The 57671-nt window shown below is 44.7% G+C and carries 57 protein-coding genes, 1 tRNA gene and 3 pseudogenes (1 of these 61 running past the window's edge); 45 read left to right on the top strand and 16 right to left on the bottom strand.

Going from position 1 to position 57671, the window contains the following annotated elements; all coding sequences use genetic code 11:
• Positions 1-918, top strand: partial view of an ABC transporter permease gene (locus AB5706_RS16370; protein WP_173717175.1) — the 3' end only. The gene continues 1581 nt to the left of window position 1, outside the view; the window shows 918 of its 2499 coding nt (coding positions 1582-2499); its start codon lies off the left edge, out of view; its stop codon occupies positions 916-918.
• Between the two features lie 240 nt (positions 919-1158).
• A pseudogene (locus AB5706_RS16365) lies at positions 1159-1293 on the top strand (CD1845 family protein); the annotation flags it as partial.
• A gap of 73 nt (positions 1294-1366) precedes the next feature.
• On the opposite strand, the gene AB5706_RS23200 reads toward AB5706_RS16365, so the two are convergent.
• Together AB5706_RS23200 and AB5706_RS23195 are read right to left on the bottom strand one after the other, a co-directional pair.
• Positions 1367-2143 (bottom strand): ATP-binding protein, encoded by a 777-nt coding sequence (locus AB5706_RS23200; RefSeq protein WP_330589464.1) that lies wholly within the window; start codon positions 2141-2143, stop codon positions 1367-1369.
• Between the two features lie 95 nt (positions 2144-2238).
• The gene (locus AB5706_RS23195) at positions 2239-2778 is read right to left on the bottom strand and encodes an AlbA family DNA-binding domain-containing protein (protein WP_330589465.1); all 540 of its coding nucleotides are present in this window, start codon (positions 2776-2778) and stop codon (positions 2239-2241) included.
• A 120-nt stretch (positions 2779-2898) separates the two neighbouring features.
• On the opposite strand from AB5706_RS23195, the pseudogene AB5706_RS16355 reads away from it, so the two are divergent.
• The 7 genes and pseudogenes from AB5706_RS16355 to AB5706_RS23190 form a co-directional block, all read left to right on the top strand.
• Positions 2899-3735: pseudogene (locus AB5706_RS16355) on the top strand (relaxase/mobilization nuclease domain-containing protein); the annotation flags it as partial.
• Between the two features lie 374 nt (positions 3736-4109).
• On the top strand, positions 4110-4829 hold the full coding sequence (vanR, locus tag AB5706_RS16350; protein ID WP_173717176.1) for a VanR-ABDEGLN family response regulator transcription factor: 720 nt from the start codon (positions 4110-4112) through the stop codon (positions 4827-4829).
• On the top strand, positions 4813-5946 hold the full coding sequence (locus AB5706_RS16345; RefSeq protein WP_472515489.1) for a sensor histidine kinase: 1134 nt from the start codon (positions 4813-4815) through the stop codon (positions 5944-5946). The genes vanR and AB5706_RS16345 overlap by 17 nt, the downstream gene beginning before the upstream one ends.
• A gap of 93 nt (positions 5947-6039) precedes the next feature.
• Entirely contained in the window at positions 6040-6312 is a 273-nt protein-coding gene (locus AB5706_RS16340; protein ID WP_226815363.1) for a VanW family protein, read from the top strand.
• Positions 6313-6451: 139 nt separating this feature from the next.
• A complete protein-coding gene (locus AB5706_RS16335) occupies positions 6452-7264 on the top strand; it encodes a M15 family metallopeptidase (RefSeq protein ID WP_416385815.1) in 813 nt (270 codons plus the stop codon).
• A complete protein-coding gene (locus tag AB5706_RS16325) occupies positions 7261-7647 on the top strand; it encodes an alanine racemase C-terminal domain-containing protein (protein WP_173771721.1) in 387 nt (128 codons plus the stop codon). The genes AB5706_RS16335 and AB5706_RS16325 overlap by 4 nt, the downstream gene beginning before the upstream one ends.
• 437 nt (positions 7648-8084) lie before the next feature.
• The gene (locus AB5706_RS23190; protein WP_330382755.1) at positions 8085-8213 is read left to right on the top strand and encodes a hypothetical protein; all 129 of its coding nucleotides are present in this window, start codon (positions 8085-8087) and stop codon (positions 8211-8213) included.
• Positions 8214-8389: 176 nt separating this feature from the next.
• Here the strand turns inward: AB5706_RS23190 and AB5706_RS16315 are convergent, their stop codons facing one another.
• The 7 genes from AB5706_RS16315 to AB5706_RS16285 all read right to left on the bottom strand — a co-directional run bounded on the left by AB5706_RS16315 (position 8390) and on the right by AB5706_RS16285 (position 11450).
• The gene (locus AB5706_RS16315) at positions 8390-9388 is read right to left on the bottom strand and encodes a helix-turn-helix domain-containing protein (protein ID WP_173771723.1); all 999 of its coding nucleotides are present in this window, start codon (positions 9386-9388) and stop codon (positions 8390-8392) included.
• The gene (locus AB5706_RS16310) at positions 9385-9516 is read right to left on the bottom strand and encodes a hypothetical protein (RefSeq protein ID WP_264293675.1); all 132 of its coding nucleotides are present in this window, start codon (positions 9514-9516) and stop codon (positions 9385-9387) included. The genes AB5706_RS16315 and AB5706_RS16310 overlap by 4 nt, the downstream gene beginning before the upstream one ends.
• Before the next feature lie 53 nt (positions 9517-9569).
• Entirely contained in the window at positions 9570-9932 is a 363-nt protein-coding gene (locus AB5706_RS16305) for a CGGC domain-containing protein (protein WP_118582229.1), read from the bottom strand.
• A 64-nt stretch (positions 9933-9996) separates the two neighbouring features.
• A complete protein-coding gene (locus AB5706_RS16300) occupies positions 9997-10260 on the bottom strand; it encodes a metal-sensing transcriptional repressor (RefSeq protein WP_118582232.1) in 264 nt (87 codons plus the stop codon).
• Entirely contained in the window at positions 10250-10471 is a 222-nt protein-coding gene (locus AB5706_RS16295) for a heavy-metal-associated domain-containing protein (RefSeq protein ID WP_118582235.1), read from the bottom strand. The genes AB5706_RS16300 and AB5706_RS16295 overlap by 11 nt, the downstream gene beginning before the upstream one ends.
• Positions 10472-10494: 23 nt before the next feature.
• The gene (locus AB5706_RS16290) at positions 10495-10860 is read right to left on the bottom strand and encodes a cation transporter (protein ID WP_173771725.1); all 366 of its coding nucleotides are present in this window, start codon (positions 10858-10860) and stop codon (positions 10495-10497) included.
• Positions 10861-11006: 146 nt separating this feature from the next.
• The gene (locus tag AB5706_RS16285; RefSeq protein WP_173771727.1) at positions 11007-11450 is read right to left on the bottom strand and encodes an Rrf2 family transcriptional regulator; all 444 of its coding nucleotides are present in this window, start codon (positions 11448-11450) and stop codon (positions 11007-11009) included.
• Between the two features lie 124 nt (positions 11451-11574).
• On the opposite strand from AB5706_RS16285, the gene AB5706_RS16280 reads away from it, so the two are divergent.
• The 12 genes and pseudogenes from AB5706_RS16280 (at position 11575) to AB5706_RS16235 (ending at position 19025) form a co-directional block, all read left to right on the top strand.
• Entirely contained in the window at positions 11575-12555 is a 981-nt protein-coding gene (locus AB5706_RS16280; protein ID WP_173771729.1) for an SIR2 family NAD-dependent protein deacylase, read from the top strand.
• Positions 12552-13433, top strand: coding sequence for an SIR2 family NAD-dependent protein deacylase (locus AB5706_RS16275; RefSeq protein ID WP_173771731.1), 882 nt, complete (start codon positions 12552-12554; stop codon positions 13431-13433). Before AB5706_RS16280 ends, AB5706_RS16275 begins: the two co-directional genes overlap by 4 nt.
• A 16-nt stretch (positions 13434-13449) precedes the next feature.
• Entirely contained in the window at positions 13450-14286 is an 837-nt protein-coding gene (locus tag AB5706_RS16270) for an SIR2 family NAD-dependent protein deacylase (protein ID WP_173771733.1), read from the top strand.
• A gap of 21 nt (positions 14287-14307) precedes the next feature.
• On the top strand, positions 14308-14628 hold the full coding sequence (locus AB5706_RS16265; protein ID WP_226815365.1) for a TIGR04076 family protein: 321 nt from the start codon (positions 14308-14310) through the stop codon (positions 14626-14628).
• Entirely contained in the window at positions 14616-15533 is a 918-nt protein-coding gene (locus AB5706_RS16260) for a radical SAM mobile pair protein B (RefSeq protein ID WP_173771735.1), read from the top strand. The genes AB5706_RS16265 and AB5706_RS16260 overlap by 13 nt, the downstream gene beginning before the upstream one ends.
• Before the next feature lie 220 nt (positions 15534-15753).
• The gene (locus AB5706_RS16255) at positions 15754-15888 is read left to right on the top strand and encodes a FeoB-associated Cys-rich membrane protein (protein WP_173716911.1); all 135 of its coding nucleotides are present in this window, start codon (positions 15754-15756) and stop codon (positions 15886-15888) included.
• Between the two features lie 160 nt (positions 15889-16048).
• A complete protein-coding gene (locus AB5706_RS16250; RefSeq protein ID WP_173716910.1) occupies positions 16049-16267 on the top strand; it encodes a cation transporter in 219 nt (72 codons plus the stop codon).
• A gap of 98 nt (positions 16268-16365) precedes the next feature.
• A pseudogene (locus AB5706_RS23185) lies at positions 16366-17481 on the top strand (HAD-IC family P-type ATPase); the annotation flags it as partial.
• A 43-nt stretch (positions 17482-17524) separates the two neighbouring features.
• Positions 17525-17650: a hypothetical protein gene (locus AB5706_RS23180; RefSeq protein ID WP_330602685.1), complete on the top strand. Its 126-nt coding sequence runs from the start codon at positions 17525-17527 to the stop codon at positions 17648-17650.
• 36 nt (positions 17651-17686) lie between these two features.
• Complete coding sequence (locus tag AB5706_RS23175) at positions 17687-18280, top strand: HAD-IC family P-type ATPase (RefSeq protein WP_330602686.1); 594 nt, start codon at positions 17687-17689, stop codon at positions 18278-18280.
• A 195-nt stretch (positions 18281-18475) separates the two neighbouring features.
• A complete protein-coding gene (locus AB5706_RS16240; protein WP_226815366.1) occupies positions 18476-18778 on the top strand; it encodes a hypothetical protein in 303 nt (100 codons plus the stop codon).
• On the top strand, positions 18702-19025 hold the full coding sequence (locus tag AB5706_RS16235; RefSeq protein WP_173771739.1) for a hypothetical protein: 324 nt from the start codon (positions 18702-18704) through the stop codon (positions 19023-19025). Before AB5706_RS16240 ends, AB5706_RS16235 begins: the two co-directional genes overlap by 77 nt.
• A 214-nt stretch (positions 19026-19239) precedes the next feature.
• On the opposite strand, the gene AB5706_RS16230 is transcribed toward AB5706_RS16235, so the two are convergent.
• Together AB5706_RS16230 and AB5706_RS16225 are read right to left on the bottom strand one after the other, a co-directional pair.
• On the bottom strand, positions 19240-20619 hold the full coding sequence (locus AB5706_RS16230; RefSeq protein WP_173773697.1) for an aldehyde dehydrogenase: 1380 nt from the start codon (positions 20617-20619) through the stop codon (positions 19240-19242).
• A 171-nt stretch (positions 20620-20790) separates the two neighbouring features.
• Positions 20791-22011 (bottom strand): iron-containing alcohol dehydrogenase, encoded by a 1221-nt coding sequence (locus AB5706_RS16225; protein ID WP_226815367.1) that lies wholly within the window; start codon positions 22009-22011, stop codon positions 20791-20793.
• A 500-nt stretch (positions 22012-22511) separates the two neighbouring features.
• On the opposite strand from AB5706_RS16225, the gene AB5706_RS16220 reads away from it, so the two are divergent.
• From AB5706_RS16220 to AB5706_RS16200, 5 genes are all read left to right on the top strand, one after another.
• Positions 22512-25391 (top strand): NYN domain-containing protein, encoded by a 2880-nt coding sequence (locus tag AB5706_RS16220; RefSeq protein WP_368366197.1) that lies wholly within the window; start codon positions 22512-22514, stop codon positions 25389-25391.
• 131 nt (positions 25392-25522) lie between these two features.
• Positions 25523-26023: a transcription elongation factor GreA gene (greA, locus tag AB5706_RS16215; protein ID WP_148461684.1), complete on the top strand. Its 501-nt coding sequence runs from the start codon at positions 25523-25525 to the stop codon at positions 26021-26023.
• Positions 26024-26381: 358 nt separating this feature from the next.
• A complete protein-coding gene (locus tag AB5706_RS16210) occupies positions 26382-28151 on the top strand; it encodes a Na/Pi cotransporter family protein (protein WP_148461683.1) in 1770 nt (589 codons plus the stop codon).
• Between the two features lie 297 nt (positions 28152-28448).
• A complete protein-coding gene (locus AB5706_RS16205) occupies positions 28449-29135 on the top strand; it encodes a response regulator transcription factor (RefSeq protein WP_187565460.1) in 687 nt (228 codons plus the stop codon).
• Complete coding sequence (locus AB5706_RS16200) at positions 29132-30466, top strand: ATP-binding protein (RefSeq protein WP_368366194.1); 1335 nt, start codon at positions 29132-29134, stop codon at positions 30464-30466. The genes AB5706_RS16205 and AB5706_RS16200 overlap by 4 nt, the downstream gene beginning before the upstream one ends.
• 89 nt (positions 30467-30555) lie before the next feature.
• Here the strand turns inward: AB5706_RS16200 and nagB are convergent, their stop codons facing one another.
• Positions 30556-31281 carry a glucosamine-6-phosphate deaminase gene (gene nagB, locus AB5706_RS16195; RefSeq protein WP_368366193.1) on the bottom strand — a complete coding sequence of 242 codons (726 nt, stop codon included), beginning with the start codon at positions 31279-31281 and terminating at the stop codon, positions 30556-30558.
• 259 nt (positions 31282-31540) lie between these two features.
• Here nagB and AB5706_RS16190 point away from each other — a divergent pair, with 259 nt between their 5' ends.
• The 13 genes from AB5706_RS16190 (at position 31541) to AB5706_RS16130 (ending at position 46127) form a co-directional block, all read left to right on the top strand.
• Positions 31541-33283 (top strand): cache domain-containing sensor histidine kinase, encoded by a 1743-nt coding sequence (locus tag AB5706_RS16190; RefSeq protein WP_173771743.1) that lies wholly within the window; start codon positions 31541-31543, stop codon positions 33281-33283.
• On the top strand, positions 33258-34013 hold the full coding sequence (locus AB5706_RS16185; protein WP_204454386.1) for a response regulator transcription factor: 756 nt from the start codon (positions 33258-33260) through the stop codon (positions 34011-34013). The genes AB5706_RS16190 and AB5706_RS16185 overlap by 26 nt, the downstream gene beginning before the upstream one ends.
• Positions 33997-35256, top strand: coding sequence for an ABC transporter substrate-binding protein (locus tag AB5706_RS16180; RefSeq protein WP_148461678.1), 1260 nt, complete (start codon positions 33997-33999; stop codon positions 35254-35256). Before AB5706_RS16185 ends, AB5706_RS16180 begins: the two co-directional genes overlap by 17 nt.
• A gap of 178 nt (positions 35257-35434) precedes the next feature.
• Complete coding sequence (locus tag AB5706_RS16175; RefSeq protein ID WP_173771747.1) at positions 35435-36712, top strand: ABC transporter substrate-binding protein; 1278 nt, start codon at positions 35435-35437, stop codon at positions 36710-36712.
• Between the two features lie 83 nt (positions 36713-36795).
• On the top strand, positions 36796-37731 hold the full coding sequence (locus AB5706_RS16170) for a carbohydrate ABC transporter permease (protein WP_227199100.1): 936 nt from the start codon (positions 36796-36798) through the stop codon (positions 37729-37731).
• Positions 37732-37750: 19 nt separating this feature from the next.
• Positions 37751-38605, top strand: a complete 855-nt coding sequence (locus AB5706_RS16165) for a carbohydrate ABC transporter permease (protein ID WP_148461675.1) — start codon at positions 37751-37753, stop codon at positions 38603-38605.
• 82 nt (positions 38606-38687) lie between these two features.
• Positions 38688-39998, top strand: coding sequence for an alpha-L-fucosidase (locus AB5706_RS16160; protein WP_173716896.1), 1311 nt, complete (start codon positions 38688-38690; stop codon positions 39996-39998).
• A gap of 6 nt (positions 39999-40004) precedes the next feature.
• Positions 40005-41255 carry a Gfo/Idh/MocA family protein gene (locus AB5706_RS16155; protein WP_118582303.1) on the top strand — a complete coding sequence of 417 codons (1251 nt, stop codon included), beginning with the start codon at positions 40005-40007 and terminating at the stop codon, positions 41253-41255.
• On the top strand, positions 41242-42069 hold the full coding sequence (locus AB5706_RS16150) for an acyltransferase domain-containing protein (RefSeq protein ID WP_118582306.1): 828 nt from the start codon (positions 41242-41244) through the stop codon (positions 42067-42069). The genes AB5706_RS16155 and AB5706_RS16150 overlap by 14 nt, the downstream gene beginning before the upstream one ends.
• 147 nt (positions 42070-42216) lie before the next feature.
• Entirely contained in the window at positions 42217-43146 is a 930-nt protein-coding gene (locus AB5706_RS16145; protein ID WP_195409690.1) for a sugar phosphate nucleotidyltransferase, read from the top strand.
• Positions 43147-44265, top strand: coding sequence for a phosphotransferase enzyme family protein (locus AB5706_RS16140; RefSeq protein WP_330382752.1), 1119 nt, complete (start codon positions 43147-43149; stop codon positions 44263-44265).
• A 237-nt stretch (positions 44266-44502) separates the two neighbouring features.
• Positions 44503-45519 (top strand): UDP-glucose 4-epimerase GalE, encoded by a 1017-nt coding sequence (gene galE, locus AB5706_RS16135; RefSeq protein WP_118582312.1) that lies wholly within the window; start codon positions 44503-44505, stop codon positions 45517-45519.
• A complete protein-coding gene (locus AB5706_RS16130; RefSeq protein ID WP_173716895.1) occupies positions 45519-46127 on the top strand; it encodes an HAD family hydrolase in 609 nt (202 codons plus the stop codon). The genes galE and AB5706_RS16130 overlap by 1 nt, the downstream gene beginning before the upstream one ends.
• 57 nt (positions 46128-46184) lie before the next feature.
• Here AB5706_RS16130 and AB5706_RS16125 read toward each other — a convergent pair.
• Positions 46185-46257: transfer RNA gene (locus AB5706_RS16125), tRNA-Phe, on the bottom strand.
• 175 nt (positions 46258-46432) lie between these two features.
• Between AB5706_RS16125 and AB5706_RS16120 the strand changes: the two genes are divergently transcribed.
• The 6 genes from AB5706_RS16120 to AB5706_RS16095 all read left to right on the top strand — a co-directional run bounded on the left by AB5706_RS16120 (position 46433) and on the right by AB5706_RS16095 (position 52899).
• Positions 46433-48289: a DUF6020 family protein gene (locus AB5706_RS16120; protein ID WP_118582318.1), complete on the top strand. Its 1857-nt coding sequence runs from the start codon at positions 46433-46435 to the stop codon at positions 48287-48289.
• Positions 48290-48455: 166 nt separating this feature from the next.
• A complete protein-coding gene (locus tag AB5706_RS16115) occupies positions 48456-49454 on the top strand; it encodes an NAD(P)/FAD-dependent oxidoreductase (protein ID WP_178004683.1) in 999 nt (332 codons plus the stop codon).
• A gap of 55 nt (positions 49455-49509) precedes the next feature.
• Complete coding sequence (gene trxA / locus AB5706_RS16110; RefSeq protein WP_118582321.1) at positions 49510-49812, top strand: thioredoxin; 303 nt, start codon at positions 49510-49512, stop codon at positions 49810-49812.
• Positions 49813-49817: 5 nt separating this feature from the next.
• The gene (locus AB5706_RS16105; RefSeq protein WP_173716893.1) at positions 49818-51557 is read left to right on the top strand and encodes a B12-binding domain-containing radical SAM protein; all 1740 of its coding nucleotides are present in this window, start codon (positions 49818-49820) and stop codon (positions 51555-51557) included.
• A gap of 210 nt (positions 51558-51767) precedes the next feature.
• Complete coding sequence (locus tag AB5706_RS16100; RefSeq protein WP_173735093.1) at positions 51768-52355, top strand: AIR synthase-related protein; 588 nt, start codon at positions 51768-51770, stop codon at positions 52353-52355.
• Between the two features lie 43 nt (positions 52356-52398).
• Positions 52399-52899 (top strand): tRNA (cytidine(34)-2'-O)-methyltransferase, encoded by a 501-nt coding sequence (locus AB5706_RS16095; protein WP_173716891.1) that lies wholly within the window; start codon positions 52399-52401, stop codon positions 52897-52899.
• Between the two features lie 70 nt (positions 52900-52969).
• Here the strand turns inward: AB5706_RS16095 and AB5706_RS16090 are convergent, their stop codons facing one another.
• The 3 genes from AB5706_RS16090 to AB5706_RS16080 are packed head-to-tail and all read right to left on the bottom strand — an operon-like array spanning position 52970 to position 57577.
• Positions 52970-54475 (bottom strand): sensor histidine kinase, encoded by a 1506-nt coding sequence (locus AB5706_RS16090; RefSeq protein WP_173771763.1) that lies wholly within the window; start codon positions 54473-54475, stop codon positions 52970-52972.
• Complete coding sequence (locus AB5706_RS16085) at positions 54472-55173, bottom strand: response regulator transcription factor (RefSeq protein ID WP_118582333.1); 702 nt, start codon at positions 55171-55173, stop codon at positions 54472-54474. Before AB5706_RS16085 ends, AB5706_RS16090 begins: the two co-directional genes overlap by 4 nt.
• Before the next feature lie 22 nt (positions 55174-55195).
• Positions 55196-57577, bottom strand: coding sequence for an endonuclease MutS2 (locus AB5706_RS16080; RefSeq protein ID WP_173771764.1), 2382 nt, complete (start codon positions 57575-57577; stop codon positions 55196-55198).
• Positions 57578-57671: the final 94 nt, after the last annotated feature.

The raw sequence follows: 57671 nt of genomic DNA, 5'->3' as shown, positions 1-57671 counted from the left end.
ATGAGTACTCCATATAGTAAGGACAAGGACGAGTATCAGAATCATCCTGAGAATTTTGGATCCTCTCTGATCGGAATTGATGAACAGGAATTTGATTATTTAAATAACAGTCTTGAGCATCCGATCAATAAAGAGGACTTCCTTTCGGGAAAAGCATGTATTGTTTATCGAAATGGTTTGGATTTCGCAGATGCTGACGTAATAGGAAAAAATGTGACATGTGCTTTGTATGAAGATCAACAAACGACAAAAACTTTTATCATAGAAGGAGTTACGGACGAGAATTATTATACGGCACTCCTTGGATACCCACCGACGATTATAGCCAGTGATCAGGTAGTGAAAACATTTGCCAATAATCCAATTATATTAAAGACCAGCATAAAATATCACAAAGAATATGATAGAGATACAGAGCAAGAAATCATGGCGTTATTAGAAGAAAATGGCAATGCAAAAGACTTTTCCTGGGAATCCAAAATCGAAGATGCAGATGAGATTGAAAAAGCACAGGGCAATATGCCGCAAGTGGGAATCGGGATTGTGTTGATTCTGGCTTTTATCGGAATCATGAACTACATGAACACCTTTGTAGTAAATGTGCAGAGCCGGATGACGGAGCTTTCGGTTATGGAGAGTATCGGGATGACCCCGAAGCAGCTTCTTGGAATGCTAGTCAGGGAAGGGGTTCTCTATGCAGGCGGCGCATGGCTTGTTACGCTAACAGTAGGAATGGGAGCAACGTATCTTCTTTATGAATCAATGAATTATCGTGGGATTGCGTTTTCAGTGCCATTACTTCCACTTTTATTTGCAGTGGGAATCAGTTTGCTGGTTTGTACTATGGTTCCGGTGCTTACCTGGAGTGTTTTGGAAAAGAATGGAACTGTTGTTGAGAGGATTAAAGGAGTTGAGTGATTTTGGATTTTAGATATAGATATAAAAAATGATTGACTAAAAACCGTAGTCACCATAATATATATAGGAGAGATGCCTGCGTAAGCGAAGTAAAAGTAGACGGGACAGCCTACTTCCTGATTGGGGGCAAATAATAGCCATTGAAGATTGACCGGTGCATTCCGATCCGCTGTCCATATTAAGAAATTAGGCGTCTGTGAAATAGCAGACGCTTTTCTTTTACATGAGAATAAGGAGAAAGCCCCACAGAATGGTGCAGTTTTGCTGGTTATGGCATTTTTGATTAGCCCGATGGGGCTGCCGCTGGCTGCGATCTGGCTGCTGGGCAAGGTACAGAGCTTGAAATTTGCGATCCAGGATTGGGTGTATGGGTAAATGATGTGAATATAATTTGGAATGAAAAGAAGCAGGACAATGGGAGATGAGACCCAATGCCCTGCTTCTTATTTTACTTGGTATGAACGGTAGAGTATTTCTGGTTTTTGCTTTTGGGTTTGTATGGAAACATCATTTCAAGTTTACCAGAAGATAATAAAGGCTTGAGGTAATATTTGCTGAAGTGAGAACGACTGGAAACATTAATATATGCTTGCATTTCATCTCGACTTTTAGGGTCTGCACAAAATTCCAATAGCAAGTTTTGCTTGCTGATCACAGATGTATCATGTGCTGTATCATGTGCGGCATCATGTACGGAAGCACCGCACATGATGTAGTTTACATTTTTCAAGATGACCCTGAAATCTGTTGCTGTCGAGAAAAATTCAGGTTTATATATTTCTGAATATCCTGGTAGTTTTTCAGTCTCACTAACGATTTTGCGCAGACCACTTCCACGGCGTTCCATGTACTTCATGCGGTGGAACATGTCAGCAATCACGAGGGTTCGTCGCATCGAACGAATACTGTAAATATCGTATTCCTGAATTGAGCCGCCGCCAAACATACCGCCAGGAGATGTGATTTCCACCCGATCATCAAACATATCAATATGGATTTCGCTGCCAAGCACAATATAATCACGATGGATAAGCGCATTGACAAGAGCCTCTGTCACAGCTCGTTCAGCATAATCCGGCTTGTCTACACGATACTGTGCCTTTTTGACAAAACGGACTTTGGAATTATTGCGAATAAATTCACTGCCACTGTTCAGTAAATAAATCAAATTTCCCTCGTATTCTTTATCGTCCAGCGCATCATCAAAGATAGAGCCTTTTTCCAAGCCATTCCACCGGGTACAGAACATACGGGAGTTATAAACCGTGTGCTGATCGGTCATGAGTTTTCCGGCATTGGTCAGGAGTCCATTTTTATCAGTCAAACCAAAGGAAACATAATCGGATGGCTCAAAGCGGAGACCGGTCCGTTCCAGATAGGTTGCTTCCAGAAGTGTAAAGCTGTAATCCTTTTTGCCGCGTCTGTTGTTAGGGTATCAAAGGACTGATTGGTTCCCTTTAAGATCAATTCATTCACAATGTAATCAGGGGCAATTACGCTTTCATTTCCAACACGGATATATGCCTCCATCACGCCGTCTGCCTTGTAATAATATGGGGTGCTGCGGCCGGGAGAAACCTCCAGAGCTAATAGATTTTTACCATCTTCCTGTAATGGTTTTAAGATAAACTGAGGTAATGGTGTGATACGTTCTTTGATTAAGCGACTGATCGCTTCAGCATCCTTTTGAACATCGGACAAGCCAATAGGTTTCCTGTCATCAGAGATTCCGAAAAAAAGAGTTCCGCCGATTCCATTAGAAAAGGCACTGACACTTTTTAACCAGCTTTTGGGTTTCTTTATTTCAAGTGCAACTTTGAAATCACATTCGGTTGCTTCTGCAATTAGCTGTTCTATCATAAAATCCCTCCTTTGAGGTATTGGTAGTTTCTTTATATTAATATTATACCCATAAGGAGAGTTTATTTCAACGATAGGCACAAAGAGTTCAGAGAAAATATTTTGAGAGGAGGGCTTTTTATGGCAACTACAAGAATCATGCCACTTCATGTCGGCAAAGGCCGCACAGAGAGTCGGGCGATCAGTGACATCATCGACTATGTGGCCAATCCAAAGAAAACAGATAACGGCAGGCTCATTACCGGCTATGCGTGTGACAGCCGGACTGCGGATGCGGAGTTCCTTCTGGCAAAGCGGCAGTACATTGCCGCTACCGGACGAGTGCGTGGCGCGGATGATGTGATTGCCTATCATGTGCGCCAGTCCTTCCGCCCCGGTGAGATTCCCCCGGAAGAAGCAAACCGGCTGGGCGTAGAATTTGCAAAGCGTTTTACTAAAGGCAATCATGCCTTTGTAGTCTGCACTCACATAGACAAGTCGCACATTCATAATCACATTATCTGGTCATCGGTCAGCTTAGAATATGACCGGAAGTTCCGAAACTTTTGGGACAGCACCAAGGCGGTTCGTCGGCTAAGTGACACCATCTGTATTGAGAATGGACTGTCAATTGTAGAGAATCCGAAACCTCACGGAAAGAGCTATAACAAATGGCTGGGCGATCAGGCAAAGCCCTCTCACCGAGAGCTGCTTCGTGTGGTGATTGACAACGCATTATCACAAAGTCCTGCTGACTTTGAAGAACTGCTGAAGCTGTTGCAAGAGTATGGTTGTGAAGTCTCAAAGCGCGGAAAATCGTATCGACTGAAGCTCTCTGGTTGGGAGAAAGCCGCCCGCATGGACAGTCTGGGCGAAGGATATGGATTGGAGGATTTGCAGTCAGTTCTCTCAGGGAAGAAAGCCCATACCCTACGAAAGAAAACAGTCACACAGACAGAGCCGCCGAAGGTCACAGTTCCTACGTGGTCACTGACCCGAAAGGCGATATCGTAATCGACTGCGGACAAGCCCTTTTGAAGAACGGATATAGTATCCGGCTGTGGAATGACCTTATTATATTGGTAAACAAGTATGATTGTTCTGGTTGTGGACCTGATTTAATAGGCGAATCATTGCTTAATAAATAAGAACGAAATATAATATAGCTTAGAGATGAACAGATACGACTAATATATCAAGGGGGTTCTTAACTTGCCAAAATTCAGCCCCAAGATATTGCAATCTGTGAGAAATTAGGAAAATCTTAATGTTTTCTCATGAAATAATAAGGATGTGCTGTGTTTGACTTTGATAATATAATAATATATACTCTTTGAAGGGAGAATGATTTCATGTCTAATAAAATATTAGTAGTCGATGACGAAACAGAAATTGCGGATTTAATAGAAGTCTATTTGAAAAACGAAAACTACACTGTATTCAAATTTTATACGGCCCAAGAAGCCCTTAACTGCATTGAAACAACCCCCATTGATCTTGCAATTTTGGATATTATGCTTCCTGACATAGATGGATTCACTCTATGCAAGAAAATCAGGGAACATCATACCTACCCCATCATCATGCTGACAGCCAAAGATGCTGAGACTGATAAAATTACCGGCCTTACTCTTGGAGCGGATGATTACATTACAAAGCCGTTTCGCCCTCTGGAGATGATTGCACGGGTAAAGTCTCAGCTTCGCCGGTATCAAAAGTACAATCCTGCTCATTCTGATACCGGTGCAACCTCGTCTGCCGCATCAGAAGATAATCTTGTTTGCGGTTCCTTGACAATGAATATCAAGGCACATACCTGCTTTTTGGGGGAAACGCCCTTGGTGCTGACACCTACGGAGTTTTCGATCCTGCGTATTCTTCTGGAAAATACCGGGAATGTAGTCAGTTCAGAAGATTTGTTTCACAAAATCTGGCAGGACGAGTATTACAGCAAATCCAACAACACCATCACCGTTCATATCCGCCACCTGCGGGAGAAAATGGGAGATAGCATGGACAAGCCCAGATTCATTAAGACGATATGGGGGGGAGGATATAAAATTGAAAGTTGATAAAAAAGACGAATACTTTGCTTTTCAATCAAAACTCATTCGACGAGTTTGCATGAATGTCATTACCTCTATCGTTGTGGTGGTGGGGCTGTATCTTTTCATCTGGAAACAGCGAATTGGCGATCTGATTGTATGGATTCTGGAAACCGTATTCGACATGAAGCATGAAGCAGCATTTTATTATTACAGTGACCATTTTCGAGGTAATAAAGAAATTTTTTTCGCTGTGGCCGTTCTTCTAATATTTACAGTCCTCATGGTACGAATTTTCCGGTGGGTTACCGGCTATTTCAGAGAGGTCAATCAAGGGATAGAGTCATTGCTGGCAGACGATGAAAAGCAAATCCAGTTGTCACCGGAAATGCTGCCATTTGAGCGGAAGCTAAACTCTGTAAAACAAACTTTAGCAGAACGAAAAATGGAAACCGCTTTGGCTGAACAGCGGAAAGACGAATTGGTTATGTACCTGGCCCATGATATTCGGACTCCACTCACATCTGTAATTGGATACCTCAATCTGTTGGAGGAAGATCCGAATATGCCCCCTGAGCAGAGGGCTGCGCGGGCTCATATCGTGTTGGAAAAAGCCTACCGACTGGAGACGATGGTAAATGAATTCTTTGAGATCACAAAATATAAATCTCAGAAAATCACCTTGTCCAAGGAAACCATCGACCTTTATTATATGCTGGTCCAACTATCGGATGAATTGTCTCCTGTTTTGGCTCCCAGGGGAAACACCGTTACCCTGCATCTTGACGAGAACTTGACCATCGAAGCCGATCCGGAAAAGCTGGCACGGGTATTCAACAACATTCTGAAAAATGCCGCATCGTATAGCTTCCCACATACCGAGATTGTGATCTCCGTAGAAAAATTGGAACATGAAGTCATCATTCGGTTTCAGAACAGCGGCGAAGATATTCCAAATGAGGCATTGGCGTCTCTTTTCGATAAATTCTACCGGGTAGATCAGTCTCGTTCCTCTGATACAGGCGGCACAGGGCTTGGATTAGCCATAGCAAAGGAGATCGTCACGCTGCATGGCGGGGCAATCAGCGCATCCAGCAAAAATCATGTGGTTACATTTACAGTCTCTTTGCCGTTATCAAATTAGCAATTTCTTTGCATTTTCTTAGGAGTCAATCAACTTCTTATTAAAACAATCCATGCTCTTGTCCAGTAGAATGATACTGACAGGAGCATGGATTTGCTCTTTTATGAAACAAATCACCGAAAGGAGCGAAATGATGGGAAGGATACTCCGCTGACTGTTACAGAACAGCATACACATGGAATCGACCTTCACCGCAATACGCCCGGCATTCCCCAAGGAATTGACGCGGCGGTGGCGGAAGGCCGGCTGGATTTGAAGGTCAAAAACAACACCGCCTACACATTTCAAATCCAGATTTCTGTTGACAAATATCATATGAGAGGGAAAGTGTTGTCCGATGCAAAGCTGCGGACCGCCGCTGGATAGAACATAAGTAAAATCTCCCCTTTACATTAGGATTTTCTTAGGAAATAAACAACTTCATATTAAAGTTTCAAGCGCCGCTGTTCAGTACAATAAATGCTGACAGGGGCGCTTTTGTTCCCCTTCAGAAAGGAGGCTTTATATGATGGAAGAAAAAATGCTGCCTGTTCCCAATGAAGGTCATCGCCGGAGGCAAAAGCAGCGGCGGAGGCGCTTTCCTTGGGGAAGTATTGCCACAGTCATTCTGGTCGTGGCTGTTTGTGTATATGCGTTCACATTGTTTGGAGATAAAGAATCGCCTGAAAATTCCCAAGTAAACGACATCACAACGCAGGGGCCTGATGATGTGCAAGTTGGCCTTTTGGATGAAAGCTCACCCCAAAACACGCAGACAGCAAATGATGACACCGACTGGAACTTGATGTTGGTAAACGATGAAAACGCGATCCCCGAAAACTACGAGCCAAAACTGGTAGAGGTGCCCGGCGGTGAGAAAGTAGATGAACGCATCTATGATCCTCTCATGGAGATGTTGGAAGCAGCAAAGGAAGGAAATTTGGATCAACTGCCTATGGTCGTATCCGGTTACCGCACGCAGAAAAAGCAGCAGCAGCTCTATGACGACAAAGTGGCTGGATACCGCAAAGAGGGAAATTCCCAGAGCGAAGCGGAGGAACTGGCAAAGCAATGGGTATCTGTTCCCGGATACAGTGAACATCAAATTGGTTTAGCAGTGGACATCAACGGAGCCATCTATGATCTTTATTTCTGGCTGCAAGAAAACAGCTACAAATACGGTTTTATTTTCCGTTACCCTGGAGATAAAACCGACATCACGGGCGTTGCCGAGGAAGTATGGCATTATCGGTATGTTGGCGTTGAGGCCGCCACAGAGATGTATGAAAAAGGGCTGTGCTTGGAGGAATATTTGGCAGAAAGGCAGGCAGAGCAATGAAAAGATTAAAAATCGCTGTTTTGTTTGGCGGCTGTTCCCCGGAATATAGCGTGTCCCTCCAGTCCGCAGCCGCTGTGCTTCAGAATATGGACAGCAGCAAGTATGAAGCGGTAATGGTCGGCATTCCTCGCACTCTGTCGTGTAATCATGGAAAAGTATTGATAAACGGCTACGAAGCACCAATAATTGGACACATCTGTATGGATCAAATGATAGTCGATATTACGGATTTACCAGATGTGAAAAGCGGTGATATTGCTATCTTCATAGGAAAATCAGGCCAGTATGAAATCACGGCCTATGACCTTGCAGAAGCAAGTGGGACAATTACCAACGAACTGTTAAGTCGCTTAGGTAGCCGCTTAAATAGAATGATAGTTTAACTTATGGAATGTAATTATCTGCCGCACGACGGCAAAAGAAAAAAAGCCGTCGTGCAGCAGTCGTTTTCCCGTGTCAAATTAAACACTCGACGGCTTTGAACAACAACCAAAGCCGTCGTTTTGTTTTTTGAAGGAGTGTGATATAAAGAGCGGCGGCCAGTAGAGGTAGTCGCCATGATAGCGGTATTTAGACAGGGCAATATGGCCTTTTCATCAAAAAAATCTTTGCTAATACCCTAACTTGTTCCGCTTCTTGGTCGGTATTATTATTCCGAAATATCGGTATTAACTTTACCTGTCAGCATTTTCGCACCAGTTTTCCTTTGTGGGAGACTGGTATTTTTTTGTGGACCTCAAATCAATTATGTCGGTGCCGTTCTCCGCCTCATTTCGGCTCACCCGTCAACTGGACCTGTGAACCGAAATGGAGGTACATAATGCAGAAAATCAATCTTCGGGAGCTGTATCCCGATATTTACAAAAAAGACACTTATCTGGAAGTAACCGATGAAGTGCAGGCGGTGTTCCTGGCCGACAAACGAGCGGAAGCACGCTACCTGCGCTAGATGTATAACTACAAAGCGCACTACTTCCTGGACTGCGACAATGGCATTGAGAAGGCTATTGTGCAGCACCCGCCGACCCCGGAAGAAATCCTGGAGGACAAGCAGCTCCGCGATCAGCTCTACGCTGCGGTGATGGAGCTGCCGGACAAGCAGGCCAAGTGGATTTATGCCCGGTTCTACTTAGGCATACCCTGGATTTTTCTGTATTCTCTGGGTGACATTTTGACTATAGACTGAAAAGCGCTTGAAAACTTTCCCTGGGTTTGGTAGCCTACCTGGGAAGCAATATCCGCGATAGTGTCATTTGTTTCCCGTAATAATTTCATAGCCTGACGCACTCGAAATTCCTTCATATAGGTGGCGATAGGCTGGCCGTAGACTGCCTTGAATATCTCCTTTAGAGTGGAGGTATTTATCAAATACTGTTTGGAAAGTTCTGCAATCGTAAATCGTTGATCCAAGTGCTCTGTCAACTGTTGATGAATTTCTTTTATCAATTCGGTTTGCTGGGAGAAGTATTGAGTCAATTCTTTATGTTCCGATTTCATGTTGCTCAAATAAATCAAAATTTCCAGCATCTTCAATTTCAAGAGGGAAATTCGAACGGACACAGGAGCAGAAAAGAGTGGGGCAAAAATGTGCTCTAAATCGGAACAGGACGGGATTGCGGATGGCTTTCCGGAGCAAAATCGATCCCGTAACTGGTCTGCCTCCACACCGGCATTCTTTAAAACTTCCGGGCAAATGGAAGAGAGCTGTTTCAGATCCACGGAAATGGAAATTCCCTCTGAATATCCTAGGGGAAACATCATGGCGGAATCCGCGCAGCAGGCCATACTGTGTGCTGTCACATCACCTGTACCTAAATAGACGGCAGTACCGCCTTGCATATTCCAACCCACGCGACCACTGCGACAATAGTAAATTTCTAAAACAGAATCCGAAGCATCATGCCGAAACTTGACCTCTGAAGCAAGAAAAACATTGAAGGATACCTCTATTCCAGGAAAAGTTTCATATGCCTCCATATACCCTTTTCCAGCGGTAACCGCTCGAAACTGTTCTCCAAAGAGTGTGGTACCCGTTCCACCAGCCCGGCAATGCTTCAAGGCGAGGGTGCCGTTTGGAATCTTTTGAAGTTTTTGAGCGATAACTTTGGATTCTTCTTTTTTCATGGCGTTCCTTTTTGTTTTTCTACTTGCGACGGACAGGCGATTTTTACAAGCCACTCAATCATGTGATGGAAATTTCGGGCCTGCTCGATAGTTTGTCCGTGGTCGTGGGGTAAGTGGTTCTGAACCATTTAGCACTCCTCCTTGAAGTCTATCTTATCATAGGCCGGAGGGAAAAGAAACTTTACTTCTGAGAGGTTTCTGGTTCAGGACCAGCGTCATGGGTGTAATCCAAGATATGGACACCATCGCCTACCTCTTTCTGCACCAGCTCCCGCATACGCTTAGCAAAAGGACAGGAGTAACCAATGGGAGTCCCTTTGCTGATGCAAGAAGCAAAAGCAATGGTGTCAGCGCCCTGTTCTACCAGAGAACGGGCCCGCAGTACCGCTTTTTTTCCGGGGCAGCCACCGCAGTTGATGAAGCCCACTAACTGAATATCATCCTCTCCCATAAAAGCGCCTTTTCTCTCTCGGATTGTCCGAAAATCCCGGCTTCCGGGGCAGTAATCCTCTGTCTGCATACAACGAATAATGCCAAGTTTCATATTGGTTTCCTCCTTGATTAATTTAGGGCCGATCATTCAAATTTGGCCGCTCCATTGTTTATTATTATGTAACCAGCTTTTCCAACAGTTGGAGAGCTTCCTCCAGTTTTGGGTTGGGCTCGTCCGTATGCAGTCCCTCTCGGACACAGCCACGTATATGGGCCCGCAAAATCTCTTGATTCACTCGCTTCAAAAGAGCCTGAGTTGCCAACAGCTGATTGGAAATGTCCACGCAGTAGCGATCCTCTTCAATCATTCGCAAAATGCCGTCCAGTTGTCCTCTGGCAATCTTAATGGAACGGGTTATGTGAGCCTTATCAGCCTTCATGGGGGATAATCTCTGTGACTTTGTAGCCCGCCTCGGTAACTGCCGCTTTTAGGGTTTCGTCGGTAACGGACTCCGGGACCTCAACAGTGGCCTTTTTGTCCTCTAGACTTACCTGGACATGGGACGCACCAGAGATACCCTCCAGGGCATGGGTAACATGCTTGACGCAGTTCTGGCACATCATTCCTTCGATCATCAGTTCTTTTTTCATAGTGGTTCCTCCATTCGATTGCTTTATTGTTGTTTGCTTGACGGAAATCTTCTGTACGGGAGATAGAACAAAGGGATAGTGAATACAAAGGACCAGATTACTCGACGGCGCATCGCCTCATATTCCTTTTTCGCCGTGTTCACCGGGGAGACAGTCTGTGCAGCTGATTTTCCCTTGACCTGCTGTAGGGATGCGCCATAGCCCGCCTTTTCTACAGCGGCGATAATCTGCCCACTGTTTACATTTTTGTCGTCGTAAGTTACCACCATGCTGTTTTTTAACAGATTGACATTGCACTCTTGCACACCGGTCAGTTTGGATACGCTTTTTTGTACCCTAGCCTGGCAGGCTGCACAAGTCATGCCTGTGACATTGTACTTTTCTTGCATATTTGAAACCTCCTTTTCTGGAAAGCGGAATACCAATACGGGGTATAGGTCTCTCCGGTTCTCAGTATAGTCCCGCAAGGAGGTTCTGTATTTCCCGTTCAGAAGAATTTTTGTCCCAAATGGAAGCGTTTCTGAAAATCGATCCGTCATAAACGCTGCAAGGGCATCCCTTCCAACTTCATGTGATATTGTTCCAGCACATCTTTCAGCGTGATCTCTTGCATTCTTTGTTCCGCTGTTTTTTGAATGTCCAAGTAAAAATCCCGCAGCACCAGTTGGATATTTACACCCACGCCACAGGCAGGATTGGTGTGGATGTCCTGATGGAGCAGGGGCTTGTTGCCCTCTACTGCCCGATAGACATCTAGCAGAGTGATTTTCTCCGGCTCACGAGCCAGAGCGGGTCGGGGATGCCCCTTCACGCTGACCAGCAGCCCTCCCTTCCGCAAGGCGGACATGAGCTGGCGTACATAGGCAGGATTCGTCTGAACGCTCTCTGCCAGCTTGTTACTGGTTAGGTCGCAGTCTGGGTACAGAGCGATAAAAGCCAGAATATGAACAGCATCGCTAAGGCGGGTGGGATATTTCATGGACTAATCTCCTTTTTTTTGATGTTATTTTTATTATAACAGCACATTGACAACAGCGCAAGAGGATGCTAAAATGATTTGAAGTAAGAATAAAAATAACACCCACTCGAAAGGAATGGTGACAATGAACTTCTATGATGATTTGGTCATGCAGACCCAGATGAATTATTCCAGGCACTATCCTATCTATGCTTCCGGCAGTACGCCTTATCAGCTGACTGACAAAAAGCCGCTGCCGTATAGCGAACAGATCCATCGTTTGGTACAGGAGGTAAAGGAAGCTGACTGTGTGGTAGTGGGCGGGGCCTCCGGTCTGTCCGCTGCCGGTGGCGGAGATTTTTACTACGAGGACAACGACTCCTACCGGAAATACTTCCGGCCTTTTGCGGAGAAGTACCACTTCAAAGGTGCTTTTGCAGGGATGATGCACCCCTGGAAGACAAGGGAAGAGTATTGGGGGTATCTCGCCACATTCCTTCACACCACCCAGACCGCACCTGTGCGTCATTCCTATTTGGATTTAGACGCTTTGTTGAAAGGCAAGGACTTCTTCATCCTCACTACCAATCAGGATACCCAGTTTGTCAAACTCTACCCGGAGGAGAAGGTGGCGGAGATCCAGGGAGATCACCGGTTCTTCCAGTGTGCCGCCTGCTGTACCGATGACACCTGGGATGCGGTAAAGCCAGTGGCTGATATGGTGGCCGCTATGGGGGATGGCACGAAGATTCCCACGGATCTCATTCCCCGGTGTCCGCACTGCGGTGGCGAGGCTTTCCCCTGGGTGCGAGGATATGGGAATTTCCTGCAAGGAAAGAAATATGAAGAACAGTACGAAAAAATTTCTCGCTACGTACTGGAACACAAAGACAGCAAAATTCTGTTCCTGGAGTTGGGCGTTGGTCGAATGACTCCCATGTTTATCCAAGAACCTTTCTGGAACATGACCCTCAGCTTTCCCCATGCTCGATATATTGCTGTCAACGACAAATATGACTTCCTGCCCAAGCAGTTGGAGGATAAGGGCATGACCATTGTGGCCGACATTGCTCAAGTGCTGCGGGATGCACGGAACACCATGGAAAGCGGAGATAACGATCAATGAGGGTTGGAAACCAAGCGGCGCTTCAGGAACTTGCCGAGCGTATTGCTCAAGCAGATGCCGTTGTGATCGGAGGCGGCTCCGGCCTGTCAAGCGCAGCTGGATACGACCACTACCATTGGTCCTCGGCACTTTCGGAGGCATTGGCTCCCTTTCGTGAACAGTATGGCTTTACCTCTCCGCTGGCTGGATTCTACCATTGCTTTTCCAGCTATGGAGAGCAGTGGGGATATTACAGTCAATATATCCGCTTCATGTGGGAAACCCCTACGGGGCAGCCCTATCTGGATCTGCAAACGCTTGTTGCAGATAAACCGGTCTTTGTGCTGACCACTAATGTCGATCAGCAGTTTTTTCGGGTATTTCCCCAGGAACAAATTTGCGCCTTTCAGGGAGACTTTAGCTACTGCCAGTGCAGCCAGCCCTGTCGGGATGATATTTGGGAAAACCGCGAACTGGTAAAGGAACTGACCGGTCGCTTGGTGGGTGTTCGCCTGCCGGAGGAAGCTGTTCCCCGTTGCCCGGATTGCGGGCGGGTGCTGGTGCCTTGGGTACGAGATGATACCTTTCTGGAGGGAACCTTCTGGCAGGATAACCTGCACCGCTACCATAGATTCCTGCGACGCTGGATAATGGATCAGTCCGACAAAAAAGTCCTGCTGTTGGAACTTGGCGTGGGTGAGATGACGCCCAGTATCATCAAACTGCCCTTCTGGGAACTTACTGCCAAAAACGAAAACGTCTTTTATGCATGTCTTAATCGAGAGGCATCTCATAGTCCGGAGCATCTGCGGGGACGCAGCCTGTATCTGCAAGGAGATTTGGCGGAAACTCTAGCTGCCCTCCGGCAGGTGCAATCCATCGCAGCAACCATAAAATAGAAAGGAGCGAACGAATATGATTGATTGGAACCCTGTTGCGGAAAAATTCAGAGAAGCGGACGCTATCCTGATCGGGGCCAGTAACGGCCTGTCCATCACCGAAGGACTGCATTTGTTTGCGGACAATGCGGTCTTTGAAAGACTCTTTGGAGATTTTAAACGGAAATACGACCTTGAGTGCATTTTGCAGGGCATGATGGCTGGATGGTCCAGAGAGGAGGAAAAGTGGGCCTTCTGGGCCCGGCTCATCCATCATTACTGCGGGCAGTACCAGCCTACGTCAGTGATGAACGATTTGAAGGCCATTGTGGGAGAGAAAGATTACTTTGTCGTCACATCAAACGGAGAAGGTCACTTTGAACTGTGTGGCTTCGATCCAACGAAAATCTATGAGATTGAGGGCAACTGGTTTACTATGCAGTGTGCCCGCCCTTGCCACGACACTCTCTATCCTAGTCTGGAAGTGGCCGAAAAATTATCGGCTGCCGAACAGGGCGGCCATGTGCCTACAGAGTTGGTGCCGCGCTGTCCCAAGTGCGGAGGTCCCATGGACATCCACATGGGCGCGGGTCAGAGAATGATTCCGGATACCGCTGCCCAGGCACGGTTCCAAAACTTTCTGAAAACCTACCACGGAAAGAAACTGGTGGTTCTGGAGCTGGGCATTGGCTGGCGTAATCAGCTGATCAAGGCTCCGATGATGCGCTTAGTGGCCAGCGAGCCAAATGCCACTTATGTGACCATCAATCTGGGGGAGATCTACATTGCGGACAATATCAAAGAGAAGTCCTTCGGACTGGACGGTCGGCTGGATGAGCTGCTGCCTGCTCTCCGGGAGGCGTGCGAGGCATGACGATTTCGGAGCAGGTTCAAAATGACTATACAAATGCATAAAAAGGTTAAAATCACCGTGCTGCGGACGGAATATTATCAGGAACTGGCAGAACAGTATGCAATTCCTAATTTGGGAAAGTGTCCTTTTCATCAGAAAGGTCAAGTGCTGTACAGCGATGGCATCAATCCCGTATCGAAAACGGAATGGATGTGGAACCTGACACATCAGGCTCATGCGCTTGGCATCCCTGTATTCATAAAGGATGATCTACTTCCTATCATGGGAGAGGCACAAATGGTACAGGAATTTCCCCCGGCTTTTTACCGGGTATTGGAGGAACAGAAGACATGGCAGAAGTAAAAGAGAGCAGCATTCTGATTCAGGATGTAGAAACCAGAAATATTATGACAAAATCCACCCTGCCGGTGGGCGGCTATTCCGTCAATCCTTATGTGGGCTGTACCCATGGCTGCAAATACTGCTATGCCTCGTTTATGAAGCGATTTACCGGGCACACCGAACCGTGGGGTACATTCCTGGATGTGAAACATTGGCCAGCAATCAAAAATCCACAAAGGTACAAAGGGCAGCGCATAGTCATCGGTTCTGTGACCGATGGCTATCTGCCCCAGGAGGCTCAGTTTCAAAACACCCGAAAGCTTCTTGAACAGCTCCGGGGCAGTGAGGCAGAAATTCTCATCTGTACCAAGTCAGACTTGGTAATCCGTGACATTGACCTTCTGAAAAAATTGGGAAAGGTCACGGTCTCTTGGTCGATCAATACATTGGACGAAGGCTTTAAAAATGATATGGACGATGCCGTCAGCATCAAGCGACGGCTGGATGCCATGAAGCAGATCTATGATGCGGGCATTCGCACCGTCTGCTTTATTGCCCCTGTCTTTCCGGGTATCACGGATTTCGAGGCTATCTTCCATCAGGTCAGAAATCAATGCGACCTGATATGGTTAGAAAATCTAAACTTGCGAGGCGGATTCAAAAAAGACATCATGGACTATATTTGTAAAAAATATCCTGACTTGGTTCCGCTGTACGACGCTATCTACAACAAGGAAGACAAAAGCTACTTCTGTGGTTTGGAGGATCAAGCGGAACGGCTGGCGCAAGAAAACAGCTGTCCCTTCGTGGACAACGAGCTGCCCTACGGCCGGGCAGAGTCTGGACACCCGGTCATTGTGAATTACTTTTACCATGAGGAAGTGCGTGGCTCGGAAAACAGCGGGCGACGCAATCCAAAAAAATAATTTGTAAAATAAATGGGTTCTGACATGGAGCTGTGCTTCAATGTCAGAACCTTTTTTAGCACTGTTTACCAATTCAGAAGTTTTCTTATCCCTCTTGGAAGGACTTGTACTCCGTCCATTGCTTTTCGATTTTCCTCGCTCTACAATACAGACGGAACGATTAAATAATTGGACCGTAAGCAAGCTATTTTTGCAAAGACTTCAAATGGAGGAGGTTTATATGGCATCTTTAATTTTACTCATTGTACTGGCGGTATACTGTATTTGGTTGCTGCGGCATATGGCGAAGCGGCGCAAAGAAAAGCATGGAAAATGTGTGGACTGTCCTTATCAGGGGACTGGAATGTGCCGATAAAAGCTGCATTTTGCCCAAACAGAAGAACTCTTTTCCCGAATAGCAGGATATGGGTTCAAACCGTTGACGAGGACGGTTTTCCTGCATATGCTGAAGATACAGTTAAATAATGATTTAATTGTTTGACACAAAATTAATACTCGGAGAGGAGATTTTCAAAATGAAAAAGACTTACAAAATCGATGTGGATTGCGCTAACTGCGCCAACCTGATGGAAGATGCCGCCCGCAAGACCAGCGGCGTACAGAGCGCTACGGTGAACTTTATGACCCTCAAGATGAACGTGGAGTTCGAGGAAGGTCAAGACCCCAAGACTGTTATGCAGGAGGTTCGCAAAGCCTGCAAGAAGGTGGAACCCGACTGTGAGATCTTTCTGTAAGCAGGCGAAAGGAAATGCCCTGTTGAGCGGCAGCTTGCAGGGCGTTCTTTCTCTTAGACAAATAAACGAATAAGCAATCGTGAAAGGGGTAAAACGAAATGCAGGAGTATATCATCAACGGTCTGCTGATCGTGGTGGCTCTGCTGGCCGTGATCCTTCAGATCATCGGCACGCGGTCCTCCGCCGGTATGACCAAAAAACAAAAAGTGATGTTGTGGCGGATTCTGACTGCTACGGTTCTACTGTTAATTTTGCAGGTCCTGGGCGCAGGCGCATTTGAAGTGTTTGGCGCGGCAGGCCGCTGGATACGTCTGGCTGTGTTCCTGGTGGATTATCTGGTCATTGGCTACGACATTCTGAAAAAAGCCGGAAAAGGTATCCGCAACGGTCAGGTGTTCGATGAGCACTTTTTGATGGCGGTGGCTACGCTGGGGGCTCTGGCACTGGCCGTATATGAAAACGGCGACTATCTGGAGGCCATCGCGGTGATGCTGTTCTACCAGGTGGGCGAATGGTTCCAGTCCTACGCCGTGGGCAAGAGCCGCCGGAACATCAGTGATCTGATGGATATCCGTCCTGATTATGCCAATATCGAACAGGATGGAAAACTGGAACAGGTAGACCCGGACGAAGTGGGTATCGGCACCATTATTGTGGTACAGCCCGGCGAGAAAGTTCCTATTGACGGTACCGTGGTGCAGGGAGAATCCACTCTGAACACTGCCGCTCTCACCGGTGAAAGTTTGCCCCGTGAGGTCAAGACTGGCGATGAGATCATCTCCGGCTGTATCAACATGACAGGTTTGCTCCATATCCAGACCACCAAGGAATTTGGTGAGTCCACTGTCTCCAAGATTCTGAATCTGGTGGAGAACGCCTCCTCCCGGAAGTCCAAGTCGGAGGACTTCATTTCCCGCTTTGCCAAGATCTACACTCCTGCGGTGTGCTATGCCGCGCTGGCGCTGGCTGTATTGCCGCCGCTGGTACGGATGTTTGCCATGGGGCTGGATGCAGGCTGGGAGACCTGGATCTATCGTGCGCTGACCTTCCTCGTTGCCAGTTGCCCCTGCGCTTTGGTCATTTCCATTCCTCTGTCCTTCTTTGCAGGAATTGGCGGAGCCAGTAAGGCGGGTGTTCTGGTGAAGGGGTCCAACTATCTGGAGACCCTGTCACAGGCTAAGATTGTAGTTTTTGACAAGACCGGCACACTGACTTAGGGCGTATTCCACCAGCAAGAGCTTACAGAAAGCCTATGGCATGGAAATCGACCGTAGCCGTGTAACCGGTATTCAGGAGCTCAGCGGCAACGGAGTGATTGCCACAGTGGATGATCATCAGGTCGCGGCAGGAAACGACAAGCTCATGAATCGTTTGGGGGTCTAGGCTATTCCGTGCCATAGTGTGGGGACGATCATTCACATGGCGATTGACGGGAAATATGCCGGACATATTGTTATTTCCGACATCGTGAAGCTTCACTCCAAGGAAGCCATCCAGGCATTAAAGTCGGCTGGGGTTCGCAAGACTGTGATGCTTACTGGTGACGCCAAGAAGGTGGCTGACAGTGTGGCCTCCGCTTTGGAGTTGGATGAGGTTTACAGTGAACTGCTTCCTGCTGACAAGGTGGAGAAGGTGGAGCAGTTGATTCAGAACAAACCAGAGAAAGAAAAACTGGCTTTTGTGGGAGATGGCATCAACGACGCCCCGGTGCTTCGCCGGGCAGACATCGGCATCGCCATGGGTGCCATGGGTTCTGACGCCGCCATTGAGGCTGCTGATGTGGTCCTAATGGATGATGACCCCTTGCAGATCTCCAAAGCAATCAAAATCTCCCGCAAGTGCCTTGGCATCGTTTATCAGAACATCGTGGTGGCCATCGGCGTAAAACTGGTCTGCCTCGTGCTGGTCGCTCTGGGTTTCGCCAATATGTGGCTGGCCGTGTTTGCTGATGTGGGCGTGATGATTATAGCCGTCCTCAACGCTATCCGGGCACTGTTTGTGAAAAATCTTTAAAGTTCAGAAATAAACGAAAACAGAAAGGGAGCCCCCGATGAATGATTCTTGGCCTCGTGAACCGCAAGAGCTGGAACTGGAAAATCTGACACAGTTGTTTAAGATTCTGGGGAACCCTTCCCGTATGAAGGCTTTATTTCAAATTGGTCCCTCAGAAGCATGTGTCAGTGAAGTATCAATCTCTATATGGAGCTTTTGGAAGAGGAAGAACTTTCCGAAAATGGTAGGGAATTTCTGGGAAAAATTAGAGATCAGATGGAGAAAACTGACTTTTTAATGCAGAGCATGGTAAAAATGTCAAGGCTTGAAGCAGGAATTCTTCAGATCCGTAAAGAAAATAAAAAATTTTATGAACAGTCAGGAGGGGAGCTTTCCCAGGCTGCTTCTGGTCGTTATTATATGGATTTTAAGCAAAAAGCTTATGACGAAAAAAGAGCAGGATGCTTTTATAGAAAGTATGGAGCTTGGAAAGCAGCAGACGCTTTTTTTTACAGCTGATCTTGATGTGTCAGTTCAGATTTTGACAGGTCTTGCAGGGCTGATCACATTGACTGTAGGAATGGGAGTGACTTATTTTCTTTATGAATCTATGAATTTCAGGGAGATTGGGTTTGCAGTACCGTTGCTTCCGCTTTTGTTAGCAGCGTTGCTTAGTCTTTTGGTATGCACTTTAGTGCCGGTGTTTACATGGATGGTTTTGGAAAAGAATGGAAGTATTGTGGAAAGGATTAAGGGAGTAGAATAATTGTTATTGAGCCGCATTTTTACGAAAGGGACATGTCAACTTTGGACTTGGAACTTTCATAGTAAAAATGCGGCTCTTTTGTCATATTAATTAACAACCAATGTTAAACATTTTGCAAATCGCATTAAATAATTCGGTGCAGCTATTGAAATTAAAACACATAGTTTCGACCTCACTATTTACGCGAGCAACGAGCCAAAGTAATAGTAACACTTTATTTCAAGAAAATATGGATCAGCTTATCATAAATCCGTCTATAAGGCTGATACCTCATCGGCAGGTCAATCCAGGTCTTTTTGTCTACAATGCTCTTGTAATGGGAAAAGGTTTCGAAGCCTTTCTGGCCGTGATAGCTTCCCATACCGCTTTCTCCGAAGCCGCCGAATGGCATTTCGCTGGTGGCGAGGTGAATGATCACATCATTAATACAGCCACCGCCGAAGCCACATTCAGAGGTGACTTTTTCGCAGATGGCTTTGTCCTGGGCAAAAATGTAAAGAGCCAGAGGATGAGCCATGGAATTTACCTTTCGGATTACTTCTTCTATAGAATCAAAAGTAAGGACAGGCATTACCGGGCCGAAAATTTCTTCCTGCATAATAGCATCTTCGAAAGTTACCTGATCCATGACCGTAGGCTCAATCTGCATGGTTTCCGGACGGACGCTGCCGCCGCAGATAACTTTCGCCGGATCAATCAGATTCTGTATTCGGTTAAAATGCTTTTCGTTGATAATTTTTCCGTAATTTTTGTTATCCAGAGGTGATTTGCCAAACTGCTTACGAATCTGTTTCTGAATCTGCTTCAGAAGCTCATCTTTCACTTCCCTGTGACAGTAAATGTAGTCAGGGGCTACGCAGGTTTGTCCACAGTTCAGATATTTTCCGAATACAATACGTTTGGCAGAAAGCTTGATATTTGCAGATTTATCTACGATGCAGGGGCTTTTTCCGCCAAGTTCCAGGGTGACTGGAGTGAGGTGCTCGCTGGCATGGCGCATGACTTCTTTTCCAACAGCCTGGCTGCCGGTGAAAAAGATGTAGTCAAAGTGTTCCTGGAGAAGACAGGAGTTTTCCTGGCGTCCACCCATAACAACGGCCACATACTCTTCCGGAAAACATTCACGGACGATCTCGCAGATGATATTGCTGGTGGCAGGAGAGTAGGCGCTGGGTTTTAATACTGCAGTGTTTCCGGCGGCGATGGCGTCTACCAGCGGATCAAAGGTAAGCAGGAAGGGATAGTTCCACGGGCTCATGATCAGGGTGACACCGTATGGGGACGGCTTCATGTAACTTCTGGAATGGAACTGGGCAAGTGGGGTGTGCACGGTTTTTTCTCTGGAAAGGGATCGGATGTGCTTTAGCATATAGGTAATCTCGCTGAGAACGAGACCGGATTCGCACATGTAGCTCTCGAAGCTGCTTTTTCCCAGGTCTGACTTCAGGGCAGCATTGATCTGCTCCTGGTGGGACTGGATGGAGGTTTGCAGCTTTTTTAAGGCGGTGATGCGAAAGTCAATGTTTAAGGTAGCGCCTGTATAAAAATAGTTCCGCTGCTTGCGGATGATTTCCTGGATTGCTTCCTGGGTCATGGGAAAGTCCTTTCTGATTATTAATAATTTGTTTGATGTTTTGAAATATAGTTTACATAATGTGAAAGGCTATAAAGGGTGTAATGTAAAACTATCTTATTTAAACTGAGATTAACGAATGTAATGTTATAAAGGTGACAATATGGTATTTTTCAAACACGCTTTGGCTTTTTATTGCACTGTGTTTTCTTTAGCCGGCATCAGCATATAATAAAATTTCTCCAGCTCCTGTGCATCCATCAGTACCGGTACCGGATACAGCGGATTCGCCTCTTTGTCCGCATAGTGTGACAGCTTCGGAATGTCTTCTTCCTGGATTTCCGGGATGGTATCGCCGATTCCGAAGCGGGCCTTCATGTCTTTGACCGCCTGGATAAAGTTTAATGCGGCTTCTTCTTCCGGTGTTTCTTTGGAGGCAACCCCGGCAGCAACAGCAAGGGCTGCCAGCTTCTTATAAATTGTTTTTCCGTAAGCTTCCAGAACATAAGGGAGAAGTACAGCGTTGGCAAGTCCATGTGGAACATTGTATTGTCCTCCCAGAGAATGGGCAACTGCATGTACATAGCCTACATAGGATTTTGTAAAAGCGCAGCCAGCGAAATAAGAGGCGCGGAGCATATTCCGGCGCGCTTCTTTATTGCTTCCGTCGGTGTAAGCAGTGTCCAGATTTTCGAAAATCAGCTGCACTGCATCCCAGGCATTTTTACGGGTGCCTGGTGTAGTGGAATTACCAATATAAGCTTCCACTGCGTGGGTGAGTGCGTCCATACCTGTAGTAGCGGTGATGAATGGTGGAAGGCTTAATGTGACCTTGGGGTCAAGCACAGCGTATCGGGGAATCAGCGGGAAGTCATTGATGGCATATTTATGCCGGGTTTCGGTGTCCACGATTACTGCTGCCAGTGTAGTTTCGCTTCCGGTTCCTGCAGTGGTTGGAACGGCGATAAGAAGTGGAAGCTTTTTGTGCACTTTCAGGATTCCTTTCATCTTTGCAAGAGACTGATGAGGTTTGGCGACTCTGGCACCTACTGCCTTGGCGCAGTCCATACTGGAGCCTCCGCCGAAGCCTATAATGGCCTGACAGTTATTTTCATGATAAAGTTCAAGTGCCTCAGCCACATTCAGAGTGGTAGGATTTGCTACTGTTTTGTCATAAAGGATATAGGGAATGCTGCTGTCTGTCAACACTTTTTCAAGGCGGTCTGTAAGACCAAGCTTATGGATTCCTGCATCTGTAATAATCAGCACATTTTTACATTTTTTCTTTTTCAGCACATCGGGAACGGCTTTCAGACTGCTGATGATCTCAGGATTTCGGTATGGAAGGAATGGAAGGGCAAATTTGAATACATTCTGAAAAATCCGACAGTATATTTTTTTTAAGGGATTCATATGGAAGTTCTCACTTTCTGTTGATACACGCTCTAAAATATAACGTTGCATCAATCGGTTCTATTGTGTAATTGTTCAGTACCTTCACAGCTACATGCTTTGTGGAATAATTACTTTATTATTGTACTTTTTTTATCACGTATGAATTATACCATGTTATCAAATATTGTAAAGATAAAACAATTTTATTATAAAACAAATTGCAACATATATCTTGCAGAAAGTCTTTTTCAAACATGCTCTGGCCCGAACCCCTATCCATGAATTCAATCAAGCAGGCATGGTTTATTCATTGCTGCTGTCCGGGACTTGCATAGTAAAAACACCTGGCGGAATATTGCCAGTGGACAGTAACCATAAGGTGATTTATTGAAAATAATGAAATAAACACCTGTGTCTCGACTGGCGCCTTCTGTTGTGATATACTGAAACAAGAGATTTTTACAACAGGAGGCGTTTTCGTGGGTGAACAGTCAGAGAAAATAAAGAAAAATATTTGTATGGGGCTGCTGGCTCATGTAGATGCAGGAAAAACTACATTGTCAGAAGCACTTTTATATTTAAGCGGCAAGATACGAAAGCTTGGAAGAGTGGATCACAAGGATGCATATCTGGATACCTCTCCCCTTGAGCGCGAGCGGGGAATCACGATTTTTTCCAAGCAGGCAGTGCTGGAATTCCCGGAAACAAGAGTTACCATTCTGGATACGCCTGGGCATGTGGATTTTTCTGCAGAGATGGAACGTACCTTGCAGGTTCTGGACTATGCAGTGCTTTTGATTAACGGTGCAGATGGTGTGCAGGGACATACGGTGACTTTATGGAAATTGCTTGAGCGGTACCAGATCCCCACATTTATTTTTGTGAACAAAATGGATCAGGATGGAACGGACCACGATGCTCTTTTGACCGAATTGAAAAAAAGGCTGAATGAGAACTGCATGGATTTTTCAGAAAATGAAAATGCTGATGGAGATTTGGAACCGGAATTACCGGCTGGTGAAAAAGAACAGCAGAATTTGATGGAAAATAAATTTTCAGAAGAATTTCTGGAGAGTCTTGCTATGTGTGACGAGGAACTGCTGGAAAAATATCTGGAAACAGGAGAAGTATCCAGGAGAGAGATTACCGGTCTGATCGCAGATCGAAAGGTTTTTCCATGCTATTTTGGCTCTGCACTGAGAATGGAAGGGGTGGAGAAGCTGATCCGCGGACTGGACAGGTACACCAGATGTCCGGTATATCCTGAGGCTTTCGGCGCGAAGGTTTATAAGATCGCCAGAGACGATCAGGGAAACCGTCTTTCCTATATGAAGATTACAGGCGGGGCACTGAGAGTAAAAGAACTTCTTATTACCAGCAAGGGAAATGTGGCTGCAGGAGAGGAAGTATGGGAGGAAAAGGCAGACCAGATCCGGATTTACTCTGGCGCCAGATTTGAATTGGTGAAAGAAGTGCCCGCGGGAACCGTGTGCGCAGTGACAGGTCTTTCCCATACTTTTCCAGGACAGGGACTTGGCGTGACAGAGAATTCCAATATGCCAGTACTGGAGCCGGTACTGAACTATCAGATTATTTTGCCGGAAGGCTGCGATGTGCATCAGATGCTGAAGAAGCTGAGAGAACTGGAAGAGGAAGATCCCCAGCTTCATATTGTGTGGGACGAGCAGCTGGGAGAAATCCACGCCATGCTCATGGGAGATGTGCAGATTGAGATCCTGAAAAGGCTGATCTGGGAGCGGTTCCATGTGGCTGTGGATTTTGGAACGGGAAATATTGTATATAAAGAAACCATTGCGGCATCTGTGGAAGGTGTGGGACATTTTGAGCCTTTGCGCCATTATGCGGAAGTTCACCTTCTTCTGGAACCAGGGGATCAAGGAAGCGGAATGCAGTTTTTTACAGCCTGCAGTGAGGATGTGCTGGACCGGAACTGGCAGAGGTTGATCCTTACCCATCTGGAAGAAAAGGAACACAGAGGAGTGCTGACTGGTGCACCGATCACAGATATGCAGATTACCCTGCTTACCGGACGGGCCCACCAGAAACACACAGAAGGCGGAGATTTCCGTCAGGCTACTTATCGGGCTATCCGTCAGGGACTTAAGAAAGCACAGAATGTTCTGCTGGAGCCTTACTATGAATTTCGGCTGGAAGTGCCGGTGGAGGTTGTTGGCCGTGCAATGAATGATATCAAGAAAATGCAGGGAACTCTTCTTCCTATGGAGACAGAGGAAAATACCGCTATTTTGAAGGGGAAAGCGCCTGTTTCGACTATGCGCGATTACCAGAAAGAAGTAGTTTCTTATACAAGGGGAATGGGAAGGCTGTTCTGCAGTTTAAAAGGATATGAGCCCTGTAAAAATAAGGATGAGATCGTGGAACAGATCGGCTACGATTCTGAGCGGGATCTGGATAATCCTACCGGGTCTGTATTTTGTGCCCATGGAGCCGGATTTGTGGTGCCATGGTATGAAGTGGAAGAGTATATGCACCTGGATACTGGGATTACGGCAGAGTTTGAGGATAATCTCAGCGAGGAAGACTGGGAAGATGCTGCGTCAGGCTCTGGGAATCCTGCAAGTGGAGACGATACTGCTCAAAGTGCCAGAAATTCAGCACGCAGTGGAGCTGGCAGTACAGGAACTGCCAGAAATACATCTGGAAGTGGAAGCCGTGCGGGAAGCGGTTACCAGCCGCCGGAATCTGCCTACCGTGGAAGCTATGAGGATGACAAAGAACTTCAGGCCATTTTTGAGCGTACCTTTGGTCCGGTGAAAAGAGACCGCGTGTCTTCTTATAAAAAAGTGGTAAGTGCCCTATCTTATTCTGGCAGCAGTTCTTCTGTAAAAAAAGACCAGGAAGAATACCTTCTTGTGGATGGTTACAACATTATTTTTGCCTGGCCGGAGCTGAAAGAACTGGCAGATGCGGATGTCCGTGCAGCACAGACGAAGCTGATGGATATTTTAAGTAATTATCAGGGATATAAGAAATGTACTTTGATTCTTGTATTTGATGCTTACAAGGTGGAGGGACACCAGGAGGAAGTGCTTACTTATCACAATATTCATGTGGTTTACACAAAAGAAGCGGAGACTGCCGATCAATATATTGAAAAAACAGTCCACAAAATCGGCAGACAGCATCAGGTAACGGTTGCTACTTCAGACGGACTGGAACAGATTATCATTATGGGTCAGGGCGCCAACCGTATTTCCGCAAGAGGTCTGAAAGAAGAAATCGAAGAGACCAGAAAGCAGCTCCGCCAGGAATGGCATCAGCACCGCCAGTCCAGTCATACCTATCTTTTTGATCATGCGGATGCGGAGACAGCAAAGCTGATGGAAGAAGTCCGGCTAGGGAAAAAGAAATTATAGGGTTTCTGTTCATGGAGTGAACAATAGCATTATTGGAATTAATGTTTTCCATTGGCAATTTGACAAACTCTTTGCCATCTGTTAAGGTGGTGTGCAAAGTGGTGTTGCAGCTATAAAGGAGATGTATAAAAATGAGAGAGAAGCTCACCAAAAAAGACGTAGAGAAAATTGAACAGGAGATTGAGCACCGTAAGCTTGTTGTCCGCAAAGAGGCAATTGAGGCAGTAAAGGAAGCACGTGCCCAGGGCGATTTAAGTGAGAATTTTGAATACTACGCTGCCAAGCGTCATAAGAATCAGAACGAGAGTCGCATCCGCTATCTGGAGAATATGTTAAAAACAGCAACCATCGTTTCTGATAAATCCTGCAGTGACGAGGTTGGAATGGATGACATTGTAGAAGTTTATTTTGAGGAAGATGACGAGATTGAGAAATATAAGCTTGTTACTTCCATCCGGGGAAATTCCATGGAGAACAGAATCAGTATTGACTCTCCGATTGGCATGGCACTGAAAGGACATAAGATTGGCGACAGAGTGGAAGTAAAGGTAAATGACAATTACAGTTATTTTCTGGAAATCCGCTCCATCGATAAAACCCATTCAGAGGAAGAGGAAATCCGAGGATTTTAAAAGTATTAGAGCGTGTAACAGTGAAGATACGGAATCATTACACGTATTATATAAAAATCCCGCATGAGATATGCAGTGATAATTGTAAAATTATTCTTCATGTTTCCTGTGGGATTTTTTGAATGTAAAATTTGGAAAATACAGTAAAATCAACTATCAAACAAATATTTTACATTTTCAACAGCCTGGCTTTACATTTTTCCTGTATAAGAAAATCCAAGATTGTAAAGTATTTTACATATATTTAACATTCTTCTCACCCGAAACTTTACATAGCCCACTTATATTGGTTTTGTAAACAAAAGAAATTAAGAACCCAATAAACTTTTAAAAGGATAAAAAAAGGAGAGGAAACGTAATGGATTTTTTTAGCATTCTGACATTAGTCGGCGGACTGGCGATGTTCCTTTATGGAATGCAGGTAATGGGAGACGGTCTGGAAAAGCTTTCCGGCGGTAAACTGGAAAAGATTCTGGAAAACCTTTCATCTAACCGTGTGAAAGCAGTTTTGGTTGGTGCAGCAGTTACTGCAATCATTCAGTCTTCATCGGCAACCACAGTTATGGTAGTCGGCTTCGTAAACTCGGGAATCATGCATCTGTCCCAGGCTGTTGGCTTTATTATGGGCGCAAATATCGGTACTACTGTTACCGCATGGATTCTCAGCCTGGCAGGAATTGAAAGCTCCAATTTCTTTGTAAGACTTTTGAACCCAAACTCATTTTCACCGATTCTGGCATTGATCGGAGTTGTTTTTATTGTCTTCCTTCATGATGAAAAGAAGAAAGATATTGGAAACATTCTGGTTGGTTTCGCAGTGCTGATGTTCGGTATGAATACCATGAGCGGTGCCGTAAAACCTCTGGCAGAGGTACCGGAATTTACAAACATCCTTCTGAAATTCTCCAACCCTGTTTTAGGCGTGTTGGCCGGCGCACTTCTGACTGCTGTTATTCAGTCTTCATCTGCTTCCGTTGGTATTCTCCAGGCGCTTTGTGTAACTGGTGCAGTCCGTTACGGAGCAGCGCTTCCGATTATCATGGGACAGAATATTGGAACCTGTATTACAGCAATGCTTTCTTCAATCGGTGCTACTAAGAATGCAAAACGTGCAGCAATCGTTCATCTGTACTTCAATATTGTAGGAACTGTTACATTTATGGTTGTATTCTATGTGCTGAATGGATTTTTACATTTCTCTTTCATTGAAGAAGTGGCAGGTCCTGCCGGCATTGCAGTGATCCACAGTGCCTTTAACATCATTGCAACACTTGTACTTCTTCCATTTGGAGATATGCTTGTAAAAATGGCATGTGCAACTGTCCGTGATACAAAAGAAGAGAAAGTTATTTCCGCAGAAGATCAGGAGTTTATGATCCTGGAGTCCCGTTTTCTCAGCAATCCTGGTATTGCTATTGAGCAGAGCAAAACAGCTGCCAGGAAAATGGCAGAGCAGTCCAAAACCGCTTTGAACCTTTCCTTTGGCTTGCTGGATGATTTCCAGGAGGAGACAGCTTTCCGTGTGGAAAAGATTGAAGCAAAGGTTGACCGCTATGAGGACGAACTGGGAACCTATCTGATCAAGTTAAATCAGAAAGATCTTTCTCTGGAAGACAGCCACAGCTTGTCCATTATGCTTCACTGTATCGGAGATTTTGAACGTATTTCCGACCACGCCCTTAGCATTATGAAATCTGCAAAGGAAATTTCAGAAAAAAATGCCCGCTTTTCAGACAAGGCAGTGCAGGAACTTCACATTATGGAAAAAGCCGTGTCTGATATTGTGGAAAAAGCGTATAGTGTTTTTGCAAACCAGGACATGAGAGCGGCCGAAGAAATTGAGCCTCTGGAAGAGGTGATCGATGAGCTCAGCCGTGAGCTGAAAAGACGCCATGTAAATCGTCTTCGTGCCGGAGAATGTACAATAGAGATGGGATTTGTGCTTTCTGATATTACAACCAGCCTGGAGAGAATTGCAGATCATTGTTCCAATATCGGAGTCTGTGTGACTCAGGTGCATGAGGATCTTTATGATACCCACAGTCACCTTGACACTGTAAAAAATGCACCGGGAGAACATTTCCATCACGAACTGGAGGTTGCCCGTGTGAACTATATGCTTCCGTAACCGGGAGAGTAGATGTTGCCAGTTGCTGCTCTGAAAAAATTCCTGTGAGAATTATTTCCGGAGGCAGCGACTGGTAATATAATTTTTGCGGCGCGAAAACATGCGAATGCATGATTTCTGTGCATCGCGAAGCGTGTCACTGGCCAGGTCGTGAACGGTAACCTGTTTTCCTGCTTTTTACCGTGACTTTACAGTTGTGCACTTGTATAAGGGGAAAAAAGTACGTATACTAAGAAATAATGATGATTTACAGGTAATGTAAAAAATAGGTAAGACATGGGAGGAGAATACTAAAAAATGATTTTTTGTGTTGAAGATGATAACAACATCCGTGATCTTTTAGTATATACATTAGAGACGACCGGATTTCATGCAAGGGGTTTAGAAGACTCCCAGGAATTGTGGAAAGCCCTCGCAGAAGAGGAACCAGAGCTGATTCTTCTTGATATTATGCTTCCTGGAGAGGACGGATATTCCATTCTGGAAAAACTGAAGAAATCCTCTGGAACAAGAGATATTCCAATCATTATGGTAACTGCCAAGGAAGCAGAATTTGATAAGGTCCGTGCCCTGGAAGCCGGTGCAGACGATTATATTACCAAGCCCTTTGGAATGATGGAATTTATAGCCAGGGTGAAGGCTGTGCTCAGGCGCAGCAGCCGTCACGGAGATGACAGAGAGTTTAGCTGTGAGGAACTTCGTATTTTCCCGGGCCGTCATCAGGTATACTGTGATGATCAGCCTGTGGAGCTTACCCGCAAGGAATTTGAACTTCTTCTGTATCTTATGGAAAACAGAGGAATCGTTATGACCCGTGACCAGATTTTGTGCCATATATGGGGCTATGATTTTGACGGGGAAACCAGAACTGTGGATGTACATGTGCGGACCCTGCGGCAGAAGCTTGGGGATACTGGAAGACTGATCGAAACTGTCCGCGGCGTAGGTTACAGAATGGCAGATAAAGGAGGCACTCAGGGATGAAAAAGAAAATCCTAAGTCATACCAGTGTGATGATCATTCTCACGGTTATCCTTACCTTTATAGCTGCCAGCTTTGTGATGTATGATAAGTATAATAGTACCATGAAAAAGGGTGTACGGGATGAAGCAGAATATGTAAAAGTGGGGATAGAAGAAGTTGGAGAAGCATATTTAAGCGGAAATGTGGGAAAAACCACAGATACTCGTATTACGCTCACCGATTCAGAGGGAAATGTGCTCTATGATAATGAGGCAGAGGCTTCAAAGCTTCCAAACCACAGCAGCCGTCCGGAATTTGTCCAGGCTATGAAAAATGGACAGGGAGAAATCGTTCGTTATTCGGAAACCCTGTCGCACCAGACCTTTTATTATGCAGTAAAGCTGAATGATGGCAGAATTCTCCGCCTGGCAAAAACAACAGACAGTGTGTTCCATACGTTGCTTAGCAGTTTTATCTGGCTGGGACTTTTGATGCTGTTAATCATTCTGGTAGAGATCGTTCTGGTGCAAAGGCAGACAAAGAGTCTGATCGAGCCGGTGAACAACCTGGATCTGGAGCATCCTCTTTCGAATGTATGCTACGAAGAACTCCGTCCTTTGTTGATGCGGGTGGATCAGCAGAATAAGCAGATTGCAAGCCAGCTGGAGGAGTTGAAGAAGACAGAGGCTGTGAGAAGGGAATTCTCTGCAAATGTTTCCCATGAGTTAAAGACACCTCTGATGTCCATTTCCGGTTATGCGGAGCTGATGATGAATGGAATGGTGAGACCGGAGAATATTGCCGATTTTTCAGGACGAATTTATAAGGAGGCCAATCGCCTGGGAAATCTGGTGGCAGATATTATTCAGCTGTCGCGTCTGGATGAACAGCAGGATGCAGTGGTCTCCATGGAAAGTGTGGAGCTTGATGAGCTGGCAAAGGATGTGGTAAACAATCTCCGGGATCATGCGGAAAAGAAAAATATTTCGCTGGATTATTGCGGTATTCCGATCAACATTCAGGGAGTTCGGCATGTTTTATATGAAATGCTGTACAATATTGCGGACAATGCTGTCCGTTACACCAATCCGGGAGGACACATTCATATTTATGTAGGCAGAAAAGGGGACCATCCTTTTTACCGGGTAGAGGATGATGGAATCGGAATCCCGAAATCTGAACAGAAAAGAATATTTGAGAGATTTTACCGTGTGGACAAAAGTCATTCACGGCAGACCGGAGGAACTGGTCTTGGACTGTCCATTGTAAAGCATGGGGCAACCTTACATCATGCCCAGATCAATGTGGACAGCGATCTTGGAAAAGGTACAAAAATGGAGCTGCTTTTTTAGAGTGTGTTGAAAAAGGCTTTCTGCAAATTGTGACATACAGCTTGCAGAAAGCCTTTTTGGAACATATTGAAGCAGCTCCTTTTTTTAAATTACAGTTCGCTCAGTGCATCCTCATCTGCCACAATAATTGCATTGGGATGGAACTGAAGGATGGAAGCCGGGCACTGTGGGGTAACAGGTCCTTTGATCGCAGCGGCGAGAGCCGTGGCTTTGTTTTTGCCGTTAGCTACAAGAAGAATGGTCTTTGCGCTCATAATATTGCCGGTTCCCATAGAAATTGCCTTGCGCGGTACATCCTCCTCGCTTGCAAAAAAGCGCTTATTCGCCTGGATGGTAGCCTCTGTAAGATCTACACAGTGTGTGCCAGCCTGGAAATGATCGTCTGGTTCATTAAATCCAATGTGGCCATTAGGTCCTATTCCAAGAAGCTGAAGGTCTGCAGCTCCTATATTCTTAAGCAGTGTATTATAAGCTTCGCAGCAGACCTCTGTGTCCGGATTGGTTCCGTCCGGAACATAGGTATTCTTAATATCAATATTGACTCTGCTGAACAGGTTCTTGTTCATGAAGTAACGGTAGCTCTGATCATTGGATCCGTCCAGCCCTACATATTCGTCCAGGTTCACAGATTTTACATGGGAAAAATCCAGTATTCCCTCTTCATACATAGCAGCCAGCTGATCGTAGGTACCTACCGGGGAAGAACCGGTAGCAAGTCCAAGGATACAATCCGGTTTGGACAAAATAACACCGGCGATAATGGTAGCTGCAGTACGGCTCAGCTCTTCATAATTCTTAACTTTAATTACTTTCATTTTACCTCTCCTTCTTTGTCAATAAGTGAGTATGATCACTTTAACAAGGTGCAAAAAAATAACGGCATTATCAGAATGCTGTCATATAAAAACCCTGCCCTTGTTCTTTCAGACAATAACAGTATACCCTATATTTAGGTGAAATGCTATAAATATTTCTGCTTTTTATTGCTTTTTTTGGTGAAAACTGATTGCAAGTTTCGAAAGCTTTTCCTATAATGAATTTATAATATAGAAATTTACCCTGGGGATAAATAAAATGAAAAAAAACTACACTCTGAAAAGGGAACTTACATTTCTGATGATACTGACCTCTGTATGTACTTTACTGTCTGTATGTGCAGCTGTTTTCTATGTCTTTTTCTCTTTCTTCTTTCAGAAAACACAGGAAGATATTGAATATGTACTTCGATATACCAGTCAGCAGTATGAGGCTCATATGCAGTTTATTGAGGATAGTGTGATCGCCATACGTCATAATACGGTACTGGATGACTTTTTTCAGAAAGAAGAATACGACCTGGAGGAAATAGAACCACAGCTTTCTTACAGCATGGAGCTTTTTTCAGAGCGGAATATGGTGGAACGTCAGCTTCCTTTTGTTACTGGAATTTATCTGTTTAATAATGGGAATGAATGTATTTATGAGCACTATTATGCCACCACACTGGCTGCCGGGAGAGAACAGAAGCGAAAATACGAAAACATGCAGCAGGAATTTAAAAGTACCAGTGACCAGTACGCCTGTTTGTCTGATAAAGATGAATTAAATATTTTTTTTAGAATTTATGATGAAAATATGAGGGAAAAAGGAATCGGAGTCGTGCAGATCAGTCAGAGTGCGGTAGCGAAAGTTCTGGAAACGGTACAGCTGTATCATAATGGAGGATGGGCTGTCCTGGATAAAAACGATCAGCTGCTTGCCTCAGAAGGAGCTCAGGAGCTGGTGAAAAAGCTGCAGACCTCTGAGAATTCATGGAATGGAACAAAAGACCTGGCGGGTACGAAGGTGATTGGTTATGGAAATTCCTGTGGATTTGGAGTACGTACAGTGATCTCAGTAGGGTATGGGAATATTTTTTCTATTTTGAAGCCCACTCTTTTTATCGTTCTTGTGGGCCTTATTGTGGTACTGGGAATTGCATTTCTGGTTGCATATGCTATCAGCTACCGTTTCACCAAACCGGTTACCAGGATGATCCAAAGTATACAGGCTTTTGGAAAACCGGATCTGAATGCCAGAATGGAAGATTCCTCTATTCAGGAATTTCATGACATGGGAATCGTGTTTAATGAGATGGCAGACAGGATTGAATATCTGATCACTCAGGTTTACGAAAAAGAAATTGTGGCAGCCAGGTCTCAGGTAAAATATCTGCAGTCCCAGATAAATCCGCATTTCCAGTTTAATATTCTGGCCATGCTGAGTCTGAAAGCGAAAATGGCTGGAAACGAAGAAGTTTACGATGGACTGAATGCTTTTTCCAGACTGATGCAGGGTAAGATATTCCGGGAAAAAGAGATTAAGATAAAGGTAAAAGAGGAACTAGAAATAGTTCAGTTTTATTTATATCTGCAGAAAAGCCGTTACCAGGATAAACTGTCTTATGAGGTGAAGCTTGAAGATGAAAAAATCGGCGAAGATCTGATTCCCCGTCTTCTTATTGAGCCACTGGTGGAAAATGCAGTTTCGCATGGTTTGGAACCAAAGCGTGGAAAAGGAAATCTGCAGGTCCTTTTATATGAAAGGGAAATGCTCTACATCTGGGTAAAAGATGATGGAGTAGGCGTTTGTCGGAATCAGACGAAGGCAGAGGAAAATAAAGAAAAAACTCCTCATACCCATGTGGGCTGGGAAAATACAAAGAAAATGCTCCGGATCCTGTATGGAGATTATTACAAGTTTCAGGTCTGGAGCGAACCGGGAAAGGGAACGGAAATAGAAATTGCAGTTCCAATTGAAAGAGGTGGAAATTATGTGGAAAGTGGTAGCAGCCGATGATGAAGGATACATCAGAGAGGCTTTGCAGAAACTGATAAATTGGGAAAAAATGGACTGTTCTTTGGAGAGCGTAGTCAGTGATGGACAGGAACTATTGGAGAAGATCCGGGAAGAAATGCCGGACATTGTGATCACAGATATACAGATGCCTGGTGTTGACGGATTAGAAGTATGTAAATATGTATACGAAACCTGCCCGGAAACCCAGGTGATCATCCTTACCGCATATTCAGATTTTGAGTATGCCAAACGTGCCATTAAATACAGTGTATGTGAGTATGTGCTTAAGATTTCCATTATAGACGAACTTCCACTGGCAGTGGAAAAAGCAATTGGAAAGCTATCCAGACTGAAAAAGGAGATCGAAATCCAGGAGCATACGAAGGCAGAAGAACCGGAATCACTGCTTGATCAGATTGAACAGTATCTGGAAGAAAATTTTCGCAAAAAGATCACGCTGGATGATATTGCAGATACCCTGCATGTGAACCGCAGCTATCTCAGCCGTTATTATAAGAATAAAACAGGTGTGAATCTGTTTGATGAGATTTTAATGAAAAGGGTGGAAAAGGCAAAAGAATATCTGCAGAATACAGAGATGAAGACTTATGAGATTTCAGAAGCGGTAGGAGTGGAAGATGCTGGTTATTTCTCAAAAATGTTTAAAAAGATAACCGGGGTATCACCAAAAGAATTCAGGAAAAGAGAACAACATGAAGAGAAAAATTAGAGGCCTTTTCTTTAGTATCGGAATAGCAGGGAGTCTGATCCTTGGAGGCTGCGGGAAAGAAGAAAAAGAGCCTGTAACTATCACAATGATTCATGCATGGGGTGGAACAGGTGAAGATCATGTAGCTATGAGGGATATTTACGATGGATTTCAGAAGGAGAATCCGGACATTGAGGTGCAGCTGATCTCCATGCCAGGAAGAAAGGAAATGTTGCGTAAGGTGGAGGACATGATCATGGTGGGAGATATGCCGGATGTGATTACCTTCAGCGGTATGGGACAGAATACAACCTATGATTTTATTGTAGAAAATGATATGGCGCTGGATATTATGCCCTATGTGAAAAAAGATGAAGAGTTTGCCTCCAATATTTCCCAGACCAATCTGAACTATTGGACCACAGAAGAAGGGGAGCTGTTTACAGTGTCAGATGTTTTGTCCTTAAGTGGTGGTTATTGGTATAATGAAGATATTCTGCACGCAGCTGGCGTAAAGGAAATTCCCAGGACCTGGGATGCTTTTCGCGGTATGTGCTACAAAATCTGGAAATGGTCGGAACGTGAGAATAATGAAATTGCTTCGCTTCAGACATCTCCGGAGGGCTATCTTTATTTTATGGATCATATGCTTCTGGAAGAAGGTACAGAAAAGGACAGAAACGATATCGGTACAATTTCAGAGGTATTGAAACGGCTGCAGGAAATTTATGTATATTCCACCTCCGAAAATGCAGAATACAGTTATTTGGATGAGACCAGATTGTTCAATGAAGGAAAGCTTGCCATATATGTGAATGGCGTATGGGGCGCTTCCATGATTTCCGAAAACATTAATGCCAAGTATGCACTGCTTCCAACTACATCCGGGAAGAAGCTGTCTTGCGAATCTGCCTGTTTTGGTTATGTGCTTGGAAAAAGTGGAAACGAACAGAAAGAGGAGGCTTCCATCCGGTTCCTGAAATATATGCTAAGCAAGAAGGTGCAGACGCGGATTTTGGAGGAAACAGAGCAGATTCCGGCGAATAAGCAGGTAGTTCTGGATTCTTACGAGAAGGAAATGCCGCGGCTGTTTCAGGCTGCTTCCCTGGTATTAAGTGCAGAGGATAAAATTGAAGTTCCGGATAATCTGTGGACTTATGAACAGAAAGCCTATTTTACAGAAAACATTTTCAGAGAGCTTACCGGTAAAATTTCACCGGAAGCTTTTACCCGGCAGCTGGGTGAAATGAAAATAGATAAATAGGGAAAATAAAGATAAGGAAAATATTGCCGTCAGGTAAATATTTTCCTTATTTTTATTGTGAAAATGTCAATAAATACCTGTAAATTGCAAACGGGATTCATTCAAAAATACCAAAAACAAGGGTAAAATAAGGACAGTTAAAGCAAAGACGTATAATTTATGAAGGAGGATTTTTGTAATGAAGAAAAAAATGGTAAGTGTTTTACTGGCAGCAGCAATGGGGACTACTGCACTGGTTGGATTTGGAACGACTGCTTATGCAGATGATGATGTTCTGGAATTTTACCATGGATATTACCAGGATGAGAGCGAGTGGGCTGCAGCTCAGGTTATGAGGGATATCTATGATGAGTTCGCAAAGGAACATGCTGATGGATCAGTTACATTCAAACCAATCGCTGTAGAAAACAGAGATGACATTGTAAGTGCACAGGTTGCTGGCGGTTCCTTCCCGGATCTGGTAGATGTAGGCGGTGGCGGAGTTCCGCAGGCAGCACTTTCCCAGGATCTGGTATACGATCTGAAACCGTATATCGATGAAAATGGTCTGCAGGATGCAGTTGGTCTTAACTATACACAGCATGATATGGATGGTCATATTTATGCAGTGCATGATCAGATTGAGAGCCGTGGCTTATGGTATAATTCCGATATTTTTGAAAAAGCCGGAATTACAGAGGAGGCGTTTGCAGACTGGGATTCTTTTGGAGAAGCAATGGAAAAAATCCGTGCTCTGGACGAGGATGTGTACGGATACATTGCAGGACAGGGCTCCAGCTATATTGTAAACACAGTTATGGCTTCTACAGATGAAGGAAAGAAAATGCTGGAATCTGAGCTGACAGAGGACACCATCAATTCAGAGGAATTTGCAGCTGCATTTAAGACTGCTGCAAATCTGGATCAGGCAAATGGTTCTGAGCATACTACAGATGATAACGGTAATCTTATGGCAGAATTTAATACAAATGGTAAGGCTGGTGTTCTTTTCAATGGTGTATGGAATGCAAGTGGAATTGATGCCTCTTTAACAGATGCCATTGAGCCTGCTTTATTCCCTGGAAATATTGCAATCGCTTCTGCAGGCGGCGGACTTGCTGTGGCAAATAACATGAGTGATGAGAAAACAGAGCTAGCCCTTGAATTTATCAAATATATGACAAGTGCTGAGGTTCAAGAAAAAATCTTCACTGGCGTACAGGCAAATCCATGTAACACAACAGTTGATTTGAACGCACTTGCAGAAGAGAGTGATGATGCAGCTACAAGAAAGCTTGCACAGGCTTGTTCTCAGGTAAATGAAGCTGATACTGTAGTGATTGACATGAACTATACCTGGGGATCTGACGTGGACAAAGCTATCATCAATGCATTGATGGAGTGTGCGGTATCAGGAACAGATATTGATGCAAGATTTGCAGCACTTCAGACAGAGCTGATCGCGTTGGTTGCTTAAAGCACACAGCTGTGATGAACAGAAACTATGAATGAAATAGAAGAGGGAGGGGAGAAATCTCTTCCCTTTTTGGAGGTATGAATTTGGAAAATCAGAATGCTGCGAAAAAAAGAAAGAATAAGCTGGGTACGCGGAGAAAAGGATTTATTATAGCGTTTCTTGCGCCTACCCTGATCGCATTTTGCGTATTTTATCTGTATCCCATTATTACGGTGTTTATCACTTCTTTCTGCAAATGGGATTATACCAATATTACTAGTCCGGAGTTTTTCGGCTGGAGCAATTTGTGGGATAATTATGATTATATTTTTAACAAGTATCCATTTTTCTGGGAAGCACTGAAAAATTCAACCACCTGGGCCATTCTTGGAACAGTGGTACAGATTCCCATTGCTGCTTTGATCGCTCTGGCCCTGTCCAGAAAGGTAAAAGGTATTAAATTTGTACGAAATGTCTATATTATTCCGAATATGATCTCAACTGCCGCTATGGGCATTGTATTTTTACAATTGTACAACCCTTCTTATGGAATTATCAACCCGATCATTCGTCTTTTCAACAAAGAATTCAGGGATAATATCCTACTTCTGAAAGGACCGGCTTTTGTGGCCATGACCTGTGCCTATATTTTCTTTACAGGAACTACAACTTTAATGATTTTGGGGAATATTATGGCAGTGCCGGAAGAGGTAAGAGAAGCAGCTATGCTGGATGGGGCAAGCGGTCTGAGACAGGACTGGTATATTACAATCCCTATGATCAAAGGAACTTTAAAAACAGTATCCGTTCTTGCTGCAACCTCCGGCTTCCTTCTTTATAACGAGGTTTATTTCCTGACAAAAGGAGCTGCAGGAACCTACAGTATCAGTTACATTATCCGCGAGCTTGCCATTACCAGTCCGAGAACCCAGTTTGGACGAGCCAATGCAGTGGCAATGATCCAGATCCTGGCTGGGATGGTGATCATTCTGGTGATTAATTTTGTATACAGCATTTCTTTCAGGAAAGAGAAAGAATAAGAAGGAAAAGAGGATGAATATGAAAAAAACAAATACCCTGAAAGGTGTAAATAGTATGCCGGCGGGAACCAGGATCGTGACTTACATTTGTCTTGCGTGGGCGCTGATCGTGTCGTTGCTTCCCATTGGCTGGCTGGTTTTATCCAGCCTGAAAAAAGATCCTATGGCGAGACCTGGCTTTCAGCTTCCGGAATCCATTTGTCTGGATGGTTATATTTCCACATTTAAAGATTTACATGTGATGAGATATTTTGGAAACAGTCTTTTTGTCGCAGGTGTTTCCGTGGTGATCAGTGTGGTGATGATTTCCATGTCTGCATATGTGGTAGCGCGAATGGAATTCAAAGGAAAAGCACTGGTAAATGTACTTTTGTATTCCACCATGTTTATCCCAGCCACAGCCCTTACTTATCCGGTATATAATCTGGTAAACCGCCTGCATTTATATGATACAAGATCTGCGCTGATCCTGATTTATTCCTGCAGTGGAATTGCAGTGAGTTTTTTTGTGATCAAAAACTATTACGACAATATCCCAAGAGAGCTGGAAGAGGCGGCGAGAATTGACGGATGTGGGTATGTACAGACCTGGATGAAAGTAATTTTTCCAATTGCACGTCCGGGAATTATGACAGCAGCTGTGCTTGCGTTTTTGAATAATTGGAATGAGTATTACTGGGCCTCTCTTGTGCTGATCACAAGGGAAAAGCTGACAGTACCGGCGCTTTTGTCTACTTTCACAACAGCCTTTAACACCAATTATAACGGACTTTTTTCCGCTATGGTGATTATCATTCTTCCGCCTGTGCTTCTGTACTGTATTTTCAGCAGATTCTTTATTGAGGCACTGTCTGGCGGAGCCGTGAAAGGTTGACAGGTGAAATGAAAGTTTTTTGATAAAAATGCTGAATATACAAAATTTTCTGATATAATGAAGAAGACAGGAGAATAGAAACATGAATGAGGAAATAAGACAGCGCACCAAATGGTTTATGGAAGACAGATTCGGTATGTTTATTCATTGGGGATTATACTCCATTCCAGCATGCGGTGAATGGATGATGTCACAGAAAGAAATGACAATTGAGGAATACAGTAAGTATTTTGATCAGTTTGATCCTGTGGATTATGATCCGAAGAAATGGGTTTGTCTGGCAAAAAAAGCAGGCATGAAGTACGTGGTACTTACAGCAAAGCACCATGACGGATTTTGTCTGTTTGACTCTAAACTGACAGACTACAAGTCAACAAACACAAAAGCAGGCAGAGACCTGGTAAGAGAATTTGTAGATGCATGCCGAGAGGAAGGATTAAAGGTTGGTCTTTATTTTTCCATTATCGACTGGCATCATCCGGATTTTCCTAAATATGGAGACAGGCAGCATCCTATGCGAAACAATCCGGCATATAAAGATGAAAAAATTGATTTTGACAGATATCTTGCGTATATGCATGGCCAGATAAAGGAACTTGTAACAGGGTATGGCAAGCTGGATCTTCTATGGTTCGATTTTTCCTATGACGATATGACCGGAGAAAAATGGAAAGCCACAGAGCTGATCAAAATGGTTCGAAAGTATCAGCCGGATGTGATCATTGACAACCGTCTGGAAGGTGCGGGGGATAACCATGGCAGCATTACAACAGAGAAACCACTGATTTACAGCGGTGATTTTGCAAGTCCGGAGCAGATCATTCCTCCAAAAGGAGTATGTGATGACAAGGGAGAACCCATTCCATGGGAACTTTGTGCCACTATGAATAATCATTGGGGATATTGCAATTTCGACCATCAGTATAAGACCCCTCAGATGCTTGTAAGAAAGCTGGTGGAATGTGCCAGCAAGGGTGGAAATATGATCCTGAACGTGGGACCAGATGCCCGTGGAAATATTCCGGAGGAGAGTGTTCAGATTCTCACAGAAGTTGGAAAATGGATGAAAAAAAATGGGGAGAGCATTTACGGATGCGGAATTTCCAAATTGGAAAAGCCGGATTGGGGAAGATATACCCAGAAAGGTGACATCATTTATGCTCATGTTTATGAGACACCGCTTGGAGCACTTCCGCTGTATGGAATCGGCCCGGATAAGCTGGAATCTGTTACATATCTTGCAGACGGCAGTGAGGTGAACAGAGGGGAAGCATGGAATACGGTGCTGTATCCGGATGTGGCCTTTGTTTCCTTCGGAGATGATCCGGTATTTACCTATCCATTGCCAGATGAAAAAGATACGGTTTTAAAAATACGTTTGCGACAGGAGTAAAAGAGTATGAAAAAGGTAACGAGTATTGTAATTGGAGCAGGCCTTAGAGGAGGTCATGTTTATTCTCAGTATGCACTGGACCATCCAGATGAATTTCAGGTGGTGGCAGTTGCAGAGCCGGATAAAGAGCGCAGAGAGAGCTTTGCAAAAAGACACAATATTCCGGAAGAGCTTTGCTTCGAAAGCTATGAAGAGCTTCTTGGAAAAGAAAAGCTGGCAGATTGTGCCATGATCTGCACCATGGACAGGATGCATTATGAGCCTACGATCATGGCTCTGAAAAAGGGATATCATGTACTTTGTGAAAAGCCCATGTCTCCCGACAAGAAAGAAATCATTGAAATGGGAGAGATGGCGAAGAAATACGACCGTATTCTGTCCGTGTGCCACGTACTTCGGTATTCTCCGTTCTTTTCCAAATTAAAAGAACTTCTGGAAGAAGGCAAAATAGGAAGACTTATGACTATCCAGCATATGGAAGAGGTAGGTTACTGGCATCAGGCACATAGCTTTGTAAGAGGAAACTGGAGAAATGCAGAGGAATCCAGTCCTATGATCCTGCAGAAATGCTGTCATGATATGGATATCATGCTGTGGCTGGCAGACAGTAAATGCGAAAGCCTTAGTTCCTTTGGTGAACTGTCTTATTTTACAGAGGAAAATGCACCGGAAGGAGCTCCTGCTTATTGTCTGGATGGATGCCCACATAGAGATGAATGTGCTTTCTATGCACCACGCTTTTATCTGGAGAATTTAGATGGCTATCTGGTACGTGCAGTGACCGATCAGACAGATCCGGAGCATGTATTGGAGGCTTTGAAAAAAGGACCTTACGGAAGATGTGTATTCCACTGTGATAATACAGTAGTAGATCACCAGTCCGTTGACATAAAGTTTGAAAATCAGGTAACAGCGTCCTTCCTTATGACAGCCTTTACAGACCAGTGTGCTAGACGGATCCGTCTTATGGGAACAAAAGGTGAGATCAAAGGCGATATGGATGCAGGTACTATTGAGATCAGAGATTTTGTCAGTGGGAATCTGGAGACAATAGAGCTTCACACACCTGCAAACGGACATAACGGAAGTGATATGAGTATGATGCATGATTTTGTCCGTATGGTAGGAGAAGGAAGAAAGGGTAAAACAGACGCTGCTGTTTCCGTGGAGAGTCATCTGATGGCACTGGCAGCAGAGGAAGCAAGAATAACGGGACAGGTTGTAAATCTCAGAGGATTTGCCAATGAAAATAAATGAATTTTTAGCTGAAATCAACATGCTGCCGGAGGCTGTGCATCTGCTTAATGAGCTTCAGGAATCCGGACGCATTGGGGAGGAAGAATATCAGGAAAATAAGCTTTTGTATGAGAAAGACAGAGCTTTGTTTTATGAAAAAATTCTTTTGGAAAAGGATTATCGGCTTGTGTTTCTGTATTATTTATGCCGCATGGGCGCCGAAACCTATGATGCTTATGAAAAGCGGGGAATCAGCCGGGAAATTTTCAGGGACACTTTTTACGATCTGACCTTTTGGTGTGAAAACTGTTTTCTGGAATATGGAGAGTATGGAATTGATGAATACGACTGGTTTTTCCGCCATATGAAGCTTACCATTTTCAGGCTTGGAAGAATGCAATTTGAAATCATGGATTCCCGCTGGAATTTTACAGCAGGAGAAAGAATGGTAAAAAAAGGAGATCCGATCATCAGTATTCATATTCCACAGGGCGAAAAGCTCACACTGGAGAGTGTGAGGGAATCCATTATTCAGGGAATGGCTTTCTGGGGAAAAGAGATGCCGTATCTGTGTCATTCCTGGCTGCTCTATCCGGGGCTTAAAGACATTTTGCCGGAGAAAAGCAATATCATTATGTTTCAGAATCAATTTCAGATTGTAGAAACAGATTGGGATGAGCGTGAGGCTGAATGGCGTATTTGGGGAAAGGTACAGCGGAACCTGAATGTATATTCCGAGAACACATCTCTTCAGAGAGCTGCAAAGAAATATCTGAAGTCAGGAAAAGTGCTGGGGAGCGGTCTGGGAATATTAAAACCGGAGTATTTCCTGTGAAATAATTGATAGAAATTGACAAGAAGAGATTTGTCTGTTACCATCGAACCAGGGGCAATTGTTTGTCCCTGGTATCGTTATGAATAAGCAACAAAGCGGATCAGGAATATCCGTTTTGACAAATAAAAAATGGGAGGCAGCAATAACATGAAAAAGCCGGTATTGGTAGTAATGGCAGCAGGTATGGGAAGCAGATATGGTGGCCTGAAGCAGATCGATCCTATTGATAAGGACGGGGACATTATCATTGATTTTTCTATCTATGATGCTATTCAGGCAGGGTTTGAAAAAATTGTATTTATTATAAAGAAGGAGAATGAGGCTGATTTCCGTGCTGCTATCGGAGATCGTATGAGTAAGCATATCCAGGTAGAATTTGTATTCCAGGATCTGCATAATCTTCCGGAAGGCTTTACAGTTCCGGAAGGACGTGTGAAGCCATGGGGAACCGGACATGCGATCATGAGCTGTATTGATGTGATTGATGGACCTTTTGCCGTTATTAATGCGGATGATTATTATGGACGTCATGCATTTAAGATGGCATATGATTTCCTTACAGAGAATCAGGATAAAGACGGCATTTATCAGTACATGATGGTAGGCTACAAGCTTGAGAACACATTGACAGATAATGGACATGTGGCTCGTGGTGTTTGTGTGACAGACGAAGAGGGATTTCTGAAGGATATTAATGAGCGCACCCATATTGAGAAGAGAGATGGCGGTGCTGCTTATACCGAGGATGATGGTGCTACATGGACAGAGCTTCCTATGGATGCTACGGTGTCTATGAATATGTGGGGATTTTCTGCAAGCATTCTGAGAGAACTGAAGGACAGATTCCCATTATTCCTGAAAGAAAATGTGGAAAAGAATCCTCTGAAATGCGAATATTTCCTTCCATTTGTTGTAGATGAGCTTCTTGGCGAGAAGAAAGCAACTGTCAAAGTTCTGAAATCTATGGACAAATGGTACGGAGTTACCTATAAAGAAGATAAGCCGGTAGTAGTTGCTGCAATTCAGAAGCTGAAAGATGACGGTCTTTATCCTCAGAAGCTTTGGGAGGAAAAATAAGTGGGAAAAACAAAAGATGTAAGCCATCAGGAACTGATGGAAGTAATCAACAGCTTTGATTTTGGCGGTAAACTTGAAGAGGTTGGCATATTCGGAAATGGCCACATTAATGAGACTTACTGTGCTGTATTTTCCACAGAAGCCGGACAGAAGCGCTATATTCTCCAGAAAATGAACAAGCAGATTTTCAAAGATCCTGTTGGTCTTATGGAGAATATCAGTGGTGTCACCTCCTGGCTGAAGAAGAAAATCCTGGAAAATGGCGGGGATGCAGAGCGCGAAACCCTGAATATCGTAAATGACCGTGCTGGAGCTCCTTATTTTGTAGATAAAGAGGGAGAATACTGGAGAGCGTATCTGTTTATAGAAGATGCAACCTGCTTTGATCAGGTGGAAAATGACGAGGATTTTTACCAGAGTGCTCTTGCATTTGGTAATTTCCAGCGCCTTCTTGCTGATTATCCGGCAGATACTCTTCATGAGACAATCCCGGATTTTCATAATACAGTGAAGCGATTTGCCAATTTTAAAAAGGCTGTGGAAGAGGATGCATGCGGACGGGCGGCTGATGTTCAGAAGGAGATACAGTTTGTCCTGGAAAGAGAGCAGCTGGCCCATACACTTGTGGATTTACAGGATGCAGGTAAGCTGCCTCTTCGTGTAACGCACAATGACACAAAGCTGAATAATATCATGATCGATAATGCTACACATAAGGGAATCTGTGTGATCGATCTGGACACGGTAATGCCGGGACTTTCTCTGAATGATTTTGGTGATTCCATCCGTTTTGGCGCAAGCACGGCAGCAGAGGATGAGCAGGATATTTCCAAAGTGTCCTGTGACCTTCATCTGTTTGAGGTGTATGTAAAAGGATTTCTGGAAGGCTGCGGCGGTGCCCTCACAGATCTGGAGGTGGAAATGCTTCCGATGGGTGCAATCCTGATGACCTTTGAGTGTGGAATGCGTTTCCTGGCAGACCATCTGGAGGGAGATCATTACTTCCGCATTCATCGAGAAAATCAGAATCTGGATCGTGCAAGAACCCAGTTCAAGCTGGTGTGGGATATGGAACAGAAATTATCTGAGATGAAATCTATTGTAGAAAAATATAAATAGTGGTATTCTAAAACTGGCAGGCATAAAACAGTTACTGTTCACTCCGTTCACGGTAACATAAAACATGTCTTCCAGGTTACGAATAAAGATTGCAAAGAATGGACATAAACCATCACAGTTGCTGTTTGCAGATAACATTCCGTGTAGTGCTGTGAAAAGAGAAAACAGCAGAAGGTTATTTGTTTATTGATTGTGATGAGTGGTGGGAACTTTGCAGCAAACGAGGAGGAAAATATCATGGCAATTTTAGTAACAGGCGGTGCAGGATACATTGGAAGCCATACAGTTGTAGAACTTCAGAATTCCGGTTATGACGTAGTAGTTCTGGATAATCTGTCTAATTCCAGCGAGAAGGCCCTTGACAGAGTTTCCAAGATCACAGGCAAGCCGGTTAAATTTTATAAGGCAGATATCCTGGACAGGGAAGCCCTTGACCAGATTTTTGACAAAGAAGACATTGACTCCTGTATTCATTTTGCCGGACTGAAGGCTGTTGGAGAGTCCGTTGTAAAGCCTTGGGAATATTATGAGAATAATATTGCAGGAACCCTGACTCTTGTAGATGTAATGAGAAAACATGGTGTTAAGAATATTATTTTCTCTTCCTCTGCAACTGTATATGGAGATCCGGCACAGATCCCGATCACAGAAGAATGCCCGAAAGGACAGTGTACCAACCCATATGGCTGGACCAAATCCATGCTGGAGCAGGTTCTTACAGACATCCAGAAAGCAGATCCGGAGTGGAACGTAATGCTGCTTCGTTATTTTAATCCGATCGGTGCACACAAGAGCGGAACCATCGGCGAGAACCCAAATGGTATCCCGAACAACCTTATGCCATACATCACACAGGTTGCTGTTGGCAAACTGAAAGAGCTTGGCGTATTCGGTAATGACTATGACACTCCGGATGGAACCGGCGTGAGAGATTATATCCATGTAGTAGATCTTGCCAAAGGTCATGTAAAAGCGCTTAAAAAGATCGAGGAGAATCCTGGACTTGCAATCTACAACCTTGGCACAGGAAAAGGCTACAGTGTTCTTGATATTGTGAAGAACTTCGAAGCTGCAACAGGCGTTAAGATCCCATATGCGATCAAACCACGTCGTGCAGGCGATATTGCTACCTGCTACTGCGATGCTTCCAAGGCAGCGAAAGAGCTTGGCTGGACAGCTGAGAATGGCATCCGTGAGATGTGCGAGGATTCCTGGAGATGGCAGAGCAATAACCCGAATGGTTATGAAGACTAATGATTCGGAATTTAATTTTTGATGTTGGAGATGTACTGGTGGAGTATCGCTGGTTTGAGATGCTGACCAGGGACTACGGCCTTTCTGAAGCTGAGGCGAAGAGAATTGGCGAGGAAATGTTTGACAATGAGATCTGGGTACAGGGACTTGACGGAGGAAGGCTGAGCCTTGAGGAAGCCATTCATCAGTATGAACTGAAGTACCCGGACGATGTGGATGTGATGGGCTGGTTCCTTCGAAACGGAGAGCAGATGGCTGTAAAGCGTCCGGAGGTCTGGGACAAGGTTGCAGCGCTGAAGGAAAAGGGTTATAAGATTTACCTGCTTTCCAATTACTCAGAAGAGCTGCTCCATGTGCACACCAAGGGAGCGAAATTCCTGAATGTACTTGATGGGGGAGTTGTTTCCTATCAGGTTCACGCCCTGAAGCCAGACAGGGAGATTTATGAAATTCTTCTGGAGAAATATAGCCTGAAAGCAGAAGAGTGTCTGTTTTTCGATGACCGCATGGATAATGTGGAAGGAGCGAAGAAGGCAGGAATTCAGGCGATACAGGTGACATCCAGAGAGATGCTGAACGAAACATTAGATAAAATGCTTACAAAATAAATGAGGCCGCCCCTTCGGGGGCGGCTTTTTCCAGAGCGTATCTGAAAAATAAAAAAATGCCCAGAGCCGGAATCGAACCAGCGACACGAGGATTTTCAGTCCTCTGCTCTACCAACTGAGCTATCTGGGCATTTATAAGTTCTCTGAACTTACAGTGCATATAATAGCATAGAAACTGCTTTGACGCAACAAAAATTTCAAAAAATCTGTAAATTCCAAAAATTTACCTTGTAAAAACCACGCCTTGCTTTTCATATATAGTAATGTTAGAATGGCAGTGTGATAAAAGTCGGGAGGATTTATTGGTGGAAAAAAAATTAAAAAAATATACTTTGCCGTTTATTGCCGCCATTTTAACAGTGTTTGCTCTTTCCATGACGGGCTTGTATGCTGGTTCGGCAGATAATCCGGGAGAAACATTTCTTTCTTTATGCAAGAAAGAGATGACAGGAATCGGAATCGACAAACTGGTGGTTCTCATTGCAATCATTGCATTGTACATGAAATGCTGGAAGAATTTTTGCAGAAGCTGTAAATGGATCACGCATCTGATCGCCGCCATGTTTTCTGTTTTTATGCTGATCGGAATGTCCTTTTCCGTGCAGGGAAACTGGACCTTCTTTACAGCTGGGAGAAATCAGATTCTGATCGCATTGCTTACATGGGCAGGATTCTTTTTTCTGTTTGATATAGTGATCAGTCTTTTATATGCATATGGAGAGAAGCATCCTTTTCTGCACAGCAGGAATATAAAGAAATTTCCGGAATTTATGGAAAAACACTACCTTCTGGTAGCATTTTTGCTGATTTTGGCAGGATGGCTTCCCTATATCCTGATCTTCTGGCCAGGAAGTGTTCCCTATGATGGCTTCCGGCAGCTGAATATGTTTGCCGGAAATCAGAGATTTACAAACAAGCATCCATGGGAATTAAGCCTTATAATGGGAGCCTTGATGACAATTGGAAATGTGATCAGTGATAACTGGGGCATTTTCATGGTGGTTGGCGTGCTGGCACTGATTTATGCGGTATGTTATGCCACTGTTTGTTATAAACTGAAATCATGGGGAGCACCAAGATGGTTCAATATCTGCTGTATTGCATTTTTCAGTCTTGTGCCTGTATTTGGAGCTTATTCCCAGACGATCATTAAGGATGGAAGTTTCAGCGCTCTGTTTTCCCTTTTCATGGTAATCTATGTGGAATGCTGCATTCCCACCCTTCGGGAAAAAAGTGGCCAGTCTTTAAGACAGCAGCTGACAGTGCTGTTTCTGGTTGGCTTTGGCATGTGCATTACCAGAAATAATGGACTTTACATGGTGCTTCCTGCATTTATCCTGTTATTCTTTTTCCTTGGAAAAAAACGCAGACTGTATGCAGTTGGAATGGTGATCCTTGTGACAGTGGGCTACATGGGGCTTCAGAAAGAAGTGGCACCGAGACTATACATTGGTAATTTCCCATCCAGAGTATTTTTCTCAATTCCAATGCAGCAGACAGCCAGATATCTGAAGGAATATCCGGATGATGTGACAAAGGAAGAAGCTAAAGCAATTGACGGGGTGATGAAGTATGATGAGATTGCGGATTTGTATAATCCGGAACTGTCTGATCCGGTAAAGGCAACTTATCGCGGCGGACATATTACCATGGCGAAACTGAAACGCTACTTTAATGCCTGGTTCAGCATGTTTCTGAGGCATCCGGGGGTGTATATAGAAGCCACACTTCATAACAGCTATGGATATTATTACCCATTTCATAATTGCACCGCGCAGAGCTCCTACCGCTTCTATACAGTAAATGAGCCGCTGATTGAAGAGTCAGATTATCATCAGATCTTTTCCGCAGAGACAAGGAATCAGTTGAAACGTTATGCCGATCTGTGGAGTCAGATTCCAGGTCTTGCGCAGATCTGCAATGCGGGAACCTACACATGGATCGTGATTCTGCTCCTTGGATATCTGATCTACAGGAAGCGATGGAAAGGAATCCTGGTATTGGCTGCCCCGGCGCTGAATGTGGCAATCTGTATAGCTTCTCCGGTAAACGGTCTTCTGCGTTATGCGTTTCCGTTGATGGCGTGTATGCCAGCTGTGATATTCTGGGGACTGGCTTATGCAGAGAAGGCTATAGACGAAAAAAGAACCGACGAAAAATGAAAAGTCTGAATTTCTTTTATGGAAAGTATATTGTCAGGTAACTATTTAACAGGTACTATTCCGGGAAGGGTATAACTGTGAAGATACTGAACCGTGAAATTGTAAGAAAAATAACAATATATGGGAAAGATTGGAATCATGAGAAAGGCAGGTGATTCTGAAGTATATGGAAAAAATAATCATTATCGGTGCCGGACCGGCAGGAATTTCCGCAGCTTTGTATGCTGCCCGGGCAAATATGGATCCACTGGTGATCAATAACGGCATTGGTGCTTTGGAAAAAGCAGAAAAAATAGAGAATTATTATGGTATGGAACATCCTGTTTCCGGGAAAGAATTATTTGAGACAGGACTTGCACAGGCGAAAGCATTAGGCGTGCGGATCCTGGAGGTACAGGTACTGGGGATTGGCGGGTTTGATACTTTTACAGTAAAGACAACAGCAGGTGATTTTGACACCATCAGTGTGATCCTTGCCACAGGAAGCAAACGAAAGGCTCCTGCAATTCCGGGGATTAAGGAATTTGAGGGAAGAGGTGTCAGCTACTGTGCTGTGTGTGATGCATTTTTCTACAGGGGAAAGGATGTTGCAGTGCTTGGAAACAGCGACTTCGCTCTTCATGAGGCAGAAGAACTGGCACCTATGGCCGGTTCTGTTACCATCTACACAGATGGGAAAGAACCGGAGTTTTCCAGGAAATCTTCTTTTGCGGTGAATACAATGAAAATTCAGTCTGTAGAGGGAGACGAGAAGGTGTCCGGACTGCGTCTGGTCTCTGAGTCAGAGACGGATGCAAAATCAGATACTGATGAAGAGAAGAACCTTCAGCTTTTGCCAGAAGGAAAGAAAGCTGAAATGGAAGCTTCAGAGTTCCATAGTCAGGAGAGTCCGGTGAGGGATTCGACAGAGACATTTGTCCCGGCAGACGGCGTTTTTGTAGCGCTTGGAACTGCAGGAAGCGCAGAAATGGCAAGACAGATGGGCGCGGCACTTACTGAGAAAGGCAACATCAAGGTAAATGAAAAGATGGAGAGCACCATTCCGGGGCTTTTTGCAGCAGGTGACTGTACCGGCGGTCTTTTGCAGGTGGCAAAGGCAGTTTACGATGGTGCCCAGGCGGGACTCAGTGCAAACCAGTATGTGAGAAACAGACAAAAAAAGTAGAATTTCGACATGAAATCAGAGAGAAGAATAGACCGATAGAAAGGATGGATCAATTATGGCAAAAGTAATCACAACACAGAATTTTGAAGAGGAAGTATTAAAATCCGAGAAACCGTTTCTTCTTGATTTCTGGGCAACCTGGTGCGGACCATGCATGCGTCAGGGGCCAATCGTGGAGGAACTGGGAGAGGAAGGTTATGCAGTAGGAAAGCTTGATGTGGACCAGAACATGGAGCTTGCACAGCAGTTCCGGGTTATGAGCATTCCTACCCTGATCATTTTCAAGAACGGAGCAGAAGCACACCGTCTGGTTGGTCTTACGGATAAAGAAGAGTTAAAGAAACTTCTGGACGAGTAAGAACGATGAAGATATTACTTGCAGCATGTAATGCAAAATATATACATTCCAATCTGGCTGTCTTTAACCTGAAAGCCTGCGCAAAAGAATATGACAGCAATGTTGTACTTCGGGAATACACCATCAATCAGCAGAAGGATGACATTCTGAAGGATATTTACAGATGTCATCCGGATGTGATCTGCATATCCTGCTATATCTGGAATATTACTTTTGTGCGGGAACTGATGCAGGATCTGAGAAAGATCCTGCCGGATGTTCCTTTCTGGGCGGGAGGCCCGGAGGTATCGTATGATGCAGAGGAATTTCTGAAAAAGAACCCGGCATTTGATGGTGTAATGGTTGGAGAAGGAGAGGAGACCTTCCTGGAACTGGTGAAGCACTATATGAATGGAAGTCCTTCTCTGGAGAAAACCACCGGACTTGTGTACTGTAAACCGGACGGTACAATTCAGAATAACGGATGGCGGCAGATCATGGATTTAAGCAGGGTACCTTTTGCTTACGAAGATCTGAAGGATTTTGAAAATCGTATTATTTATTATGAGAGCAGCCGGGGCTGTCCTTTTTCATGTAGCTATTGTCTGTCATCTGTGGACAAGAAACTGCGTTTTCGCGACCTGGAACTGGTAAAGAAAGAACTTCAGTTTTTCCTGGATCATAAAGTGCCACAGGTGAAATTTGTGGACAGAACCTTTAATTGTAAGCACGATCATGCAATGACCATCTGGCAGTACATAAAAGATCATGATAATGGAATTACCAATTTCCACTTTGAGATTTCCGCAGATCTGTTGAGGGAAAATGAACTGGAACTGATGAGCACCATGCGTCCGGGGCTGATCCAGCTGGAAATCGGTGTACAGTCCACAAATCCGGACACTATTCGTGCTATCCACAGGACTATGGATTTTCCGAAGCTGGCAGGGATTGTAAACCGCATCCATAGTTTTAAGAATATTCACCAGCATCTGGATCTGATCGCTGGTCTTCCTTATGAGGATTATGACAGCTTTCACCGGTCCTTCAATGATGTTTATGCACTTCGTCCCCAGCAGCTTCAGCTTGGATTTCTGAAGGTTCTGAAGGGCTCTCATATGAAAGAGATGACAGAAGAATATGGCATTGTGCATAAAGAACTGGAGCCATATGAGGTACTGGGAACCAGATGGCTGCCATATGAAGACATTTTGAAGCTGAAAATGGTGGAAAGTATGGTGGAACTGTACTATAATAGTGGACAGTTTCAGAATACCATCGCCTGTGTGGAGCCTTTGTTTGAGGATGCTTTCACATTGTATGAGAAGCTGGGACAGTTTTATGAGAAAAAAGGTTATTCAGAGATTTCCCATTCCAGAATGCGCAGATATGAGATCCTGCTGGAGTTTGTGAAGGAAGAACTGGAAGAAAAATCCGCAGGAAAATCTGGAAATCAGGATCCTGAGGTGGAGAATCCTGCGGGAAAAGCTGCGGAAGATTGCAGAGGAATGGAAACTGCGACCTGGGAAAAGGTGGCAGACAGCATGATCTACGACCTGTATCTTCGCGAAAACCTGAAAAGCCATCCATCCTTTGAGTATGACCAGAAGCCCTATGAGAAAGCAGTCTGGGAGTACAGGCGCCAGGAAAAGGTGCCCAAGACAGCGCATATTGAGGTGTTCCGGGATGGAAAAATATTGCTGTTTGACTATGAAAACCGGGATCCACTGCTTCATAATGCGGCAGTGAAGGAAATTCAGATATAATAAAGAAAGGGTGTAACTGTTCGGCTGGCCGTATTGACATGGCGTATATTTGTAGTCTGTAAAGTGCCGGATGGTTATGAGAGGTTAAAAATTATGGGAATGTTTGATCCAAAGAAAAGAAAACTTGTAACTGCGATCATTGCTGTTATTCTTGTTCTGGCAATGGTAGTTCCTGCTGTCCTCTCTCTTCTTCTGTAGGGAAAAGAGAAAATGAGGCTTGGAAAAGCGGCTATGGAAGCACTGCAGGCTGAAATCAGCGGGCTTCTTACGCCTGGAAACGAACTGGTGGTGGCTGGAGCCATTGCTCTTTACGGCACAGCGCAGATTGCAAGGGAAAAACATGAGATTTTAAGAGAGCATTTTTCAGAAGGTTTTTTACGGGAGGCAGAGAATCTGAGAACCCTTTACGGGACTGCGGATGAGATAAATGTAAAAGAGGCTGGCGCTACCGCTTTTTATGCAATGGGTGAGGGTGGTTTTCTGAGTGCTCTGTGGAAGATGGCGGAGGCTTCCCAGGTGGGACTGGAAATGGATTTTTCCAAGGTACCCATACGCCAGGAGACAATTGAAATTTGTGAAATCTTTGACATTAATCCTTATAAGCTGAATTCGGAAGGGGCTGTTCTGATCGGTATTCCGGCAGGAGAAGCATTGGTGCAGGAGCTTCGCAGAATGGGCATGATGGCTGCTGTGATTGGACAGACGAATGCTGGAAATGACAGAATGCTTTACTACAATGGGAATGGCAGGTATCTGGAGCGGCCGGCTAAAGACGAGATATATAAGATATTGCCTTAAAATCGAAATAAAACTGCTGTAATTACAGGAGAGTATAAAAACTATGGGAACATTAAACATTGTACTTCATGAGCCGGAGATTCCGGCGAACACAGGAAATATAGGACGTACCTGCGTGGCTACAGGAACCAGGCTCCATCTGATCGAGCCGTTGGGATTTTCATTAAGTGAGAAAGCACTGAAACGTGCCGGAATGGACTACTGGAAAGATCTGGATGTAACTACTTATCTGGATTATGAAGATTTTCTGGAGAGAAATCCTGGAGCGAAGATTTATTATGCGACTACGAAAGCACCTCAGACTTATGCGGATGTGAAGTATGAGGACGACTGCTTTATCATGTTTGGCAAGGAGAGTGCCGGAATCCCGGAGGAGATTCTCCGTGACAATCAGGAGACCTGCGTAAGGATTCCCATGCTGGGAGAAACAAGATCTCTGAATTTGAGTAATTCGGTTGCCATTATTCTTTATGAAGCCTTTCGTCAGCATGACTTTGCCCATCTGAAACTGGAGGGGCATCTGCGCAAGTATGACTGGAAATAGTAAAAGACCTGGAGCTTTTTTCAAACACGCTCCAGGTCTTCGTTTTTTATAAAAAGAATTGCTGAATAATTTATTTTGCTTTCTTTAAAGTAAAAATGAATTCTGTTCCAACACCTTCCGTGCTGATCACATTAATATTCTGATTATGAGCTTTGATGATCTCTTTCACAATAGAAAGCCCAAGTCCTGTACCTTTCCGGTCTTTTCCGCGGGAGGTATCTGTCTTGTAAAATCTGTCCCACACCTTGGACAGGCTGTCCTTGGGGATTCCTACTCCGTGATCCTTCACAGAAACGAAAACCTTATCATTTTTTACGGATGTTTCAATGTTGATCGAGGAATTGTCATTACTGAATTTGATTGCATTGTCCAATAAATTGTACAGTACCTGCTGGATCTGTTCCATATCTGCCTCTACGAACAGCTCTCTTCCGGAAAGCAGCAGTTCCAGGTCAATATTCTTTTTGGAACAGATTACCTCAAACGTATTGGCAGTATTTTTGATCACATCATTAATATCAAATTTGCGGATATTCATCATCCGTTTCCGTTCATCCAGATCATTCAGCACCAGAAGGCTCCGCGTCAGTTTTTCCAGACGGTCAGCTTCATGGGAAATGATATTTAAATATTTGTCCTGCAATTCCGGGGGGATGGTGCCATCCAGAATTGCCTCCACATATCCTTTGATGGAAGTCAGAGGAGAGCGGAAATCGTGGGAAACATTGGCAATAAAGGTGCGCTGGTATTCTCCGTTCTGGTTGATCCTGTCTGCCATGTAGTTCAGGGTTTTGGCAAGATAGCCCATTTCGTCCTCGGATTTCACTGGAATGCGATAACTCAGATCTCCGTTGGCATATTCGGAAGCCCCCTTGATGATCTGTTGCATTGGAGTATGGATCCATTTCTGATAGCAGAGAAGGAGCAGTCCGCACAAGGCATACACGGCAAAAAAAACCATCTGAAGAATTCCAAGAAGACCGCTTCGTTTCTGATAAAGCTGCTGCATGTCATAATGGTAGGTAACATAGCCTTCTGTTACACCGGAATTTTCCACCGATATCATCACATTAAGATGGGGACTGGAAAAATAGCCATAAAAATTACTGATCTGATATTGGGTATTAAGCCAGAAGTCCAGATCAGAATAGGGGATGGAAATTGTGTTTGCAGCAGAGAATTTTTCAGAGGATGTTCCATTCTCTGGGATTTTATCTGTTTCTGAAGTCTGAACTTCAGAATCGGCAGTGGATTTCGCAGAACTGACGTTATATTCCAGATTTGAGGACTGCACGATCACATGGAAATTTTTATCCAGGATCAGTATCCCGGCTTCCTCTCCGGAAGCCAGAATATCCATAATCTTTTCCAGTCCTTTGCTATCATTGTCTGCAACCTGCTGTACAGTGACAGCATCAGAAGCAAATCGTACAGCACTGTCATACAGCCTTGCGCCAACTTCTTCTTCCAGATAGGTTTCCACGAAATGAGAGCCACCTGCTGTAGCGAAAAGGAAGCCTACAATTCCAATGAAAATGTAACTGCAGATCAGTTTGCTGTGAACCGTTTTTCTCATTCGCTTTTTACCTCAAACTTGTATCCGATTCCCCAGACTGTAGAAATAGACCAGTTCGGATGATCTTTGATTTTTTCGCGCAGACGTTTAATGTGAACGTCTACAGTTCTGGTATCGCCAATATATTCGTAGCCCCAGATGTGGTCCAGAAGCTGCTCTCTGGTGAATACCTGATTGGGTGAGGAAGCAAGGAAATAGAGAAGCTCCAGCTCCTTAGGCGGCATGTCTACCTGTTTTCCCATATAAGTAACGGAATAGTTGGTAAGGTTGACAATAAGATCCGGATAAGTGGCACATTTCTCATCACTTACAACTGCAGCCTGTTTGGGCTGGAAACGGCGTAGAACTGCACGGACACGGGCAACCAGTTCTTTTGAATCAAAAGGCTTGATAATGTAGTCGTCGGCGCCAAGCTCCAGGCCAAGTACCTTGTCAAAGGTTTCTCCTTTTGCGGAAAGCATAATGATCGGCACGTCTGAGGTGTGGCGGATCTCACGGCAGACCTGATAGCCGTCAATACCTGGAAGCATCAGATCCAGAAGAATCAGGTTCGGGCGAAAAGTCTGAAATTCTTTTAAAGCCAGCTCGCCATCGTTTACAATTTTTGTTTCGAAACATTCTTTGGTAAGATACAGAGAAATCAGCTCTGCAATATTGTTGTCATCATCGACAATGAGGATTTTCTGTTTAGCAACCATAGTTTCTCCTTATAAAATATAGTTATTTCTTAAATTCTACAATGGTAACACCAGCATCTCCTTCGCCAAATTCAGCCAGGTGGAAATCTGCCACATGCTTCTGGCGGCGGAGATAATTGTGTACTCCTTTTCGAAGGGCACCGGTACCTTTACCATGTACGATACGCACGCTCTTTAAGTGTGCCAGATAAGCGTCATCCAGATATTTATCCAGTTCTGCCACAGCCTCATCTACAGTTTTTCCAAGAAGATTGATCTCTGTGGAAACACTGGTAGACTTGGACATGCGGATTTTGCCTGCTCCTGTTCTGGAAAGTCCAGGAGTGTTGATAACTGGTTCGTCAACAAGCTCCAGGTCAGAAATATGAACTTTGGAACGGATGATACCCATCTGTACAAAAAGAAAGCCTTTGGAATCGGGATGACTGCTGACAGTTCCTTTCAGATTCATGCTCAGTACCTGAACGGTGTCTCCAAGGGAAAGATCCTTAGGCTTCAGCTCTTTTTTCGGTTTCTTTACGGTGGTGTTTATGGACATGCCCTTTTCGGCTTTGTTCATGCGGTTTCTAAGATTCTGGCGTTCTTTTTCAATGGCAGCAGTGTCCACGTGATCTTTCTGGAATTTGTGGAACATTTTCATGGTCTGATCTGCGTATTCCTTAGCATCTGCAAGAATCTTACGGGCTTCTTCGTTGGCTTCGCGCAAGATCCGCTCTTTACGTTCGTCCAGCTTCTCCTGCTTGGACTCTAACTCCTGTTTCAAGGAAGCAATCTGGGTTTTGTAACGCTCTGCTTCCTGACGCTCGTTTTCGATGATCACGCGGCTGTTTTCCAGGGAGGTAAGTACATCCTCGAAGGACTCGTCCTTCTGGCTGATCTGATCTTTGGCGCGCTCAATGATAAAGTCCGGAAGTCCAAGTTTGGAAGAAATCGCAAAGGCATTACTCTTTCCAGGAACACCGATGAGCAGGCGGTAAGTAGGACGCAGGGTTTCCACATTAAACTCACAGCAGGCATTTTCAACGCCGTCAGTGGACAGGGCGTAAACTTTCAGTTCACTGTAATGGGTGGTTGCCATAGTGCGGATGCCTTGTTCATGCAGGAAAGACAAAATGGAGATGGCAAGTGCCGCTCCTTCTGTCGGGTCGGTACCAGCGCCAAGCTCATCAAAAAGCACCAGAGAGTCCTGATCTGCTTTTTTCAGGAAAGACACTACGTTGGTCATATGTGAGGAAAAGGTACTGAGAGACTGCTCGATGCTCTGCTCGTCCCCGATATCTGCGTAAACCTCACGGAAAACAGAAAGCTCGGAGCGGTCCAGGGCTGGAATGTGAAGTCCCGCCTGTCCCATCAGGGTCAGAAGCCCAACTGTTTTAAGGGAAACGGTTTTACCACCAGTATTTGGTCCGGTTACAACAAGGAGGTCGAAGTCTTCTCCAAGACGGATGTCAATGGGAACGGCTTTTTTTCTGGGAATGAGCGGGTGGCGTGCCTGTTTCAGGTGAATGCGTTTCTCTGTATTGAAAATGGGTTCTGTGGCATTCATATCCAGTGCAAGTCCTGCTCTGGCAAAAATGAAATCCAGCTGGATCATAATGTCAAGGTCTGCGCGAATGGCGTCCACATTCTGGGCTGTCTGTTCACTTAAGGTAGCGAGAACTGCCTCAATCTCTTTCTGTTCTTGAAGCTCCAGCTCGCGGATGTCGTTGTTTAGTTTGACAATCGCCAGAGGCTCAATGAATAAAGTGGAGCCGGTGGAAGACTGGTCGTGGATCATACCTGGAACCTGACCTTTGTATTCGGCTTTTACCGGGATACAGTAGCGGCCGTTTCGCATGGTGATAACGGAGTCCTGAAGGTAATTACGGGCGCTGCCGTTTACCAGAGAGGCCAGCTGGGTGTGGATGCGGTCATTGGCAACTTTCATGCTGCGGCGTACATGCATCAGACCGGCACTGGCGTCGTCACTGATTTCGTCCTGGGAAATGATGCAGCGGCGGATTTCGGCTGAGAGGGGAGTCAATGGCTCCAAACTCTCAAACATGCCGTCCAGAGAGTCTTCTCTTGCATCTCCGCGCTCATTTCGGGAGTAGGCTTTGACACGGTTGGTATTTTCCAGAAGTCCGGCAATGGCAAGGAGTTCGGAAATTCCAAGGGAACTTCCGATTTCCAGACGTTTCAGTGAGCCGCGCACGTCTTTTACGCTTCCAAAGGAGATGTTTCCTTTCTGGAAAAGGCGTGTGAGGGCGTCTCTGGTCTGGGTCTGCATATGACGGATTTCGTAAACATCTTCAGAGGGCAGGAGGTGCCTGCACAGGTCTTTCCCCATCTGGGAAGAAGCCTTCTCTGTCAGTTGGTCGATGATCTTGTAGTATTCAAGTGATTTTAAAGCTTTTGGATTCATAATATCTCCTATAAATCAATTGCTATTTAGTGTGTTGAAAGTTGTTCAAGGCGGACGCACTCGGACAATGGTGATTGCTCACTCGCCGGCGCAA

It is taken from the genome of Ruminococcus sp. RTP21484sp1_RTP21277st1_D2_RTP21277_210401 (assembly GCF_040924225.1).
Classification (GTDB): domain Bacteria; phylum Bacillota; class Clostridia; order Lachnospirales; family Lachnospiraceae; genus Blautia_A; species Blautia_A faecis.
The sequence above is the reverse complement of the archived record's forward strand: the minus strand, read 5'-3'. Positions and strand labels throughout refer to the sequence as shown.

Coding starts and splice junctions, on each gene's coding strand:
- AB5706_RS23195 (WP_330589465.1), bottom strand. CDS start 2,778: ATGATAGAACAGCTAATTGCAGAAGCAACCGAATGTGATTTCAAAGTT.
- vanR (WP_173717176.1), top strand. CDS start 4,110: ATGTCTAATAAAATATTAGTAGTCGATGACGAAACAGAAATTGCGGAT.
- AB5706_RS16335 (WP_416385815.1), top strand. CDS start 6,452: ATGATGGAAGAAAAAATGCTGCCTGTTCCCAATGAAGGTCATCGCCGG.
- AB5706_RS16325 (WP_173771721.1), top strand. CDS start 7,261: ATGAAAAGATTAAAAATCGCTGTTTTGTTTGGCGGCTGTTCCCCGGAA.
- AB5706_RS23190 (WP_330382755.1), top strand. CDS start 8,085: ATGCAGAAAATCAATCTTCGGGAGCTGTATCCCGATATTTACAAAAAA.
- AB5706_RS16315 (WP_173771723.1), bottom strand. CDS start 9,388: ATGAAAAAAGAAGAATCCAAAGTTATCGCTCAAAAACTTCAAAAGATT.
- AB5706_RS16310 (WP_264293675.1), bottom strand. CDS start 9,516: ATGGTTCAGAACCACTTACCCCACGACCACGGACAAACTATCGAGCAG.
- AB5706_RS16305 (WP_118582229.1), bottom strand. CDS start 9,932: ATGAAACTTGGCATTATTCGTTGTATGCAGACAGAGGATTACTGCCCC.
- AB5706_RS16300 (WP_118582232.1), bottom strand. CDS start 10,260: ATGAAGGCTGATAAGGCTCACATAACCCGTTCCATTAAGATTGCCAGA.
- AB5706_RS16295 (WP_118582235.1), bottom strand. CDS start 10,471: ATGAAAAAAGAACTGATGATCGAAGGAATGATGTGCCAGAACTGCGTC.
- AB5706_RS16290 (WP_173771725.1), bottom strand. CDS start 10,860: ATGCAAGAAAAGTACAATGTCACAGGCATGACTTGTGCAGCCTGCCAG.
- AB5706_RS16285 (WP_173771727.1), bottom strand. CDS start 11,450: ATGAAATATCCCACCCGCCTTAGCGATGCTGTTCATATTCTGGCTTTT.
- AB5706_RS16280 (WP_173771729.1), top strand. CDS start 11,575: ATGAACTTCTATGATGATTTGGTCATGCAGACCCAGATGAATTATTCC.
- AB5706_RS16275 (WP_173771731.1), top strand. CDS start 12,552: ATGAGGGTTGGAAACCAAGCGGCGCTTCAGGAACTTGCCGAGCGTATT.
- AB5706_RS16270 (WP_173771733.1), top strand. CDS start 13,450: ATGATTGATTGGAACCCTGTTGCGGAAAAATTCAGAGAAGCGGACGCT.
- AB5706_RS16265 (WP_226815365.1), top strand. CDS start 14,308: ATGACTATACAAATGCATAAAAAGGTTAAAATCACCGTGCTGCGGACG.
- AB5706_RS16260 (WP_173771735.1), top strand. CDS start 14,616: ATGGCAGAAGTAAAAGAGAGCAGCATTCTGATTCAGGATGTAGAAACC.
- AB5706_RS16255 (WP_173716911.1), top strand. CDS start 15,754: ATGGCATCTTTAATTTTACTCATTGTACTGGCGGTATACTGTATTTGG.
- AB5706_RS16250 (WP_173716910.1), top strand. CDS start 16,049: ATGAAAAAGACTTACAAAATCGATGTGGATTGCGCTAACTGCGCCAAC.
- AB5706_RS23180 (WP_330602685.1), top strand. CDS start 17,525: ATGGAAATCGACCGTAGCCGTGTAACCGGTATTCAGGAGCTCAGCGGC.
- AB5706_RS23175 (WP_330602686.1), top strand. CDS start 17,687: ATGGCGATTGACGGGAAATATGCCGGACATATTGTTATTTCCGACATC.
- AB5706_RS16235 (WP_173771739.1), top strand. CDS start 18,702: ATGACGAAAAAAGAGCAGGATGCTTTTATAGAAAGTATGGAGCTTGGA.
- AB5706_RS16230 (WP_173773697.1), bottom strand. CDS start 20,619: ATGACCCAGGAAGCAATCCAGGAAATCATCCGCAAGCAGCGGAACTAT.
- AB5706_RS16225 (WP_226815367.1), bottom strand. CDS start 22,011: ATGAATCCCTTAAAAAAAATATACTGTCGGATTTTTCAGAATGTATTC.
- AB5706_RS16220 (WP_368366197.1), top strand. CDS start 22,512: ATGGGGCTGCTGGCTCATGTAGATGCAGGAAAAACTACATTGTCAGAA.
- greA (WP_148461684.1), top strand. CDS start 25,523: ATGAGAGAGAAGCTCACCAAAAAAGACGTAGAGAAAATTGAACAGGAG.
- AB5706_RS16210 (WP_148461683.1), top strand. CDS start 26,382: ATGGATTTTTTTAGCATTCTGACATTAGTCGGCGGACTGGCGATGTTC.
- AB5706_RS16205 (WP_187565460.1), top strand. CDS start 28,449: ATGATTTTTTGTGTTGAAGATGATAACAACATCCGTGATCTTTTAGTA.
- AB5706_RS16200 (WP_368366194.1), top strand. CDS start 29,132: ATGAAAAAGAAAATCCTAAGTCATACCAGTGTGATGATCATTCTCACG.
- nagB (WP_368366193.1), bottom strand. CDS start 31,281: ATGAAAGTAATTAAAGTTAAGAATTATGAAGAGCTGAGCCGTACTGCA.
- AB5706_RS16190 (WP_173771743.1), top strand. CDS start 31,541: ATGAAAAAAAACTACACTCTGAAAAGGGAACTTACATTTCTGATGATA.
- AB5706_RS16185 (WP_204454386.1), top strand. CDS start 33,258: ATGTGGAAAGTGGTAGCAGCCGATGATGAAGGATACATCAGAGAGGCT.
- AB5706_RS16180 (WP_148461678.1), top strand. CDS start 33,997: ATGAAGAGAAAAATTAGAGGCCTTTTCTTTAGTATCGGAATAGCAGGG.
- AB5706_RS16175 (WP_173771747.1), top strand. CDS start 35,435: ATGAAGAAAAAAATGGTAAGTGTTTTACTGGCAGCAGCAATGGGGACT.
- AB5706_RS16165 (WP_148461675.1), top strand. CDS start 37,751: ATGAAAAAAACAAATACCCTGAAAGGTGTAAATAGTATGCCGGCGGGA.
- AB5706_RS16160 (WP_173716896.1), top strand. CDS start 38,688: ATGAATGAGGAAATAAGACAGCGCACCAAATGGTTTATGGAAGACAGA.
- AB5706_RS16155 (WP_118582303.1), top strand. CDS start 40,005: ATGAAAAAGGTAACGAGTATTGTAATTGGAGCAGGCCTTAGAGGAGGT.
- AB5706_RS16150 (WP_118582306.1), top strand. CDS start 41,242: ATGAAAATAAATGAATTTTTAGCTGAAATCAACATGCTGCCGGAGGCT.
- AB5706_RS16145 (WP_195409690.1), top strand. CDS start 42,217: ATGAAAAAGCCGGTATTGGTAGTAATGGCAGCAGGTATGGGAAGCAGA.
- galE (WP_118582312.1), top strand. CDS start 44,503: ATGGCAATTTTAGTAACAGGCGGTGCAGGATACATTGGAAGCCATACA.
- AB5706_RS16130 (WP_173716895.1), top strand. CDS start 45,519: ATGATTCGGAATTTAATTTTTGATGTTGGAGATGTACTGGTGGAGTAT.
- AB5706_RS16115 (WP_178004683.1), top strand. CDS start 48,456: ATGGAAAAAATAATCATTATCGGTGCCGGACCGGCAGGAATTTCCGCA.
- trxA (WP_118582321.1), top strand. CDS start 49,510: ATGGCAAAAGTAATCACAACACAGAATTTTGAAGAGGAAGTATTAAAA.
- AB5706_RS16105 (WP_173716893.1), top strand. CDS start 49,818: ATGAAGATATTACTTGCAGCATGTAATGCAAAATATATACATTCCAAT.
- AB5706_RS16100 (WP_173735093.1), top strand. CDS start 51,768: ATGAGGCTTGGAAAAGCGGCTATGGAAGCACTGCAGGCTGAAATCAGC.
- AB5706_RS16095 (WP_173716891.1), top strand. CDS start 52,399: ATGGGAACATTAAACATTGTACTTCATGAGCCGGAGATTCCGGCGAAC.
- AB5706_RS16090 (WP_173771763.1), bottom strand. CDS start 54,475: ATGAGAAAAACGGTTCACAGCAAACTGATCTGCAGTTACATTTTCATT.
- AB5706_RS16085 (WP_118582333.1), bottom strand. CDS start 55,173: ATGGTTGCTAAACAGAAAATCCTCATTGTCGATGATGACAACAATATT.
- AB5706_RS16080 (WP_173771764.1), bottom strand. CDS start 57,577: ATGAATCCAAAAGCTTTAAAATCACTTGAATACTACAAGATCATCGAC.